The sequence below is a fragment of the Streptomyces sp. NPDC050759 genome, assembly GCF_044456945.1.
GTDB lineage: Bacteria > Actinomycetota > Actinomycetes > Streptomycetales > Streptomycetaceae > Streptomyces.
The window spans coordinates 287071-342450 of record NZ_JBITGI010000007.1 but is presented as its reverse complement, the minus strand read 5'-3'; the positions used below and the strand labels follow the sequence as shown (position 1 = coordinate 342450).

Genomic DNA, 55380 nt, shown 5'->3' with positions numbered 1-55380 from the left:
CCCCCAGGAGCCCGCCGTACGTCCGGAGCAGGGACGGGCGCGGCCGGAGCCGGCCCGAGCGCGGCCGGAGCCGGTACGGGCGCGCAAGTCGCAGCTGCCGCCCCATGTCTGGGGCGCCCAGCCGCCGCCCAGGCCCCGTCGGAGGCGTCCCCTGTTCGTACCGTTCGCGACGGCCACCGCGGCGGCGGCTCTCGTCGTCGCCTCGCTGTTCGCCGTCCAGGCCAACCGGACACAGGACGAACTGGACGCTCAGAAGGCCCAGGCCAGTGAGATCGCCCACGTTCTCCAGGCCGCGGACGCCCGAGCGACCCGGGGGCAGGACGCACAGGGCCGAACCATCGGAGTGATCGCTTCCGCATCGGAGGGGCGCGCGGTCGTCACCCTGAGCGGGTACAGCGCGCCCCCGAGCGGCCGCGTGCGGCAGCTGTGGCTCATGCGCCCTGACGAGCAACCGCGATCCCTCGGGCTCTTCGCCGCCGACACGCCCTTGGTCGCGACCGGACTCGACAAGTCCGCGACATCACTCGCTGTGACCGTCGAGCCCGATGGGGGCTCCCCGCAGCCCACTACCCAGCCGGTTGTCCAACTCGCCCTGAAATCGGTCGGATTCGGAGAGTAATCATGGAGGGGTCGTCAACACCCTTACGGGGAAGGTGAATCCTGTGACGCCGATACACGTGTGCCCCGACGGGGCGATAGGGTTACCCTGCCCGGGCCGGGTGGACTCGTACGGGTGGGGAGTGACATGGAACAGATAGCAGTGCGCAGGGCGAGGGTCCCTGCGATCACCTGCGGGAGCAGCGCGACCAGTTCGCGCCTCGACCGCCATCTCTCGGTGCTGTCGGGACCTGCCGTCCCGCAGGGCGAGGCGGCAGAGGCGACGTCACTGATGCGTGAGCTGACCGCGCGTGACACCACCAAGCAGGAGCGCAGCGACAGGGGTGCGCGGGTGCGCCGTGTCTCGCTGTTCGCGCCCCTGCGCCGACTGCGCCGTTCGCTGTTCGGCGGGCGCTGAGCCCTACGGCTCGCCGGGCCCCTGGGCTCGGACGTCCCGAACCGCGCTCGGCCGGTCGCACCACCCCGGCGTCGTGCTGCCCTCCCGTCCGTCATCCCCACGGCATGCGGCACGATCCAGGTGAGTCGGTCGAGCGCGGGGCACGTCCCCACCGCAGTCCACCAGCACACCAGACCTGTCATGCACTGCGAGGTCGGCCCGGGCCCCGGCAGGGCCCGAACTCCCCTCCCGGCAAGAGGCGTTCAACCCTCGCCGTGTGCATACCGCCGTACGGCAAGCGGTGCGAAGACCGCGAGCAGGACCGCACACCACATCAGTGACCCGGCGATCGGATGGGCCACCGGCCAGGCGGCCCCCTCCGGCACCGGGGCGTTGCCGAACAGGTCCCGCAGGGCCGTGGTCACCGCGCTGATCGGGTTCCACTCGGCGAGGGTGCGCAGCCAGCCGGGCAGCCCCTCGGTCGGGATGTAGGCGTTGGACAGCAGCGGCAGGATGAACGTCGCACCGCCCAGTTGTCCGGCGGCCTCCTCGCTCCGGGTGAGCAGGCCGAGGAAGATGCCGATCCAGGTCGTCGCGAACCGGAACAGCAGCAACAGCCCCATGGCGCCCACCGCTTGCAGCGCGGACTTCTCGACACGCCAGCCCACCGCGAGCCCCACCAGCAGGAACGGCACCATGCCGGCGGCGGTGACCAGCACGTCAGCGACCGACTGCCCCAGCGGTACGGCCGCCCGGCTGATCGGCAGGGTGCGCAGCCGGTCCGTGACGCCCCGGTGGACGTCCTGGGCCGCCTGGAACATCCCGGTCATGATCCCGTTCGCCGCGGTCGCCACCAGCAGGCCCGGCACCAGGAAGGACCGGTACTCCTCGCCCGGCATCGCCAGCGCGCTGCCGAAGACGTAGCCGAAGAACAGCAGCATGGTGATCGGCATCGTCTGGGTCAGGATCAGCAGTCCGGGGGTGTTGCGGATCCGCTGCAGCTGACGGCCCAGCATCGCGGTGCCGTCGTGGGCCAACATGCTCATGCCGCAACCTCCTTGGTGAGTCGCAGGAAGACGTCGTCGAGGGTCGGCGGTCGGATGCTCGCGTCGAGCAACGGCACGCCCGCCGCGTCCAGTTCACGCACCAGCCGGGGCAGCGTGAGCGTGGTGTCCCGGGTGATCGCGCCGACCGAGTTGCGCTCGTGGTCGAACGACGGCTCCCCGCCGGTCAGTTGGTCGAGCACACCGGCCGCCTTCGCCAGGACGTCCGCGTCCGCGACGACGATCTCGACGTGCGCCCCGATCAACGCCTTGAGCTGGGACGGCGAACCCGTGTGCGCGACCCGCCCCTTGTCCACCAGAGCGATGTCGTGGGCGAGTTGGTCGGCCTCCTCCAGGTACTGCGTGGTCAGCAGCACCGTCGTGCCGTCCGCCGTGAGCTCGCGCACGGCGTCCCAGATGAGGGTGCGGCTGGCGGGGTCGAGACCGGTCGTCGGCTCGTCGAGGAACAGGATCTCGGGGCGGCGGATCAGGCTCGCCGCCAGGTCCAGACGGCGGCGCATACCCCCCGAGTAGGTGGACGCGGCCCGGTCGGCGGACTCGGCAAGACCGAAGCGGTCGAGCAGCTCGGCGGCCCGCTCGGCCGGCCCTCGCACCCGGTGCAGCCGGGCGAACAGCCGGAGGTTCTGCCGCCCGGTGAGGTCCCCGTCGACCGAGGCGTACTGCCCGGTGACGGCGATGGCGCGGCGTACCGCCTCCGGCTCCCGGACGAGGTCGTGTCCGGCGACCCGCGCGGAGCCGGCGTCCGGCCGCAGCAGCGTGGTCAGCAGGCGCACGGCCGTGGTCTTGCCCGCCCCGTTGCTGCCGAGGATGCCGCAGACCGTGCCCGGGGCGACCGCGAGATCGAGCCCGCGCAGGGCGTGGACCTCCCCGAACCGCTTCTCCAGACCTTCACTAAGTACAGCGTACGTAGAAGTCATGGCGTGACCATAGCGCACTACGTACGCTGTACGTAACTAGGATGGTGGCAGAGGTGATGATCGATGGCGGGCCGAGCGGCCGTACCCGAAGTGATCTGGGCACGTCCCGAGCGGACGGGGCGTGGGCCCAAACCCGCGTTCGCCAGGGCGGACATCGCTGCCGCGGCGGTGCGGCTCGCGGATGACGGGGGCCTGGACGCGGTGTCCATGCGGCATGTCGCGGCCGAACTGGGCTGCGGGACGATGTCGCTGTACAACTACGTCCCCCGTAAGGAGGACCTGTACGAGCTGATGGTGGACGCGGTCAGCGGGGAGCACGAGCTGTTCGAGCCGACCGGTGACTGGCGGGCCGACATGCTCCGCAACGCGCGCCAGACCAAGGCGCTCATGCACCGGCACGCCTGGATGGTGCGGCTGATGTCAGGGGTGTACGGCTTCAGCCCCAACGCCCTGCGCTACCTGGAGCACTGCCTCGCCTGCCTCGACCCGCTGGACGTCCCCAACGGCACGAAGATCGAGCTGGTCGCGATGCTCAACGGGTGCGTGACGACGTACGTCTCGAACGAGCTGTCCACGGCCGAGCGGGTGCGGTCGCTGCCGTGGACGCAGGAACAGGAGAACGCCGTCCGGATCGCGTATCTCGGCAGTCAGGTGGCGTCGGGGGCGTATCCGCGGCTGGCGGCGTCGTTCATGGAGGACGCCGGGCCGATCGACCTGGACGCGGTGTTCGAGCGGATGCTGGAGCGTGTCCTGGACGGCTTCGCCCCCAGAGGCTAGAGCAGGGTGAGCTGCCCCTCCGGTCCCTCCTCGTGCCCGTCCAGGACCGAGGCCGGCTTTCGGGCCGAGTCCGGGACCGGCAGGACGCCCGCCTCGCGCAGGTCTCTCGCCGTGATCCGGGACGTCGACTCGTCCTGGAAGGGCTGGAGGTCCGCCAGCAGGGCCAGCACGGTGATCAGTTCGAGGAGCTCCGACGTCCACGGCTGCGGCCAGGTCGCCGGACGGATCGCGGCCAGCGTGCCCGGCTCCGGTTCCGTGACGCGGGCCGTGAACCACTGCTCCAGGACCCGCACTCCGCCGGCCTCGAAGTCCCAGGCCTTCGGCGGTACGGGGGAGATGCGGCCCTCGTCCAGCAGCAGGGCCTCCTCGTCGCGGTCGTAGTCGAGGGTCAGGGGCCGGGACGGCAGGGGGGCGCGGACGTAGGGGCGGCGGCCTCCGGGCAGCTTCGGGCGGTCGCCGTCACGGCGCATCAGCCAGAGGACGCGGTGGCCCGACTCCACGCCGCGGGACCACAGTTCGGGGTCGTCGGTGAGCGGGACGGTGAGGTCCGGGCGGACCGCCGTCAGGATCCAGGCGAGGACGTCCAGGGGTTCCACCGTGATCCCGAGGCGCGTCCGCAGGTGCTTCAGGAGCCCCGGGGCCAGGTTCGGCTCCGTGCCGCCCGGGCGGCGGAACAGGGGGCGGATGCGGCCGGGGCGGAGCAGGGGGAGGAGGGAGGTGGCCAGGAGCTGGGGGCCGTGTCCGTCCGTGGGGGTCTCCACCACGAACACCTGGTCCTCGTCCGCCACCCGCCAGAGCTCGGGCCGGGCCGCGTCGATCAGCCGGTGGTCCGGGATCAGCCACTGCTCGTCGAAGGGCCCGCGCAGGACCCGTACCGGCTCCGGGCAGGGGCCGGTGGCGCGCGCGAGCTTCTCGGTGCCGCCCGTCCGTCCCGGCAGCTGCCCGACCGCCGAGCGCAGGGTGCGGGAGCGGGTGGGCTCGAACAGGGCTTCCCGGTCGGGTCCCTCGGCCTTCAGCAGGGCGTCCCAGCGGGCCTTCAGGGATGCCGCGTCGGGGCCCGTCGGCCACCCCCGGCCGAGCCGCGGCGGTGCGACGGACCACGGCATGAGGTCCGCCAGCGGCGGAGCGTCGTCGTGCGTCACGCTGGGCATCGTACGACCTGTGACAGACAGTGCGGTCACGTGGCGTCCAGGGTGACGGTGAACGAGAACCGGTCGCCCCGGTAGTGGATCACCGCCGCGTCGAGCACCCGGCCGGCCGTGTCGTAGGTGACCCCGGTGTAGTGCAGGATCGGGCTGAGCAGCGGGACTTGGAGCAGCCGGGCGGTCTCCGGGTCCGCGAGACGCGCCTCCACGGTGTCCGTGATGCGGCTGATGTCCGCCCCGACGACGTCCCGCAGCACCTTGGTCATCGGCCAGCGCGCCAGATCCGACGGGTCGATGCGCGCGGCCAGTTCGGGGCGCACGTAGTTGCGGGCGTGGTTGGTCGGCTCGCCCGTCTGCTCGTCGCTGCGCAGTCGGTGGTACGAGGCCACCTCGTCCAAGTCCGGGAAGTGCTCGGCGAGTCCGGGCGGAACGGGTGACTTGCCGTGCTCCAGCAGCTCGGTCGTCATGCCGGACTGCTGGGCCACGATCGCGTCCACGGAGCCGAGCAGCCGGACGGGGGTGCCCCGGCGGGCGTCCGGCTCGATGAAGGTGCCCCGGCGGCGGTGACGGGTGATCAGCCCCTCGTCCTCCAGCTCCTTCAGGGCCTGCCGCATGGTCAGCACGCTCACGCCGTAGTGGCCGGCCAGCTGTTCCTCGGTGGGCAGGCGGAGCGGGTCCTGGGGTGAGCGGCCGAGTATGGAGGCGCGCAGGGACTGCGACACCTGGTACCAGAGCGGCAGCTTGCGGTTCAGGACGATCGAGTCCGGGGCGAAGGAGGTCACGGGCTATCCGTACCTTCCGCGGATCGGTCAGTGCAACGGGCGGAAGTGACGTTCCAGGCCGCGCCACACGTCGTCGTAGTGCGGCTGGAGATGGTCCGCCCGGGCCGCGTGCGCGGTGAGCGTCACCGGCCAGCGCGTCTCGAACATGAACGCCAGCCCGTCGTCGACCTTCTGCGGCTTCAGCTCGGCCGCGCTCGCCCGGTCGAACGTCTCCCGGTCCGGCCCGTGCGCCGACATCATGTTGTGCAGCGAGCCGCCCCCGGGCACGAAGCCCCCTTCTCCGGAGGCCTTCGCGTCGTAGGCGCCCTCGATCAGTCCCATGTACTCGCTCATCACGTTCCGGTGGAAGTACGGCGGCCGGAAGGTGTCCTCGCCGACCAGCCAGCGCGGTGCGAACACGACGAAGTCGACGCCGGCCAGCCCGGGGGTGTCCGACGGGGACGTCAGCACGGTGAAGATCGACGGGTCGGGGTGGTCGTAGGAGATGCTGCCGATGACGTTGAAGCGGCGCAGGTCGTAGACGTACGGCACATGGTTGCCGTGCCAGGCGACCACGTCGAGCGGGGAGTGGTCGTAGGTCGCGGTCCAGAGGTTGCCGCAGAACTTGTTGACGACCTCCACCGGCCCCTCGACGTCCTCGTAGGCGGCGACGGGAGCCCGGAAGTCGCGGGGGTTGGCGAGGCCGTTGGCGCCGATCGGGCCGAGGTCGGGGAGCTGGAAGGGTGCCCCGTAGTTCTCGCACACATAACCCCGGGCCGACTCGTCGAGGAGCTCGACACGGAAGCGGACCCCACGAGGGATCAGTGCCACATGGCCCGGCTCCACATGCAGCAGTCCGAACTCCGTGCGCAGCGACAGCCCGCCGCGCTCCGGGACGATCAGCAGCTCGCCGTCGGCGTCGCTGAAGACGCGGTCCATGGAATCGGTGGCGTGGTAGAGGTGCACCGCCATACCGGTGCGCTGGGTGACGTCGCCGTTGCCGCCGAGGGTCCACAGACCGGCGAGGAAGTCGGTGCCCTCGGCCGGCTCCGGAAGGGGGTTCCAGCGCAGCCGGTTCGGGTCCGGGACCGACTCGGTGAAGGGGGCCGTACGGATCCGGCCGTTGTGGGTGTGGGTGAACGCCGGGTGCGCGGCGGAGGGGCGGATCCGGTACAGCCAGGAGCGGCGGTTGTGGGCGCGCGGCTCGGTGAAGGCCGTACCGCTGAGCTGCTCCGCGTACAGGCCGAGGGGGGCGCGCTGCGGGGCGTTGCGGCCCTCGGGCAGGGCGCCCGGGACGGCCTCCGAGGCGTGCTCGTTGCCGAATCCGGAGAGGTGGGCCAGGCCCTCGGCGGCCTTGCGTGCGTCGCCGCGCGTGATCGCTGCGTCCCCGCTCATGATCGCTCCCTTGCGGTCTGATTCCTATGGAACACCGTAGGATTGCGGTTTCATCGGCGCAAGAGGCCGTTCCGTGGAACCGATTTTCCCGCGGTGACCTCCTCAGGGAGGAGAGCGAGAACCAGACCCCAGGGGGATTCGCGGTGTCGGACCTGTGTTCTACGCTCGCCGGCATGTCGTGGACGCGGGGACTCATTGCCCTGCTCGCGGTCTGTGTCGTGCTGGTGACCGGATCCGTGAGCTGTGGCGCCGGTGGGGCGCAGGAGCGCAGGGACGGACAGTCGGTCTCACCGGTGGGCAAGGTCCTCGACGACACCGACGAGGAGGGGCGCCACTACCGTGAGGTGGGCAAGGACAACGCCCCCGACGTGGGCATAGAGGTGCAGCCGAACACCGACGACAGCTGGTCGGTGCGCCTGACCGTCGAGAACTTCACGTTCTCGCCCGCCGGGACGAAGGCGAAGGCGGTCTCCGGCCGCGGAATCGCCGTCGTCTTCGTGGACGACCGCCCCGTCACCACCCTCCGCACCCCGTCCTGCCGCCTCGCGGCCGCGTACGTCCCCCAGGGCACCCACAAGGTCACCGCCAGGCTGTACGCCGACGACGGCACCGTGTGGGCCGTGGACGGCGACCCGGTGGAGAGCACGGCGGACGTGACGGCGTCGGAACCTCACCGGACGGGGAACGGCGCTTTGGACCCGCAGGCCGGGGGGAGTGGGGACGGCGGCTCGGAATCGCGGGCCGGGGGGAGTGGGGGCGGCGGCTCGGTGTCGCGGGCCGCCACGCGTGTGGTCGCCGGCGGTTCGGGCTCGCTGCTCGTCCTGGCTACGAGTGGAGGTGCCTGGGAAGTGCGGGCCACGGCGAGTGCGGGCGGCGGTGTCCGGGGCCGGCTGGGCGGCGCGAGTGCGGGTGAGGCGGCTTCGGGTTCGCCGCCCGCTCTGAGTGCGAGTGGGGGTGCCTGGGAAGTGCGGGCCACGGCGAGTGCGGGCGGCGGTGTCCCTGGCCCGGAAGGCGGCGCAGCCTCCGGCGCGCGGCTCGCGACGAGTGCCGGCGGTGGCCGATGAGTGCCGCGGGCCCCCGGCCCCGTACCAGGTGGCAGGGTTTTCCGGACCACGGCGGAAAGGCATCATGAAGCCCGTGCCCCAAGCGACCTCGCTTCGCCGTGCTCCCGTGCAGCGGCGCAGCGCCGAACGGCTGACCAGAATCCTCGACGCCTGCGCCGACCTGCTCGACGAGGTCGGCTACGACGACCTGAGCACGCGCGCCGTCGCCCTGCGCGCCGGCGTGCCCATCGGCTCCGTCTACCGCTTCTTCGGCAACAAGCGGCAGATGGTCGACGCACTGGCCCAGCGCAACCTGGAGCGTTTCACGGAGGGCGTCACCGACCGCCTCAAGGAGTCGGGCGAGGAGGGAGGCTGGCGTACGGCGATGGACGTCGTCCTCGACGAGTACCTCGCCATGAAACGCACCGCCCCCGGCTTCTCCCTCGTCGACTTCGGCAACCAGATCCCCGTCGGCGCCCGCCACGCGGAACCCAACCACCGGGTCGCCGACCGCCTCACCGACCTCCTCTCCGGCTACCTCGCCCGGGAACCGGACGACGACCTGCGCCGCACCTTCCTCATCGCCGTGGAGACCGCCGACACCCTGGTCCACCTGGCCTTCCGGATGGCCCCCGAGGGCGACGAGCGGATCATCCAGGAGACCCGGGAGCTGCTGCGCGCCTATCTGGCGAGGGTTCTGGACTGACCGTCCACAACCCCTCCCGTCCATCCCTACCGGTCGGTATGCTCACCTGGACAGGCACCGCTGCCCCGGGAGGACCCGTGTCCCGCACCGCTCTGCGTATCTGCCCCCTGTGCGAGGCCACGTGCGGTCTCACGCTCACCATCGAGGGGACCCGGGTCACCGGCGCCCGCGGCGACCGTGACGACGTGTTCAGCAAGGGGTTCATCTGCCCGAAGGGGGCCTCCTTCGGCGCCGTCGACGGGGACCCGGACCGGCTGCGCACCCCCCTCGTGCGACGGGACGGGGAGCTGCGCGAGGCCACCTGGGAGGAGGCCTTCGACGCGGTCGCCGCCGGAATCCGGGGCGTCGTCGACCGGTACGGGGCGAACTCCGTCGGGGTCGTCCTCGGCAACCCCAACGTGCACACCATGGCCGGTGCCCTCTACCCGCCGGTGCTGCTCGCCGGGCTCGGCACCCGGAGCGTCTTCACCGCGTCCACGGTCGACCAGATGCCCAAGCACGTCTCCAGCGGGCTGCTGTACGGCGACGCCAACGCCATCCCCGTGCCCGACCTCGACCACACCGACCATCTCCTGCTGATCGGCGCCAACCCCCTGGAGTCCAACGGGAGTCTGTGCACCGCCCCCGACTTCCCCGGCAAGCTCAAGGCGCTCAAGGCCCGCGGCGGCACCCTCACCGTCATCGACCCCCGCCGCACCCGCACCGCGAAGCTCGCCGACCGGCACATCGCCATCCGGCCCGGTGCGGACGCGTTGCTTCTCGCCGCCATGGCGTACGTGCTCTTCGAGGAAGGCCTCGTGGACACGGGGGAGTTGACCTCGCACCTCCAGGGGCTCGACGAACTCCGGGAAGCCGTCCAGGACTTCACTCCCGAAGCCGTCGCCGACGCCTGTGACGTGGGCGCCGACGTGACGCGTGCCCTCGCTCGCGAACTGGCCGCAGCGCCAACGGCCGCCGTATACGGCCGTATCGGCAGCTGCACCGTCCCGCACGGCACCCTGGCCAGCTGGCTCGTCGACGTGCTCAACATCCTCACCGGCAACCTCGACCGGCCCGGCGGCGCGCTGTTCCCGCAGGCGGCCACCGACCGGACGCCCCGGCCCGCGGGACCCAGCCACGGATTCGCGCTCGGGCGCTGGCACTCCCGGGTGAGCCGACACCCGGAGGCCAAGGGTGAGTTGCCGCTCTCCGCACTCGCCGAGGAGATCGACACCGCGACCGCGGAGGGCGAGCCGGTCCGCGCGCTGATCGCCGTCGCCGCCAACCCCGTGCTGTCCGCCCCCGACGGCGACCGGCTCGACAAGGCCCTCGGCTCGCTCGACTTCATGGTCAGCGTGGACCCGTACCTGAACGAGACCTCGCGCCACGCCCACGTCGTGCTGCCGCCGCCCCCGCCCTCCCAGAGCCCGCACCACGACTTCGCCTTCAACACCCTCGCCGTGCGCAACCAGGTCCGCTACACCCGCCCCGCCGTCCCGCTGGAGCCCGGCCGGATGGCGGAGACCGAGATCCTCGCCCGGCTGGTCCTCGCCGCGACCGGCATGCACGGCGCCGACCCGTCCGCCGTGGACGACCTCGTCATCGGCCAGACCCTCGGCAAGGCCGTCAAGGACGCCCACTCGCCCGTGCACGGCCGCGAGCCGGGCGAACTCACCGCCCAACTCGCCGGCGACACCGGCCCCGAGCGGCGGCTCGACATGATGCTGCGCCTCGGCCCCTACGGCGACGGTTTCGGCGTACGACCGGACGGCCTGAGCCTCACCAAGCTGCTCGCGCATCCGCACGGCATCGACCTGGGACCGCTGGAGTCCCGGCTGCCGCAGCCGCTGAAGACCAGGAGCGGCAAGGTCGAACTGCTGCCTCAGCCCATCGAGGACGACCTGCCCCGGCTGCGCGAGGCCCTGCGCCACCAGGCCGACGGGCTCGTCCTCGTCGGCCGCCGGCACCTGCGCTCCAACAACAGCTGGATGCACAACGTGCCCGCCCTCACCGGCGGCACCAACCGCTGCACCCTGCAGATCCACCCCGAGGACGCCGAGCGGCTCGGGCTGAAGGACGGTGCCGCGGTGCGGGTCAAGGGCGCCGGGGGAGAGGTGGTCACCGAGGCCGAGGTCACCGACGGGGTGCGTCCCGGCGTGGTCAGCCTGCCGCACGGCTGGGGCCACAACCGGCCCGGCACCCGGCTCAGCCACGCCCTCAAGGACCCCGGCGTCAACGTCAACCAGCTCCTCGACGGCAGCCTGCTCGACCCGCTCTCGGGCAACGCGGTACTCAACGGCGTACCCGTACTGCTTTTTCCCGGGGGCTGAGTCGATATGCGGCTACCGCCGCGCGGCCCCCGGACCCCCAGCAGAAAACAGCCGCCGTAGCGGCCCTGTGAGCAGCGCAAAGCTGTGACCAGCAGTTTTGCGCTTATTGCTCGCATGTCAACGTCTTGTTAACGCTGCTTGACGGGTCCTAACGTCATCGCACTGCCGACTCCGGTGGGAGTTCAAGGGCGAACGTTAGGTATCCACTCATGTTGACCATCCTCGGCTTCGCCATGATCGCGACCTTCCTGGTCCTGATCATGCTGAAGAAGATGTCGCCGATCGCGGCGCTCGTGCTGATCCCGGCATTGTTCTGCGTCTTCGTCGGGAAGGGCGCCAAGCTCGGTGACTACGTCATCGACGGCGTCACCAGCCTCGCCCCCACCGCGGCGATGCTCATGTTCGCGATCGTCTACTTCGGCGTGATGATCGACGTCGGCCTCTTCGACCCGGTCGTCCGCGGCATCCTGAAGTTCGCGAAGGCCGACCCGATGCGGATCGTCGTCGGCACGGCGATCCTCGCCGCGATCGTCTCCCTCGACGGCGACGGCTCGACCACCTTCATGATCACCGTCTCGGCGATGTACCCGCTGTACAAGCGCCTGAAGATGAGCCTGGTCGTGATGACCGGTGTCGCCGCCATGGCCAACGGTGTGATGAACACCCTGCCCTGGGGCGGCCCGACGGCCCGCGCCGCCACCGCGCTGAAGCTCGACGCCAGTGACATCTTCGTCCCGATGATCCCGGCCCTGGCCGTCGGCCTGCTGGGCGTCTTCGTCCTCTCGTACGTGCTCGGCAAGCGCGAGCGCAAGCGGCTGGGCGTGCTCACCCTGGACGAGATCCTGGTGGACGAGAAGGCCGAGACGAAGGTCGAGGAGACCGAGACGGTGCTCGTGGGCGCCGGCGGCTCGGGCTCCGGCTCCGGCTCGAAGACCCCCGTGGCCACCGGCGGCTCCGGTTCCGGCACCGACGCCGAGGACGAGGCCGGCGACGCGGAGCGCTTCCAGGTCCTCGACCCGAACCGGGCCACCCTGCGTCCCAAGCTCTACTGGTTCAACGCGCTGCTCACGCTCACCCTGCTCACCGCCATGATCATGGAGTGGCTGCCGATCCCGGTGCTGTTCCTGATCGGCGCCGCGCTCGCGCTCACCGTGAACTTCCCCCACATCCCGGACCAGAAGGCCCGCCTGGCCGCCCACGCCGACAACGTCCTCAACGTCTCCGGCATGGTCTTCGCCGCCGCCGTCTTCACCGGCGTCCTCCAGGGCACCGGCATGGTCGACCACATGGCCCGCTGGATGGTGGACGTCATCCCCGAGGGCATGGGCCCGCACATGGCCCTCGTCACCGGCGTCCTGAGCCTCCCGCTCACCTACTTCATGTCGAACGACGGTTTCTACTTCGGCGTCCTCCCGGTCCTCGCCGAGGCCGGCGCGGCGCACGGTGTCACCCCGCTCGAGATGGCCCGCGCCTCCCTCGTCGGCCAGCCGCTGCACATGTCGAGCCCGCTCGTCCCGGCCGTGTACGTCCTGGTCGGCATGGCCAAGGTGGAGTTCGGCGACCACACCAGGTTCGTGGTCAAGTGGGCCGCGCTCACCTGCCTGATCATCCTCGGGGCGGGCATCCTCTTCGGGATCATCTGACCTGCTTCACGGAGGACCTGCTTCACGGAGGACTTGAACCATGGCGCCCGGTGGGAACCGCGGCTGGCTGCTCCGCCTCGTCATCGCCTTCAGCTTCGCGCAGGGGGCGGTGTCGATGGCCCGGCCCGCCGTCTCCTACCGGGCCCTCGCGCTGGGCGCGGACGAACGGGCGGTCGGTGTCATCGCCGGTGTGTACGCGCTGCTCCCGCTGTTCGCGGCGGTCCCGCTGGGCCGCCGTACGGATCACGGGCGGTGTGCGCCGCTGCTGCCCGTCGGGGTGGTCCTGATCTCCGGCGGCTGCGCGCTCAGCGGCCTCGCCGACTCGCTCTGGACGATGGCTATCTGGAGCGGGGTGATGGGCCTCGGCCATCTCAGCTTCGTCATCGGTGCCCAGTCGCTCGTCGCCCGCCAGTCCGCCCCGCACGAACAGGACCGCAACTTCGGCCACTTCACCATCGGCGCCTCCCTCGGCCAGCTGGTCGGCCCGATCGCGGCGGGCGCGCTGATCGGCGGCTCCGACATGGCGGGCACGAGTGCGCTGGCGCTGCTCGTCGCGGGCGCCGGGGCGGCGGTCGCGTGCACGTCGTTGTGGCGCATCGAGCACCGCGACACGGCGGCCAAGTCCCGTACCGGACAAGGCGATCGGGTCCGCGTCGGGCACATCCTGCGGTCCCGGGGCGTGCCCGGGGGCATCTTCGTGAGCCTGTCCGTACTGTCCGCCACGGACATCCTCACCGCGTACCTTCCGGTGGTCGGCGAGCACCGGGGCATCGCCCCCTCGGTGATCGGCCTGCTGCTGAGCCTGCGCGCGGCCGCCACCATCGCCTGCCGTCTGGTGCTGACCCCTCTGCTACGGCTGCTGGGGCGCGCGTTGCTCCTGACCGCGACGTGTCTGCTGGCGGCCCTGCTGTGCGCGGGCATCGCGCTGCCGGTCCCGGTGTGGGCGCTGGCCGTCATGCTCGCCGTGCTCGGCTTCTGCCTGGGCGTCGGACAGCCGCTGTCCATGACGACGGTCGTCCAGGCCGCCCCCGACGGCGCCCGCTCCACCGCGCTCGCCCTGCGGCTGACCGGCAACCGTCTCGGCCAGGTCGCCGCACCGGCCACCGCGGGCCTGGTCGCGGGGCTCGTGGGCGCGGCGGCGCCCTTCGTGATGCTCGGGACGCTGCTGCTGCTCTCGGCGGGAGTGGCGCTGCGGTCGCCGGGGCCGCCCGAAAAGCCCGGTCCGGACGCGGGAAAGCGGCCGAAACGCCCGGGATTGCGCCGCACGAGCGATATCTGACGGCGCGCCGGGCGTCGATGCGCCCGACCGCTGCGCGCATAAAGGAGAGTGCTGCCGAAAGAGCGATTTGTATGGAAATCGTCTGAATCGGAGGAGCGCCCATGGCCACCCTGACACTCCCACGTACCTTCCGCGTTCGCGCGGGCGCAACTGTCGTCCTCACCGCCCTCGCCGCGGCCGGCGCGTCCTGGGTGGCGGCGCCGACCGCGTCGGCCGCGGGTGAGAACGGCGACATCCGGATCCACCATGTGGGCATGCCCTTCGGCATCTCGAAGGACGATCCCAAGGTCTGCAAGTTCTACCTGGATGCCGTCAACTTCGACGTCCTCACCACCATCGCCTACACCATCACGCCCCAGCCTCCGCTTCCCAGCGCCGCCACCGTCGCCGGCGCCATCCAGCTCGCTGGGGGCGCCGGTCACACGGACCCGCTGGGGCTGGCGGACGGTCAGTACAAGATCACCTGGATCGTGACGGGCGTCCCCAAGGAGAAGGTCTTCCGCGTCAACTGCCACGACGGCAAGCGCGGCGGGGACCGCCGGCCGGGCGACCAGATCGAGGACCGGGGGAGCGACGGCGGGGGCTGGGGCAAGAGCGACCCCAATGGCCCGAAGGGCGGTGTGCACGCGGGCGGCGGCGGTCTCGTCGACACCGCGGCCGCGTTCGCGCCGGTGACCGCCGCGGGAGCCGTCGGCCTGGTGGCGGTCGGCGGTGTCGCGTACTTCCGGCTGAACCGCCGTCGGCCCAATGGCGCCGCGTAGGCGCAGACGCAGGCCCTGGTATCGGACCCGCGCCTACCGCCTCACCAGGACGGCCCTGCTCACCGTCGTCCTGGTGACGGTGGGGGTCCGGTGCACGGGTGACCACAAGTCGACCGCGCCGTACGTGCCCGACGGCCAGGGCGCCGTGGCGGCCGCCGGCCCGGACACCGAGGTGACCCGAGAGCCGGATGCCGAGGCGGGCCGTGGGTCGGGCGCCGAGGTGAGTGGTGGGCCGGGCGCGGAGGTGGGCCGTGAGCCTGGCGCCGAGGTGACCCGAGAGCCGGATGCCGAGGCGGGCCGTGGGTCGGGCGCCGAGGTGAGTGGTGGGCCTGGCGCCGAAGTGGGCCGTGAGCCTGGCGCCGAGATGACCGGTGGGCCGGGCGCCGAGCCGACCCGGGGGCAGGCCCCCTCCGCCCGCCCCACGCCCACCCGCACGCCCCCGCTCCGCCCGCTGCCCCGGTCCCGGCCGACCTCCTTCCGCATCCCGTCCCTGGGCATCGACGCCCCCATCACGGGCCTCGGGCTCATCAGAGGACGGGAGTTGGCGACACCGCCGGTGGACAAACCGAAACTCGTGGGCTGGTACCAGGGCGGACCCACGCCCGGCGAGTCCGGCACGGCGATCGCCGTCGGTCACCGCGACACCAGGACCGGCCCCGCCGTCTTCGCCGCGCTCGCCCAGGTGAAGCCAGGCAAAGTGATCGAGGCGGGGCGCGCGGACGGCCGTACCGCCGTCTACACCGTGGACCGGGTGAAGGTCTTCGACAAGGAGGGCTTCCCCGACAAGGAGGTCTACGGCCCGGCCCGGCGCCCGGAGCTCCGCGTGATCACCTGCGGTGGGCTCTTCAAGTGGCGGACGGGCTACACCAGCAACGTCGTGGTGTTCGCCCACCTCACCCAGACCCGTGAGCCGCGGCCGCCGAAGAGCACGACGGCCCGCTGAATCCGGCCGTCCGTTTTCTCACTGGCTGGACTGGAGCGCCTGATACCGCCCAGTCTCTTCCCCTGACCGGGCGCGTTCCGTTAACTTCCGTGACTCACAGCCCCGTACGACCCGCCCGGGGCCTCTCGACCGCGGAGCACCAGCGCCTGATTCAGCCCTCGGGGGCACCGTCATGACACGCGCCATCTCCTTGCACGACGTGAGCAAGACCTACACGCGAGGAATCCGGGTGGTGGACCGGCTCTCGCTGGACATCGCACCCGGCGAGTTCCTCGTCCTGCTCGGCCCCTCCGGCTGCGGCAAATCCACCGTGCTCAGGATGATCGCCGGACTGGAGGAGATCACCGAGGGCGAGCTCCGACTCGACGGCGAGTACGCCAACGAGCTGCTGCCTGCCGAGCGGCGGATGGCGATGGTGTTCCAGAACTTCGCCCTCTACCCCAACATGACCAGCCGCGGGAACATCGGCTTCCCGCTGCGCATCGAGGCCCCCGACGAGGATCCACGCGCGCGCGTGGACGCCACCGCCCGCATGCTGGGCATCGAGGACCTCCTCGACCGCTACCCGGGTCAGCTCTCTGGCGGCGAACGCCAGCGGGTGGCGATGGGCCGGGCCATCTCCCGCCACCCCTCCGCGTTCCTGATGGACGAGCCGCTGTCCAACCTGGACGCCAAGCTCCGCAACCACCTGCGCGCCGAAATAGCCGGGCTCACCCGGGAGTTGGGCGTCACCACGGTCTACGTCACGCACGACCAGGCCGAGGCCATGTCGCTCGGTGACCGGGTCGCCGTGCTGCGCGGCGGAGTTCTCCAGCAGGTCGGCACCCCGCGCTCGGTGTACGCGCTGCCCCGCAACGTCTTCGTCGCCGCCTTCATCGGCACCCCGCGCATCAACCTGCTGCGCGGCCTGGTCCGGGCCCCGCTAGACGGCGCGATGACCATCAGCCTCGGCAAGCAGTACCTGCGGCTGCCCGAACCCCTCTCCCTGGACCACCAGTTGCTCCGCGTCCAGCAGGGCCGCGAGGTGATCGTGGGCCTGCGTTCGGAGGCGATCCGCATCGCCGAACGGACCTCCGCGCGTCCCGGCGAGATGCCGATCACGGGCCTGGTGGAGCACGTGGAGTTCCAGGGCCACGAGGTCCTCGTCCACTTCAACACCGGCTCCCGCCCCGCCCTCGTCCCCGACCTGGAGGCCCCGCGGCCCGCTCCACGGCCGACCCGGCGCCGCCGCCGCGACGGCACGGTCCTGGAACGTCTGCGGGATCGCGCGGGCTCCCTGCGGGCGGGCCCGGTGGTGGTCCTGGAGGACCCGCCGGACTCCGGCCCCGAGCCCACCCCGTCCGACCCCCGCCTCCCCGGCGACCTCGTCGTCCGCACCACCCCGGACCTCGACCTCCGCCGCGGCATGCAGGTCCCCCTCCTCGTCGACATCTCCCACCTCTTCGTCTTCGACCAGCACGGAGAACGCATCTCCCCGTCCCCGGACCACCTTCCGGACCTGGACGAGTGAGGGGCCGGGTGGGGGAGGGCGCGGCTCGGCGTGAGGGTGCGCCTCGGCGCCGGGTCCGCCGTCGCTCCGCCGCACCGCCTTCGTTCGCTTCGGCGCCGGCCACGGTCGGTCCGCCACGGCGCCTGCGACCGTACCTGGACGGGTGAGGGGTCGGGCGGGGGAAGAATGCGGCTCGGCGTTGGGCCCGCCGTAGCTCCGCCGCCTGGCCACCGCCCCCGGCGCCTGGCCACCGCCCCCGGCGCCTGGCCACCGCCCCCGCCGCCTGGCCACCGCCCCCGGCGCCGGCCGCCGTGCCTCCGCCGCGCTGCCACCTCCGCCCCGGCCTTGTCCGCGGTCGGTCCGCCGCTCCGCCTGCGACCCTTCCGGCCTTGTCCGCGGTCGGTCCGCACCACTGCCTCCGTCCGCCCCGGGCCAGCCCCTGGCCAGCCTCGATTCGCCGCACCACCCCGCCCTGGCCGGCGTCGACTCGCCGCACCGCCAACCAGGCCGCCCCTCCCGGCGTGCCTTCGGCCTGGTGGAGTGAACCGAGGGCGCGGCAGCCGGGGCTGGTGGCGGTGGCCCGCTAGGCAGGGCGTATGAACGTGCTCCTCACCAGGACCAGGGTGCTCCTCGCCGGCGTCGCCCTTCTGCTCGTCGCCGCCCCGCCCACCGCCTACGCCACCCTCGCCGAGGCCGACGACTCGGTGCCGGAGCGCGGGGCGCCGTACGTCGAGACGCAGCTGTTCTTCGGGACCGAGCGGCCCGGCGGTGGACCGGCTGTCACCGACCGGCAGTTCATGGCCTTCGTCGACAAGGAGGTCACGCCCGGCTTCCCGGACGGACTGACCGTGCAGGCCGGGCGTGGGCAGTGGCGGGACGTGAGCGGGAGGATCGAGAAGGAGAGGTCGTACGAGCTGATCCTGCTGTACCCGGCGGGTCAGGCCGCCGCGAGCGACCGGAGGATCGAGGAGATCCGGCGGGCGTACGAGAAGACGTTCGGGCAGGAATCCGTGGGGCGGGTGGACGACCGGGCCCGTGCCGACTTCTGATGTCCCTGGACGGTCCGGGCCCGCTCTGGCGCGAAAAAACTATCGCCGCTAGTTTATGTGGCCGGACGACGAAACAGGTCACGGCCCAGCCCGGGAGGACGCACCATGAAGGCGCACGACGGCATGTACATCGACGGCGAGTGGCGCCCCGCCACCGCCCCGGACGTGATCGAGGTCGTGAACCCGGTCGACGAGCAGGTCATCGCGCGGGTCCCGGCCGGTACCGCCGAGGACGTCGACCTCGCCGTACGGGCCGCCCGCGCCGCTCTCCCGGCCTGGGCCGCGACCGCACCCGCCGAGCGGGCCGCCCGCCTGGCCGCCCTCCGGGACGTCCTGGCCGCCCGCAAGGACGAGATCGCCGAGACGGTCACCGCCGAGCTCGGCTCGCCGCTGAAGTTCTCGCAGAACGTCCACGCCGCCGTCCCCGTCGCGGTCGCCGCCTCCTACGCGGAGCTCGCGGCCACCCACCCCTTCGAGGAGAAGGTCGGCAACTCCACCGTCCACCAGGAGCCGATCGGCGTGGTCGGCGCGATCACGCCCTGGAACTACCCGCTCCACCAGATCGTCGCCAAGGTCGCCCCGGCCCTCGCCGCGGGCTGCACGGTCGTGCTCAAGCCCGCCGAGGACACCCCGCTGGTCGCCCAGCTCTTCGCCGAGGCGGTCCACGAGGCCGGCGTCCCGGCCGGCGTCTTCAACCTGGTCACCGGCCTCGGCCCGGTCGCCGGGCAGGCGCTCGCCGAGCACCCGGAGGTGGACCTGGTCTCCTTCACCGGCTCCACCGCGGTCGGACGGCGGATCGGCGCGACCGCGGGCGCCGCCCTGAAGAAGGTCGCCCTGGAACTCGGCGGCAAGTCCGCCAACGTCATCCTGCCGAGCGCCGACCTCGCCAAGGCGGTCAACGTCGGCGTCGCCAACGTGATGTCCAACTCCGGCCAGACCTGCAGTGCCTGGACCCGGATGCTGGTGCACACCGAGCAGTACGACGAGGCCGTCGAACTCGCCGCCACCGCCGCCGCGAAGTACGGCGAGCGCATCGGTCCCGTCGTCAGCGCCAAGCAGCAGGCACGGGTGCGGGGTTACATCGAAAAGGGTGTGGCCGAGGGTGCCCGACTGGTGGCCGGCGGCCCCGAATCCCCGCGCGAACAGGGCTACTTCGTCAGCCCGACCGTCTTCGCCGACGTCACCCCCGACATGACGATCGCGCAGGAGGAGATCTTCGGCCCGGTCCTGTCCGTCCTGCGCTACGAGGACGAGGGGGACGCCCTGCGCATCGCCAACGGCACGGTCTACGGACTCGCGGGCGCCGTCTGGGCCGGCGACGAGTCGGAGGCCGTGGCCTTCGCCCGGCGGATGGACACCGGCCAGGTCGACATCAACGGCGGCCGCTTCAACCCCCTTGCTCCCTTCGGCGGTTACAAGCAGTCCGGCGTGGGCCGCGAGCTCGGCTCGCACGGTCTCGCCGAGTACCTCCAGACCAAGTCCCTCCAGTTCTGAAGGAGCCTTCCCGTGGTTCGTGCCGCCGTTCTTCCCGCCGTGGGCGCTCCCCTGGAGGTCACCGACATCGACCTGCCGGACCCCGGCCCCGGCCAGGTCCGCGTCCGGCTCGCCGCCGCCGGGGTCTGCCACTCCGACCTGTCCCTGTCCAACGGCACCATGCGCGTCCCCGTCCCGGCCGTCCTCGGCCACGAGGGCGCGGGCACGGTCGTCGCCGTGGGGGAGGGCGTCACCGGGGTCGCGCCCGGCGATGGAGTCGTACTCAACTGGGCTCCCTCCTGCGGCAGTTGCCATGCCTGCTCGCTCGGCGAGGTCTGGCTGTGCGCCAACGCGCTCAACGGCGCCGCCGACGTCTACGCCCGCACCGCGGACGGCACCGACCTCCACCCCGGCCTGAACGTCGCCGCGTTCGCCGAGGAGACGGTCGTCTCCGAGTCCTGCCTCCTGCCCCTCCCCGAGGGCATCCCGCTCACCGACGCGGCCCTGCTGGGCTGCGCGGTCCTCACCGGCTACGGAGCCGTCCACCACGCGGCCCGGGTCCGGGAGGGCGAGACGGTCGCGGTGTACGGCGTCGGAGGAGTGGGCCTGGCCGCGCTCCAGGCGGCCCGGATCGCGGGCGCTTCACGGATCGTCGCGGTCGATGTCTCCCCGGAGAAGGAGGAGTTGGCGCGCGCGGCGGGCGCCACGGAGTACGTCGTGGCCTCCGAGAACACCGCCCGCGAGATCAGGGGCCTCACCGGCAAGCAGGGCGTCGACGTCGCCGTGGAGTGCGTGGGCCGCGCGACGACCATCCGCACGGCCTGGGACTCGACCCGCCGCGGCGGCCGTACGACGGTCGTCGGCATCGGCGGCAAGGACCAGCAGGTCACCTTCAACGCCCTGGAGCTCTTCCACTGGGGCCGCACCCTCGCCGGCTGTGTCTACGGCAACGCGAACCCGGCCGAGGACCTCCCCGTGCTCGCCGAGCACGTCCGGGCGGGCCGCCTGGACCTCGGCGCCCTGGTGACGGAACGGATCGCGCTGGACGGGATTCCGGCGGCGTTCGACAACATGCTGGCGGGCAAGGGCGGCCGGGCACTGGTGGTGTTCTGATCGACGGTTGCCCGGACCCCCCTCGGGTGCTCCGGGCAACCTTCCCGCACAACCGTTGACCCCATACCGTCCGGTCAGTATGTTCAGCCGCCAACGTCCCCACGCACCCACCGGAGTGTGCACCGCATGGACACGGCCCCTTCCGCTCACCCCACTTCCGTAGCAGCGCCGGCGACTCCCCACCGCCGTCGCGTCGCCACCGCGGCCGCCCTGGCCTCCGCCGTCGAGTGGTACGACTACTTCGTCTTCGGCATAGCCGCCGCCCTCGTTCTCGGCGATCTGTACTTCCCGGCCGGCAGCTCCACCGCCGGAGTCCTCGCCGCCTTCGCCACCTTCGCCGTCGGCTTCCTCGCCCGCCCGATCGGCGGCATCGTCGCCGGCCACCTCGGCGACAAGCGCGGCCGCAAGCCGATGCTGGTCCTTGCCCTCACCCTCATGGGCGTCGCCACCACAGGCATCGGGCTGCTGCCGACGTACGCCACGATCGGCGTCGCCGCCCCGATCCTGCTCGTGCTCCTCCGCGTCGTCCAGGGCGTCGCGGTCGGCGCGCAGTGGGGCGGCGCGATGCTGCTGGCCACCGAGTACGCCCCCGAGGGCAAGCGCGGACTCTACGGCAGCGTCGTCCAACTCGGCGTCCCCATCGGCGTGGTGACCGCCAACACGGTGTTCCTGCTGGCCGGGGCGTTCACCACCGACGCCGGGTTCGCGGCCTGGGGCTGGCGGGTTCCGTTCCTCATCGGCCTGTTCGTCCTCGCGCTCGCCTGGTACATCCACGCCAAGGTCGAGGAGACCCCCGAATTCCGGCAGGCGGAACAGGAGTTGGCCGCAAAGGAGAAGAGCGGTCAGAACTCCCCGCTGCGCATGATCCTCCGCCACCACCTCGGCACGGTGCTGCTCGCGGGCGGCTCCTTCGCCGTGAACACCGCGACCTTCTACATCATGATCACGGGCGTCCTCGACTACACCACCCGTCAACTCGGGATGCAACGCAGTGCCGTTCTCACCGTCTCGCTCTGCATCAGTCTCACCCAGCTGGTGCTGATCCCGGCCGCCGCCGCGCTCTCCGACCGCCTCGGCCGGATCCGGATCTACGCCCTCGGCGCGGTCGGCATCGCCCTGTGGGCGGTACCGATGTTCCTGCTCATCGACACCGGGTCGCTGCTGTGGCTGGCGGTGTCCACCTTCGTCGCCGGATGTTTCCTCAGCATCATGTACGGCCCTCAGGCCGCCCTGTTCGCCGAGCTGTTCACGCCGGAGATGCGGTACACCGGCGCCTCCCTCGGCTACCAGATCGCCGCCGTGCTCGGCGGTGGGCTCGCGCCCTTCCTGATGGTGCTGCTGCTGGAGGCCACGGGCACGTCGATGGCGGTGTCCGGGTACATCATCGGGCTCTCGGTGATCGCGCTGCTCTGCATCAAGGTGCTTGCGTCCAGGGCGCGTTCACGCGGGGTCTGAGGCGCTCTCGGGCTGCGGCTCCGGCTCCGGTGCCGTCACCGGGACCGGGGCCGTCCGCCGCGCTCGGGAGCGGGACACCGCCACGCCTGCCAGGCACAGCGTCCCGCCCGCGAGCGTGAGCAGACCCGGGACCTCGCCCAGGGCCAGCCAGGACATCAGGACGACCAGGGCGGGAACCGCGTAGGTGGTGGCGCCCATGCGGCTGGCGGTCGTACGGGCCAGCGCGTAGGCCCAGGTCGTGAAGGCCAGGGCGGTCGGGAAAACGCCCAGGTAGACCATGTTGAGGGTCGCCGAGGCCGGGGCGTCGGCCGCCTCCGACACCAGTTGGCCGGCGAACGGGAGGCAGACGAGGGCGCCGGTGAAGCAGCCGAACGTCGTCACCTGCAGCGGGGTCGCGGAGCCCAGTGCCGGCTTCTGTGCGACGACTCCGCCGGCGTAGGCGATCGCCGCGAGCAGGCACAGGATCACGCCGAGTACCGAGGCGCCGCCGTCGTCCGACATCGACAGGCCCACGGTGACCGCGCCGGCGAAGGAGACCGCCATTCCGGCCAGCAGGCGGGGCGGCATCGCGTCTCCGAGCAGCCGGGCGCCGAGCAGGGCGATCAGGAGGGGGCCGATGTTCACGACCAGGGCCGCGGTGCCCGCGTCGACCTGCTGCTCGCCCCAGTTCAGGACCACCATGTAGAAGCCGAACCACAGGACGCCGGAGACGGCGATGCCGCGCCAGGCGGAGCGTGGGGGGAGTCCTTCCCGGCGTATCAGGCAGATCACGCCGAGAGCGAGTGCGCCGGAGAGGAGTCGGCCGAGGGCCAGGGCGCCGGGGGAGTAGGCGGCGCCCGCGCTGCGGATGGAGACGAAGGCGGAGGCCCACAGGATGACGGTGACGGTGGCTGCCCCGGCTGCGAGGAGTTCGGTCCGGCGGTGGTTCATCATGCTCCTGAGGTTAGGGAGGGGAGGATGCGGAAGCTCGCGGATTTCGGACGGGTGGCCCCTGGGCGCCTCAGCGCAGCGTCTCCGCGTCGATCCCCAGGAGTTCGGTCAGCGCCCGTTCCCCTGTCGCTGTCACCTTCACCGCCCGCTCCGAGCCGATGCGTACGCACCAGCCTTCGGCCAGGGCGTGCCGGCACAGGGCCGCGCCCGCGACCCCTGCCAGGTGCGGGCGTCGTTCGGTCCAGTCCAGGCAGGCTCGGGCCAGGGGGCGCCGGCCCTTGCGGTCGAGAGAGATGCCCGTGGACTCGAACCACGCCAGACCAGCGTCCGTAAGAGCGAAACCCGTGTCCTGACGCAGAAGTTGACGGCATGTCAGCGCCTCCGTCACCGCGATGCCCAGTCGTCCCGCCAAGTGGTCGTAGCACGTACGTCCCCGTGCCATCGCCGAGCCCGCGCTCGACTCCCGCAGGTTTCGCGGCCGGGGGACCGCGTCCGGGGCGACCTGTGCCGCCAGGTCCTCCACCAGGTGGGCCACGCTCGCGTCGGCCAGCCGCACATACCGGTGGCGCCCCTGCCGCTCCTCCGCCAGCAGCCCGCCCGCGACCAGCTTGCCCAGGTGCTCACTCAGGGTGGACGCGGCCACACCCGCGTGGCGGGCCAGCTCGCCCGCCGTCCAGGCCCGGCCGTCGAGGAGGGCCAGGAGGCAGGCCGCCCGGGTCTCGTCGGCGATCAGGGCGGCGAGCCTCGCCAACTGAGGCGCCTGCGGGTCCTTGGTCATGTGGTCCAGCATCGCGGAGAGATACTTCGGCGCCCACCGAAATATGCCTACGCGGTGGGTCCGACCTGCTCGTACTGCTGGGCGAGGCCGTCCAGCAGAGCCCTGAGCCCGGTCTCGAACGCCCGCTCGTCGATCTTCTCCTGCTGCTCGGCGAGAAGGTGCGCCTGGCCGAGATGGGGATAGTCCTCGGGGTCGTAGGCACTCTTGTCGTCCACGAATCCGCCCGCGAAGGAGCCGAGCGCCGAGCCCATGATGAAGTACCGCATCAGCGCGCCGATGGACGTGGCCTGCGCGGGCGGCCAGCCCGCCTCGACCATCGCGCCGTAGACCGCGTCGGCGAGCCGCAGGCCCGCGGGGCGGCGGCCGGGGCCCCGGGCCAGGACCGGGACGATGTTGGGATGGTCGCGCAGGGCAGCGCGGTAGGAGACGGCCCAGTCGTGCAGGGCGGTCCGCCACGCGCGGCCGTCCTCGAACATCGACAGGTCGACCTGGGCGCTCACCGAGTCGGCGACCGCCTCCAGGATCTCGTCCTTGGTGCCGAAGTGGTTGTAGAGCGACGGGCCGCTGACGCCGAGCTCCGCCGCCAGCCGGCGCGTGGACAGTGCCGCGAGGCCTTCCGCGTCCACGAGCGCGCGGGCCGTCTCGACGATCCGGTCGGTGCTGAGGAGGGGCTTGCGCGGTCGGGCCATGGCGCACATAGTAGGGCTGCGGAACGGAAACTAGCAGTGCTAATTTAATGGTGCGGTTCTCAAGTGAGGTGATCTCGTGGTCGACCTGGGGCTGAGTGAGGAGCAGGCTGCCGTCCGACGGCTGGCGCGGGAGTTCGTGGACCGCGAGATCGCCCCCCACGTCATCGCCTGGGACCGCGCCGAGGAGGTCGACCGGGCCATCGTCAAGAAGCTCGGCGAGGTCGGGTTCCTGGGGCTGACGATCGACGAGGAGTACGGCGGCTCGGGCGGCGACCATCTCGCGTACTGCCTGGTCACCGAGGAGCTGGGGCGCGGTGACTCGTCCGTGCGGGGCATCGTCTCCGTCTCGCTGGGGCTGGTGGCCAAGACGATCGCCGCCCGGGGGAGCGAGGAGCAGAAACGGCGGTGGCTGCCGGGGCTCACCTCCGGCGAGTACGTCGGCTGCTTCGGCCTCACCGAGCCCGGTACCGGGTCCGACGCGGGAAACCTCGCCACGCGCGCGGTGCGGGACGGCGGCGACTACGTCATCGACGGCACCAAGATGTTCATCACGAACGGGACGTGGGCCGACGTGGTGCTGCTGTTCGCCCGGTCGACGGATGCTCCCGGCCACAAGGGCGTCTCCGCCTTCCTCGTACCGACGGACACCGCCGGCCTCACCCGCCGCACGATCCACGGCAAACTCGGGCTGCGCGGCCAGGCCACCGCCGAACTGGTCCTGGAAGGGGTGCGCGTGCCCGCCTCCGCGATGGTCGGCGAGGAGGGCAAGGGGTTCTCCCTCGCCATGTCCGCGCTGGCCAAGGGGCGGATGTCGGTCGCGGCGGGCTGTGTGGGGATCGCCCAGGCCGCGCTGGACGCGGCCGTCCGTTACGCCGGTGAGCGCGAGCAGTTCGGCAAGCCGATCGCCGGGCACCAGCTCGTCCAGGAGCTGATCAGTGACATCGCCGTCGACGTGGACGCGGCCCGGCTGCTGACCTGGCGGGTGGCCGACCTGATAGACCGCGGTGAGCCCTTCGCGGTCGAGTCGTCCAAGGCCAAGCTGTTCGCCTCGGAGGCTGCGGTGCGCGCCGCGAACAACGCGTTGCAGGTGTTCGGCGGTTACGGCTACATCGACGAGTACCCGGCGGGCAAACTGCTGCGCGACGCCCGCGTGATGACGCTCTACGAGGGCACCAGCCAGATCCAGAAGCTGGTCATCGGGCGGGCGCTGACGGGTGTCTCGGCGTTCTGAGTACCGTCTGAGTACCTCAGCGGATGTGGCCGGGGTCACGGACGGCCGACACTCTGGCCATGAGTGACACACCGGTCAAGCAGCAGAACACGGCCGCCTTCTACGGCCAGGCCGTCGCCTCCTTCGCCGTGGCCATGGCCGCCACGGCCGTCGGCATCTTCCGCCTGAACGCCGACGCCTGGGTGCGCGGCTTCCTCGCGATCGCCGTCCTGTACCTCGTCACCTCGGCCTTCACCCTGGCCAAGGTGATCCGCGACCGCCAGGAGGCCGGCCAGATCATCAGCCGAGTCGACCAGGCCCGCCTGGAGAAACTCCTCGCCGAACACGACCCCTTCGAGAAGCTGTGACGGGGGTGGGCCGGGAGGGGGTTTTACCTGGGGTCGGCTTCTCGGTGGCTGGCTGGGTGGGGGTTCGGCTTCGGGGGTCCGGCCTGTGGTCGGCTTCGGGTGGTCGGACAGCGGCCGGCTTTGAGGGGTCCGGCCCGGGGGTCGGCTTCGCGAAACTCCGACCCCGGCCTGCTTGGCCGGACGCAGGGCGTGGACCGCGGCGGCGGGGGCGCGGGGCGGGGGCTCTACGAGGCCTCGGCGCGGTCGGCTTCGAACGCCCCACCGCACCCGTCTCGCGGTCCAGCCCTCCCTGCCCGACAACCGCAGGGACCGGGTGTACTTACTGGAGAGGCTCGTGGGCCACGCCCGGCTGCACCCCGAGCGCGAGGTGCTGCTCAAGCTGCGCTCCAGGACGGGCGAACACGCCACGCACATCTCGAGCGACCTCGACTGTGCCCCCACGTCGAGCGGTTCCCCCCACCGCCCGCGTCCGGTGAAGCTACGGCCCACACCTCGCTGCTCCGGCTTGCGGCTGGCGCCGCGCTGGTGAGGCTCGCGGCCTGCGCCACGCGCCCCGCTGCTCAAGCACGCCCCCGTACCCCCTCCGCTCCAGCCCGCGCAGCGCAGGGTGGCTAAGCGCTCGCTCAGGTTCGGCGGTATGGTGGGGGTTCTGACAGTGGAGAGGGGCGTGCGATGACTACGGCGGAGGAGACGGCCGGTGGCGAGACGTCGGCGTGGGGCGAGGTCACGCCCGACGCGGCACGGCGGCTGCTCATTGCCGCGGTGGAGGCGTTCGCCGAGCGTGGCTACCACGCCACCACGACCCGGGACATCGCGGGCCGGGCCGGCATGAGCCCCGCCGCGCTCTACATCCACTACAAGACCAAGGAAGAGCTGCTCCACCGCATCAGCAGGATCGGCCACGCGAAGGCACTGGAGATCCTCCAGGTCGCGGCCCGCCGCGAGGGCACCGCAACCGAGCGGCTCGCGGACGCGGTGAGCTCCTTCGTGCGCTGGCACGCGGGCGGCCGTACCACCGCCCGGGTCGTGCAGTACGAACTGGACTCCCTCGGCCCCGACGCGCGCGCCGAGATCCTCGCCCTGCGCCGGCAGTGCAACGCCGAGATCCGCGGGATCATCGAGGACGGCGTGGCCTCCGGCGAGTTCGACGTGCTCGACGTGCGGGGCACCACCCTCGCCGTCATGTCGCTCTGCGTCGACGTGGCCCGCTGGTTCAACGTCGACGGACCCTGGACGCCCGACGAGGTCGGCGCGCTCGACGCCGACCTCGTGCTGCGCATGGTGGGCGCGACCAAGTAGCCGCCTACAGGTAGTACCGCGACACCGACTCCGCGACGCACACCGGCTTGTCGCCGCCCTCGCGCTCCACGCTGAAGGCGACGGTGACCTGGACACCGCCCGCCACGTCGTCGACGCCGGTGATCTGCGCGGTGGCGCGCAGGCGGGAGCCCACGGGTACCGGTGCGGGGAAACGGACCTTGTTCGTCCCGTAGTTGACGCCCATCTTCACGCCCTCGACCTTGATCAGCTGCGGTCCGAACAGCGGCAGGAGGGACAGGGTGAGATAGCCGTGCGCGATGGTGGTGCCGAAGGGACCCGCGGCGGCCTTCTCCGGGTCGACATGGATCCACTGGTGGTCGCCGGTGGCGTCGGCGAACAGATCGATGCGCTTCTGGTCGACCTCCAGCCAGTCGGTGTGCCCCAACTGCTCGCCCACCGCCGCCTTCAGGTCGTCCGCGCCCGTGAAGATCCTCGGCTCTGCCATGTCCCGGCCTCCTCGCCACATGATGTCTAAGCGACTGCTTAGCATGGTCGGCCGGGGAGCCCCTGTCAACGGACCGCGAGGGTGAGGGCATGGGTAGGCTTCGAGGGGTGCCCCAGATTCCCGAGAAGATCCATGAGCTCACGGTCGGCCAGCTCGCCGCCCGCAGCGGTGCCGCCGTCTCCGCCCTGCACTTCTACGAGTCCAAGGGCCTGATCCGCAGCCGCCGCACCACGGGCAACCAGCGCCGCTACTCACGTGACGCGCTGCGCCGGGTCGCGTTCGTCCGGGCCGCCCAACGCGTCGGCATCCCGCTGGCCACGATCCGCGACGCCCTCTCCGAACTCCCCGAGGAGCGCACCCCCACCCGCGAGGACTGGGCCCGCCTCTCCGAGGCCTGGCGCTCCGAACTCGACGAACGCATCAAGCAGTTGAACCGCCTCCGCGACCACCTCACCGACTGCATCGGCTGTGGCTGCCTCTCCCTCGACACGTGTGTGCTGTCCAACCCGGACGATGTGTTCGGCGACCGGCTGACCGGGTCGCGGTTGTTGGTGGAGCAGGGCGGGGGCCGACGGAAGAACGGACGCCGGGAGCCGGAACGACAGGACACGACGGACGAACGCTGCTGAGCGGTCGTACGGGCGGCGGGCCCCCGCCCGGCACACGACACCCTGCTCCTACGACGACCGCCGGGCCCACCCGTACTGGACCAGTCCCTCGGTCACCAACTGGGCGTTGGACACGGCTCGTTGACCGTCCGGCAGGATCAGCGTGTCCTCCAGGCCGACCCTCGTCGCGAGTCCCAGGCGGCCGGCCAGCCGCAGCACCGGCCAGGCCCCGCCGTCCTCGCCGTGCAGCAGCACGGGGCGGCCGTGCGCCGGACCGAGCTCGGCGAGGAGCGTGCGCGCGGAGGTCTCCGGCGCGTCGGGGTCCGTCACCTCGGCGAGGACCCGCAGCACTTTCGGTCCGAGCGGAGACACCGCGAACCGGGCCGCCGCGTCCGTGCCCGACCAGATGCCCGCCTCCACCCCGACGCCCAGGTCGATCAAGGCCTCGGCCAGCGACTCGGCACCCTCCTCGTGCCAGTTCACCGAGGCGTGGTCGGGCAGCACGGTCCAGCCCCGGACGCGGGCGAGCCGGGCCGCGGGGTCCGGTTCCGCCCAGGCGCCGGTGGTCACTCCGACCGGGACCGACACCCGCGCACGGATCGCCTCGAGTGTCGCCGCGACCACCCGCGGCGACAGACTGTCCCGCCCGCATGGTGTCTTGGGGTGGACATGGATGTCCGTGGCGCCCGCCGCGACGGCCTCGGCCGCCGCCTGCGCCATGGACTCGGGCGTGAGCGGCACCGCCGTTCCGTCGGCGGCCCCGCGCGGGCCGTTGAGACACACCTGCACCATTCCTCGATGGTGCCAGGCGGCACCGACGGTTCAACACCGTCAAACAGGGGGTGCGGCATCCCCGGCGCACCCCCGGTGCGCCCACACGCTCTAGGCCGACATCAGCAACCGTCCGCGCCTGGCGTCCGCCAGGGCGTCGGGTGTGAGCACGGGCCGCGGCACCAGGATCCCGCAGTCCGTGCAGACCGGTCCGGTCGAGGGCTCGTGGTCGAGTTCGTACTTCCAGACGAGCCGCTCTCCGTCGCACACCGGGCACACCGCGCCCGGTTCACGCTCCAGCGCGGAGATCAGCCTGCGCAGCACCTCGGCCAGTGAGTCATCGGGGTGCACCCGGGGATCGTCGCACCATGCGACTCCGAAACCGCCCCAGGTCAGCCGGTGCCAGTCGTCCACACTGCCCGGCCTGCGCAACCCGTCGTGCTTCTCCTTCTTGCGCCGCTCGGCGAACTCGACCTCGTAGGCCAGCCAGACCGAACGCGCCTCCTCCAACTCCTCCAGTGCGGCCACGAGCCGCGCCGGGTCGGGGGAGCGGTCCTCGGGACCGAATCCCGCCCGGGAGCACAAGTGGTCCCAGGTCGCCCTGTGCCCGTAAGGAGCGAACCGCTCAAGGCACTTGCGCAGCGAGTAGCGCCGAAGCGCCAGATCGCACCGCGGGTCTCGCACCTGTCTCGCCAGACTCCGGAAACCGGCCATCGCCCTGCACCTCCGTCACACCTGCACCTGTACTTCGGTCACTTCGGCGTTGTCGTCGTGCGGACTTCGCACGACGTTGCCGAATAGACGTATCGACAAGCGATTTGGCTCCATCCGATTTCCGATGCCCCCCATAAGCTCGAGGACCCTGTCAAAACTTGACGCATGTTCATCTTCAATCTCGGGGATACCGGCGGTAACGTCCGGCCACACCCCCCGTCGGTTGGAGTTGCCATGCCACGGCGCACCTCACGCACCGCACTCGACAGACTGAGAACTCCCGGCAGACTCACCGGGTTCCTGAAGACCGCATCCATATGCGTCCTGATTGCCGGTCTTTTGTCCCCGCTTGCCCAGACGGCGTCGGCCGCCGAGGCCACGGCGGCGAACGACTACTGCGGCGGCCAGTGTTCCGACATCCTGCCGCCCGGCGAGAACGGCAACGCGACCCTCGCACAGGTCCTCCTCAACCAGGCCTTCGGAACCCAGCCCGACCACGCCGAGGACCAGCTCGGCCCCTACGCCAACCTGGCCAAGGGCTACTCGGCCCTCACCAACTCCACGATCAACACGTTCTTCAACGACGCGTCGTTCGGGGTCCCGTCCGATCAAGTCGCCTCCACCCTGAGTCCCGCCGGCCGCACCGACGTGACGATCGTCCGTGACAAGAAGACGGGCGTGCCGCACATCACCGGTACCACCAGATACGGCACCGAGTTCGGCGCCGGCTATGCGGCGGCCCAGGACCGGCTGTGGCTCATGGACGTCTTCCGGCACGTGGGTCGCGGCCAGCTCACCGCCTTCGCGGGCGGCGCCGCCTCCAACCAGGGCCTGGAACAGCAGTTCTGGCGCAACGCCCCCTACAGCGAGGCCGACCTCCAGGCGCAGATCGACAACGCGGTCGCGACCAACGGCGCCCGCGGCCAGCAGGCCCTCGCCGACGCCAACGCCTACCTCGCCGGCATCAACTCCTACATCGACGCCTCCGACAGCGGCCGTTACTTCCCCGGCGAGTACGTCCTGACCGGCCACAAGGACTCGGTCACCAACGCCGGCACCATCGACCACTTCAAGATCACCGACCTGGTCGCGCTGGCCTCCGTCATCGGTTCCCTGTTCGGTTCCGGGGGCGGCGGTGAGGTCAACAACGCGATCTCGTTGATGGCCGCCCAGGAGCGGTACGGCGTGACGAAGGGCACCGAGGTCTGGGAGTCCTTCCGTGAGCGCAACGACCCCGAGGCCGTCCTCACCGTCCACAACGGCGAGAGCTTCCCGTACGCCGCCAAGCCCGCGAACCCGCAGGGCGAGGCGCTGCCCGACGCCGGTTCGGTGACCACCGAACCACTCGTCTACGACCCCACGGGCACCGGCGCCGACCAGAGCGCGAGCGCGGCGTCCGCCGCGGCGACCGCGAACGCCCTCACCTCGGCCAAGCGCGGCATGTCCAACGCCCTCGTCGTCAGCGGGAAGTACACTGCCAGCGGTCACCCGGTCGCCGTCTTCGGGCCCCAGACCGGCTACTTCGCCCCCCAGCTCCTCATGCTCCAGGAGATCCAGGGCCCGGGCATCAGCGCCCGCGGCGCCTCCTTCGCGGGCCTGAGCATGTACGTGGAACTCGGCCGCGGCCAGGACTACTCGTGGTCCGCCACGACCTCCGGCCAGGACATCATCGACACCTACGCCGTCGAGCTGTGCCAGGACGACTACCACTACCTGTACCGCGGCACCTGCACGGCCATGGAGAAGATCGAGCAGAAGAACTCCTGGGCCCCGACCACGGCAGACGGCACCGCCGCGGGGTCGTACACGATGAGGGTCTGGCGCACGAAGTACGGCCCCGTCGAGTACCGGGCGACCGTCGGCGGCAAGAAGGTCGCCTACACCACCCTGCGCTCCTCCTACCTGCACGAGGCCGACTCGATCATCGGCTTCCAGATGCTGAACGACCCGGACTACGTCAAGAGCCCGGGGACCTTCCAGAGCGCGGTGCAGCACATCAACTACACCTTCAACTGGTTCTACGCCGACTCCACGCACACCGCGTACTACAACAGCGGCAACAACCCGGTCCGCGCGTCCGGCGTCGACGCCGAGTTCCCGGTGTGGGCGCAGACGGCGTACGAGTGGAGGAACTGGAACCCGACGACGAACACCGCCGACTACACGCCGGCCTCCGCCCACCCCAACTCCATCGACCAGGACTACTACGTCTCCTGGAACAACAAACAGGCGCTCGACTACGCGACGGCCTCCTGGGGCGACGGGTCCGTGCACCGCGGCAATCTGCTGGAAGACCGCGTGAAGAAGCTGGTCGCCGCGGGCGGGGTCACCCGGGCCTCGCTGGTGAAGGCCATGGCGGACGCCTCCCTCGCCGACCTGCGCGCCGAGGACGTCCTCCCGGACCTGCTCAAGGTGATCAACAGCACGACGGTCACCGACTCCACGGCCGCGGCCGCGGTGACCAAGCTGCAGGCGTGGCTGACGGCCGGTGGCAAGCGCACCGAGACGTCGGCCGGTTCGAAGAAGTACGCCGACGCCGACGCGGTCCGCATCCTGGACGCGTGGTGGCCGCTGCTGGCCAAGGGCATCTTCGAACCGGGTCTCGGCACCGGCCTGTACACCGCCTTCCAGGCCAACCTGCCCGTCGACGAGACCCCGTCGGCCGCGCACGGACCCACCGGCGCGCACGCGGGCAGCTCCTTCCAGTACGGCTGGTGGAGCTACGTCGACAAGGACGTCCGCGCGGTGCTCGGTGAGAGCGTGCGGGGTCCGCTGGCGGACAAGTACTGCGGCGGCGGCAGCCTCGGCGCCTGCCGGGACATCCTGATCAGCACCCTGAAGACCGCGGCCGGCAAGACCGCGGCCCAGGTCTACCCCGGCGACGACCTGTGCTCGGCGGGCGACCAGTGGTGCGCCGACTCGATCGTGCAGCGCACCCTGGGAGGCATCAAGCACTACAACATCAGCTGGCAGAACCGTCCGACCTTCCAGCAGGTGGTGGAGTTCACCTCGCACCGTTAGACCGACGGCCGGCGGCGGGTCAGCGAATACGGCCCGCCGCCAGCACCAGTCGGGCCAGTTCGCGGTGGCAGATGTCGCTGTGCGCGCCCGCGGGCGGTCCACCGCGCCTGACGACGGCCGCCGCGTCGACGTTCACGCAGCCCTTCGCGGGCAGCTTCCCGAGGGCGTCGGCCAGGGTGAAGGACGGTGTGCCCGGTACCGCCTGCACGCCGTCGTGGCCCATCGCCCCCCACTTGGCGCCCAGGGTCCGGCCGAGGTCGAAGGCCGCCACGCCCTGGGCGTCACCCGCCATGCGCGACGCCAACGGATACAGGGTGCCGAGCGCCGAGTCATGGCGGGAGAAACAGCACACGAGCGGCCCGTCGACGCGGTTCTGCTGTCCCTGGAGCACACCTCCCGCGCGCGTGTCGTGCGGCAGCCGGGTCGCGAACGCGTAGTGCGAGAAGGCCCCTTGGAGCAGCGTGACGGACTTGACCGTCCGCACCCCCTCCGGCAGCCCGCGCAGTGCGAACGACACCAGCCGACCCCCGAAGCTGTGCCCCACGAGATGCACCCGCACCCCGGGCGCCGCCTTCGCGAGCTGCCCGATCACCCGGCCGAGCCCGCGCTCGCCCACCGTGCCCGCGCGCCGCTTCATCGCGTAGTACGTGCCCTGCCGCAGCAGTTCGTGCGCCCCGTCCCACGGGTTGGGAATCGTGAACCCCTCCGCTCCGCCCGGCGATTCGAGCTGGGCGAGGGCCCGCGCGAACTCCTCGCACACCGTCGCCGCGGGCCCGGCGAACATCTCCGGCTCGTCCTGCGGCACCCCCTCCGCCAGCGTGTCGGCCGCGAACAACGCCTGCGGACCCGGTGGCACGACGTCCACCAGCATCCCCACCAGCCGCCCGAACTCCTCCAGCTCGGCCTCTTCCGGAGCTTGCTGATCGAGCAGCCGGGACAACTGGTCGATCACGGTGGCCCGGCCCGGAAAGGTCTCGAGCAGGGCGTGCCGGGTGTCCTTGTCGAGCACCGGACGCGGCGGCATCTCGGCGGCCACGGCCCGCGGGAAGTCCGGGATCGGCTCGTCGGAGAACCGCATCGACGGCCATACGACCCCCACGTACCCGAGTCTCGCCGCCGGCGCGAGCTGCGGGAACGGTGCGAAGAAGCTGCTGTAGAGCCGGGTCGCCCCCGAGCGGTCGCTGTTCCAGCCGTGCGAGAAGACGACCAGATCCTTGACGCCCCGGTCCACCACCTCCGCGAGCAGCCGGTACCGCCGGCCGGTGTCCGGGTCACCGTCCGCGTCGAACGTCAGCTCCCAGTACGGCGTCACACTCATCGCCGGATCCGCCATCACCGACCACCTCGTCCCCGTAGTGGTGCGCATCGTCCTACTACCGGGCGAAGTTGGCCATACTCCACGGCTCATCCGTAGAGGAGGTAATTCTTTCGAATCCGCCGGAAAGCCGTCAGCTCCTCCCGCCACCCCGCCACGACCTCGTCGACACCGGCGCCGGCGTCGATCATCGTCCGGACCCGGGTGGAACCGGTGAGCTTGTCGATCCAGTTGTCCGCCCGCCAACCGAAGCCTGACCAGGTCTTCTTGGCGGTCACGAGCAGGGCGATGCCGGTGCGGACGGGATCGTAGGCGGGCCGGTCGTGGACGTGGATCTGCACGCCGCCGACCGTCTTGCCCTGGAACTTGGAGAAGGTCGGGGCGAAGTAGGCCTCCCTGAAGTGCACGCCGGGCAGGCCGAGTTCGTTGGCGGCGGCGGCCCAGCGGCCGTCCATGCCCTCGGCGCCCAGCAGTTCGAAGGGGCGGGTGGTGCCGCGGCCCTCCGAGAGGTTCGTGCCCTCGAAGAGACAGGTGCCGGAGTACACCAGGGCGGTGTCGGGGGTCGGCATGTTCGGGCTCGGGGGGACCCAGGGGAGGTTCCAGGCGTCGTAGAACTCCGAGCGCCTCCAGCCCGTCATCAGGACCGTGTCCAGGGGGACGGGCGAGGTGAGGAACTCGCCGTTGAAGAGACGGGCCAGCTCCGCGACGGTCATTCCGTGTGCCTGGGAGATGGGCTGTCTGCCCACGAAGGTCGCGAACTCCTTGTGCAGGACCGGGCCCTGGGCCGCACGGCCGGTGACCGGGTTCGGGCGGTCCAGGACGACGAAGCGTTTCCCCGCGAGCTGGGCCGCCTCCATGCAGTCGTACAGCGTCCAGATGTACGTGTAGAAGCGGGCGCCCACGTCCTGGATGTCGAAGACGATCGTGTCCACGCCGGAGGCGGTGAAGATGTCGGCGAGGGGCCGGCCGCTCTTGAGGTACGTGTCGTAGACCGGGAGGCCGGTCGCGGGGTCGTCGTAGCGGCCCTCGGAGCCGCCGGCCTGCGCGGTGCCCCGGAAGCCGTGTTCGGGGCCGAAGACGGCCCCTACGGTCACCCTTGTGTCGGCGTGCATCACGTCGACGATGTGCTGGACGTCTCGGGTGACGCCGGTGGGGTTGGTGACGATGCCGCATCGCTGGCCGCGGAGTTGTTCGTAACCGGATGCGGAGAGGTTCTCGAAACCGGTTCGCCTGCGGCTGGGCTGGGTTGCGTGGGCGGGGGAAGCGGAGGTGAGTGAGGCTGCTGCCGTTGTCGCTGCGAGGAGAGCTCGTCTGGATAGGCGCATGAGGTGCACGGTAGGCGCTGCCGCGGGCCGTGGGGAGGTTTCCCTCACCCTTTCCTTCAACATACCGACCGGTTAGTCTGGGCCTGCAGTCGAGCCGGAGTCGAAGGAGACCGATGGTGGGAGCCCTGCAGGGTGCCGGAGTGGTTGTGACCGGGGCGGGAGGTGGCATCGGGGCCGCGCTCGCGCGGCGGTTCGCTGCCGAGGGGGCTCGGGTCGTTGTCAATGACCTCGACGCCGGGCGCGCGAAGGCCGTGGCCGAGGAGATCGGCGGCATCGCCGTCGCCGGGGACGCCTCCGCCGTCGTCTCCGACGCCCTCGACGCGCTCGGCGGCAACGTCGACGTCTACTGCGCCAACGCCGGCGTCGCCTTCGAAGGGGGGAACGTCGACTCTCCGCTCGACGAACACGTCTGGACGACCTCCTGGGACGTGAACGTCATGGCCCACGTGCGGGCCGCCCACGCGCTGCTTCCGGGGTGGCTGGAGCGAGGCAGCGGGCGGTTCGTGTCGACCGTTTCCGCCGCGGGGCTGCTGACCATGATCGGGGCCGCTCCCTACGCCGTCACCAAGCACGGGGCGTACGCCTTCGCCGAGTACCTGTCGCTGACGTACCGGCACCGGGGGATCAAGGTGCACGCGATCTGTCCGCAAGGCGTGCGGACCGACATGCTCGCGGCCACCGGGACCGCGGGGGACCTGGTGCTCCAGCCGACCGCCGTCGAACCGGAGGACGTGGCCGAGGCGCTGTTCCGGGGGATCGAGGAGGACCGGTTCCTGATCCTGCCGCACCCGGAGGTCGCCGAGTACTACCGGACGCGGGCCGCCGAGCCCGATCGCTGGCTGGCCGGCATGAACCACCTCCAGCGCAAGTGGGAGGAGGTCCGGTGAGCGAGTCCCGGTACGCCGCCAAGCCCTGGCTGGGTCTGCTCAGCGAGGCCCAACGCGGGCCGATCGAGCCCGACGACTCACTTGTGGACGCCCTGCGACGGGCCGTCGCCGAGGCGCCCGAGCGCCCCTTCCTCGCCTACTTCGACGGGCGGCTCGGCTACCGCGAGGTCGACGAGCTGAGCGACTCCGTCGCCGGGCACCTCGCCGCTCGCGGTCTGGAACGCGGCGACCGGGTGGCGATCCTGCTCCAGAACTCGCCCCTGTTCGTGCTCGCGCTGCTCGGTGCCTGGAAGGCGGGCGCGGTCGTCGTGCCCGTCAACCCCATGTACAAGTCGGGGGAGGTCGGCCATGTCCTGCGGGACGGCGAGGTGGCCGCGCTGATCTGCTCCGACCGGGCCTGGGAGTCGTATCTGCGCGAGACGGCAGCAGACTCGCCGGTGCGGATCGTGCTGACCGGGTGCGAGCTGGACTTCCAGACCCGCGGGGACGCGCGCGTGCTCACCTTCGAGCGGCTGCCGCAGGCCGAGGACGCCGACGACCTGGTCGCCGTCGCCCGGGCCGGGCACAAGGCACCCGAAGCACGGGACGCCGCGCCTTCCGACATCGCGCTGATCAGCTACACCTCGGGGACCAGTGGCACGCCCAAGGGCGCCACCAACACCCACGGCAACATCATGTACAACGCCGAGCGGCAGCGGACCGGGCTCGGGCTGCCCGAGGCGCCCGTGTACTTCGCGCTGGCGCCCCTGTTCCACATCACCGGGATGGTCTGCCAGCTCGGGGCGTGTCTGAACAGCGTGGGCACGCTCGTGCTGGCGTACCGCTTCGAGGCGGGCGTCGTCCTGGAGGCATTCGCCGAGCACCGGCCGCACTACACGGTCGGCCCGTCGACCGCCTTCATGGCCCTGGCCGCCCATCCGGACGTCACCCGCGAGCACTTCTCGTCGTTCGTCAACATCTCCTCGGGCGGGGCCCCGCTGCCGCCCGCCCTGGTGGAGAAGTTCCGGGCCAGCTTCGGGCCGTACATCCGCAACGGCTACGGGCTGACCGAGTGCTCCGCGCCCTGTGCCTCCGTGCCGCCGGAGCGGGAGGCGCCCGTCGACCCGGTGTCCGGGACGCTCGCCGTGGGCGTGCCGGGGCCCGAGACGGTCGTACGGATCGTCGACGACAGCGGCGCCGAGGTGCCCTTCGGCGAGCAGGGCGAGATCGTCGTGCGCGGGCCGCAGGTGGTGCCCGGGTACTGGCGGCGGCCGGAGGCGACCGCCGAGACCTTCCCGGACGGCGAGCTGCGCACGGGTGACATCGGGTTCATGGACCCCGAGGGCTGGCTGTACGTCGTGGACCGCAAGAAGGACATGATCAACGCGTCCGGCTTCAAGGTGTGGCCGCGCGAGGTCGAGGACGTGCTGTACACGCACCCGGCGGTGCGCGAGGCGGCCGTCGTCGGCGTGCCCGACGGGTACCGCGGGGAGACCGTCAAGGCGTACATCAGCCTCCGTCCGGGTGCGGAAACCGACCCCGATGCGCTGGCCGCGTACTGCAAGGAGAGACTGGCGGCCTACAAATACCCGCGGCAGGTGGAGATCCTGCCCGACTTGCCGAAGACGGCCAGTGGGAAGATCCTCCGGCGGGAACTCCGTTCCCCACCGCACAACAGCGAATGACCTCTCGGAAGGCAGGTGGCGGCACAGTGCCCAGGACGACGGACGGAGACGGTACGCCCGTCCCGCAGCGGCTGCTGGCCGCCGCCACCCGGCTCTTCGCCGAGCAGGGCTACGACCGCACCTCCGTGCAGGAGATCGTCGAGGCGGCCGGCGTCACCAAGGGGGCGCTGTACCACTACTTCGGCTCCAAGGACGACCTGCTGCACGAGGTGTACGCGCGCGTGCTGCGCGTCCAGCAGGAGCGCCTCGACGTGCTCGCGAACGCCGACGAGCCGATCGAGAAGCGGCTGCGGGCAGCGGCCGCCGACGTCGTCGTCACCACGATCGAGAACCTCGACGACGCGATGATCTTCTTCCGCTCCATGCACCACCTGAGCCCCGAGAAGAACAAGCAGGTACGCGCCGAGCGGCGGAAGTACCACGAGCGCTTCCGCGCGCTCGTCGAGGAGGGCCAGGAAGCGGGCGTCTTCTCGAAGGCGACCCCGGCCGATCTCGTCGTGGACTACCACTTCGGATCCGTCCACCACCTGTCGACCTGGTACCGCCCGGACGGCCCGATGGGCCCGCAGGAGGTCGCCGACCACCTGGCCGACCTCCTCCTGCGGGCCCTGCGGCCGTAGAGCGCCTCCTAGAGGTACTTCTTCAGCTCCCGTCGCGCGAGCGAGCGCTGGTGCACCTCGTCCGGGCCGTCCGCGATCATCAGGGTGCGGGCACCGGCGTACAGCTCGGCCAGCGGGAAGTCCTGGCTGACTCCGCCCGCGCCGTGCAGCTGGATCGCCCGGTCGATGATGTCGACGACCGCGCGGGGCGTGGCGATCTTGATGGACTGGATCTCGGTGTGGGCGCCCCGGTTGCCGACCGTGTCCATCAGCCAGGCCGTCTTCAGGACCAGCAGGCGGAGCTGTTCGACGGTGACGCGCGCGTCGGCGATCCAGTTGTGGACCACGCCCTGCTGGGCCAGCGCCTTGCCGAAGGCGTCGCGGGAGACCGCGCGGCGGCACATCAGCTCGATCGCCCGCTCGGCCATGCCGATGAGCCGCATGCAGTGGTGGATCCGGCCGGGGCCGAGGCGGGCCTGGGCGATGGCGAAGCCGCCGCCCTCCTCGCCGATGAGGTTCGAGGCCGGTACGCGCGCGTGGTCGAAGATCACCTCGGCGTGGCCGCCGTGGTAGTGGTCCTCGTAGCCGAAGACCCGCATCGCCCGACTGACCGTGACGCCGGGGGTGTCCCGGGGGACCAGGATCATGGACTGCTGGCGGCGGATGTCCGCGCCGTCCGGGTCGGTCTTGCCCATCACGATGAAGATCTTGCAGTCCGGGTTCATCGCCCCGGAGATGTACCACTTGCGGCCCGTGACGACGTACCCGTCGCCGTCCCGTTCGATGTGGGTGGTGATGTTCGTGGCGTCGGAGGACGCGACCTCCGGCTCGGTCATCGCGAACGCCGAGCGGATCTCACCGGCCAGCAGCGGCTCCAGCCACTGCTTCTTCTGCTGCTCGTCGCCGAACTGGCTCAGCACCTCCATGTTCCCCGTGTCGGGCGCGGCGCAGTTCAGCGCGGTGGGCGCGAGCTGCGGGGAGCGGCCGGTGATCTCGGCGAGCGGGGCGTACTGGAGGTTGGTGAGGCCGGCGCCGTACTCGGCGTCGGGCAGGAAGAGGTTCCACAGGCCCTGCCTGCGCGCCTCGGCCTTGAGCTCCTCGACCACGGCCGGGGTGTCCCACGGCGAGGCCAGCCGGTCGCGCTGCTCCTCCGCGACGGCCTCGGCGGGGTAGACGTACTCGTCCATGAAGGCGAGCAGCTTGGCGCGCAGCTCCTCGGTGCGCGCGTCGAACGCGAAGTCCATGATCAGCCTTCCTGGATGCCGTCGTGAAGCGTGGTCAGACCGTGCTGGATGAAGACCGGGACGAGGTCGCCGATGCGGTCGAAACCGCGGCCGACCGTCTGGCCCAGGGTGTAGCGGTAGTGGATGCCCTCCAGGATCACGGCGAGCTTGAACCAGGCGAACGCCGTGTACCAGGACACCGCGGAGACGTCCCGCCCCGAGCGCTCGGCGTACCGCGCGACCAGTTCGGCCGGATCCGGGTGGCCCGGGGCCTCGGCGGTGGTGGAGACGGGGGAGTCGGGCATGCCCAGCGGCATGCTGTACATGACCAGCAGGCCGAGGTCGGTGAGCGGGTCGCCGAGGGTCGACATCTCCCAGTCGAGGATCGCCTTGATCTCGTCGTCGTCGCCCATCAGGACGTTGTCGAGGCGGTAGTCGCCGTGGACGACCGTGGCCGCGGGGGACTGCGGCAGACGGCGGCCGAGGGTCGCGTGCAGCTCGTCGATGCCGGCGAGGTCGCGGTTGCGGGAGGCGTCCAGCTGCTTGCCCCAGCGGCGCAGCTGGCGGTCCAGGAAGCCCTCGGGGCGGCCGAAGTCCGCGAGGCCCACCTCGGCGGGGTCCACCGCGTGCAGGTCGACGAGGGTGTCGACGAGGGACAGCACGGCGTCGCGGGTGCGCTCGGGCCCGAGGGGGGCGAGCTGGTCGGCGGTGCGGTACGGGGTGCCCTCGACGAACTCCATGACGTAGAAGGGCGATCCGAGCACGTCCTCGTCCTCGCACAGGAGGACAGGGTTGGGCACCGGCACATCCGTGGGATGCAGGGCGCTGATGACCCGGTGTTCGCGCTTCATGTCGTGCGCGGTGGCCAGGACATGGCCCAGCGGGGGCCGTCGTACGACCCACTTCGACGTGCCGTCCGACACCGCGTAGGTGAGATTCGACCGTCCGCCCTCGATCAGCCGGCCGGTCAGGGGGCCGTGCACCAGGCCGGGCCGCTCGCGGTCGAGAAGGCCGCGCAGCCGGTCGAGATCGAGTCCTGGTGGATGATCGGGGCTCATCTGTGCTCCTTACGCGCGCGTGAACGGTCCCGACCATCATGCCGACTGGTCGGTATGTCGTCCAGAGGGGGAGGGGAACGTGATCCGGACCACGATAGGCCGACAGCTCCCCGCGCGGTGCGTCGGGGAGCTGTCGGCGGTGCCTGTTCGGTCGGGTCAGTGGTCGTCCCAGTGGCCCTCGTGGGCGGCGTGCCGGTGGCCGTCGTGGACGTAGTCGACATGGTCGCCGTGCAGGACGCTCTCGTGTCCGCAGTCCTGGCCGTGCCGGTGCTCGTGACCGTCGTGCGAGACATGTCCGCCGGCTTCGCACTCGTCCCAGTGGCCCTCGTGCTCGCGGTGCAGATGTCCGTCGTGCGCGTAGTCGACGTGGTCCTCGTGCGGCACCTCGGTGTGTCCGCAGTCCGGGCCGTGGATGTGCGCGTGGGAGGCGTGTTCGTGGTGGAGGGTGGTCATGGTGCTCACCTTCGAAGCGACGGGCGATGACGTCGGACAGGCTGTCATGCGAAAGGTGCGTATGCGGATATTCAGGTCTGCGTGGCGTGCGGGTACCCCATAGGGTGCGGCAAGGGCGGCTGAGGGGCGCCGAGCCGCTCAGAACACCAGCGCCGCCCCGCACACCGCCATCGCCACCGTGCACAGGACCGCGGCCGTGGCGTGTCGCGGGGTGAGGGCCGCTGGTGTGTCCGAGGAGGTCAGGGTGCGGATGCGGTGGTGGGCGAGGGAGAGGAAGCCCAGCCAGAGGGCGCAGCACAGGGCGCAGGCGAGGGGTGTGGCGGGGGACGGGCCGCCGTGCAGGGCCGTCTTCACGGCGAGTACCGCGGAGACGGTGCCCGAGAGGGTCGTACGGCGCCAGGCGAGCCGGGTGCGCTCGGGCTGGAGCCCCGGGTCCCGCTCCGCGGCGGCACCCCCGGCGGCGGCCTCGCTCATCCCTCCCACCCGACGAGCACCACGAAGACCATGGCCACGGCCACCACCGCGACCACCAGGCTCAGCAGCGCCGGGAACCGGGACACCGGCAGATCCTCGCCCCGCCGCATCGCCCGCTCGCACCGCATCCAGTGGTTGACCGCCCGCAACGAGCACAGCACGCCCGCCGCGAGCAGCGCGAGTGCCAGGCCCACCCGCCAGCCCCAGCGCAGATCCGGCAGGAACTGGTCCACGGCGAAGCCGCCGCCGATCAGTGCGAGCGCGGTGCGCAGCCAGGCCAGGAAGGTGCGTTCATTGGCCAGCGAGAACCGGTAGTCGGGGGTACGGCCCTCCTGCCGGACCTCCTCGGGGGCGAACCAGACGCGGACGTTCCGTGCGAAATCGATCACGTGCACGAGCCTATCGGCCCGGTTCCCGAACGACGTGGTCCGGGCCCGTTCACCCCATCGACCGGTACGCCTTGAGCCGCTCGTAGGCGGCCAGCCCGTCCGGCACCCACTCCCAGTCCCGAAGGCGCAGCTCCACCTCGTCCTCCGGCAGGAAGTCGTGCCAGGCGACCTCCTCGACCTGGGGGCTGACCGGGAGCTCGCAGCGGACCTCGTAGACCGCGGACCACCAGGTCCGGCCGGCCCCGTCGTCGTACAGGAACTTGAAGAGGAACTCAGGGCGGGGCAGCCCGCTCACGCCGAGCTCCTCCTCGGCCTCGCGCAGGGCCGCGTCGTCGTAGGACTCGCCCGCGCCGACCACTCCACCGACGAACATGTCGTAGAGCGACGGGAAGACCAGCTTGGTCGGGGTGCGGCGATGGACGAAGAGGCGGCCCTCGGCGTCCCTGGCCTGGATGAAGACACAGCGGTGGCGCAGGCCCGCGGCGTAGGCCGCGCCGCGTGGGGACTGGGCGACGACGTTGTCGTTCTCGTCGACGATGTCGAGGATCTCGTCAGCAGCGCTCATGCGTCCATCCAAGCAGGAGCGCTCATGCGTCCATCCGAGCAGCAACGCTCGTGCCCCATCCGAGCAGCAACGCTCGTGCCGTCCGTCCCGGCGGGTGCGCGTCAGCTCGGCTGGAGGTCGCGCGCGGGTTCCGAGCGGGCGGCCCCGCGCGGCATCGCGGGGTGCATCCCCAGCAGCACGATGCCCGCGACGACGGCCGCGAGCCCCAGCGCCTCCCAGGTCAGCGCGCCGGTGTCGGTGCGCAGCCGGTCGCCCAGGAAGCCCACCCCGCACACGATCCCGGCGAGCGGCTGGGCCGCGGTCAGCGCGGGCAGCGACATCCGCAGGTCCGCCGTCTCGAACGCGCTCTGCACCAGGACGAGCCCGGTGACCCCGAGGACCAGCACGGCGTACGGCTGCCAGCCGGTCAGCAGCTCGGTGAGGCCGCCCTCGGAGAAGCGCTGGCCGCTGACCCGGGTGAGGGCGTCCTGGACGCCGTACAGCAGGCCGGCGGCCAGGGCCAGCAGGACCGGGCCCGAGCTGAGGCGGGAGCGTTTGGCGTAGGTCGTCAGCAGCAGGGCGAGGCTGGTCATGGCGCCGATGATCAGCCAGTGGCGGAAGGGGTCGGTGACCGCCGTACCGCCGCGTGGCTCACCCGCCACGATGAACGCGGTCACCCCGCCCGCGAGCAGCGCGAGCCCCGCCCAGCCCTGGCGGCCCAGCGGCTGCTTCGACTGCTTGCGGGACAGGGCCAGGGCGAAGAGGAGGTTCGTGGCGAGGAGGGGTTCGACCAGGGAGACCTCGCCGTGGCCCAGCGCGATCGCGCCGAGGACCATGCCGGCCACCATCAGGCCGATGCCGCCGAGCCAGCGCGGCACCTTCACGAGGTCGAGCAGCAGCCGGGGCGAGAGGAAGTCGCTCAGCGGGGCCTGACGGGCCGCGTTCTGCTGCAGCACAAAGCCGAAGCCCAGGCAGCAGGCAGCACTCACGGCGAGAATCAGAACCAGAACCGACACGCTGCGTACCTCGATCGTCCGGCCGGGCGGCGGGGTGGTTGTCGCCGACTGTAGCGTCCCAGCGTCCGGCTTGCTCCTGGGAGTACCCGTATTCGGGTTGTCGACTCGGCCGCCGCGCCGTCTCGGCTAGCGGGGCTTCCCGTCATGGTGCGGTGCGAGGAAGCGCGGCGCCATGGCGTACGCCACAGACGCGGGGCCTCCACCCGGTCCCACCAGCACCGCTTCGTCACAACTTCCTCTCAGGTATGGAGAGTTGACGCGTGTAATGCGCTGTCGGCCCTTGACGCAAACCATTGGCGGGCGGTTGGCTGTCCGTGATCAGTCGATGGCGGTGCGAATCGGCCCGCCGACCTGCCCACATCGACGGTCGGCCTGTCCGCATCCGCTCAGGCACCCCTTGTGCCCCACCCCGTTCGTCCGACCCTTCCGCCCCACCCGTCACGCGCCATGTTCCGTGAGGAAAACCCACACGGTGTCCCCGCCCCCACCGCCCTTCGGCCGTAGTCGAAAACGCGCCGCCCAGGCCTTCGACGCGGCCCTCGACGACGCCGAACTCATCGACGCACGCGCCGCGTTGGCGCAGGGCAGATGGCAGGCGGCCCGGGCGCTGCTCGCCCGGACGGGTGACGAGTGGGACCGGCGCGGCCACCGGATCACGGTTCTCGCGGCCGAGCCGTACAGCGACGCCTGGGCCAGGGACTGGCTGGTGGCCGAGCCGGACTCCGGCGACGCCGCCGTACTGCTCGCCCTCGCCCTGGTCCAGCGGGTGCGGCGGGGCAAGGGCAAGCCCGCCGCCGCCCGCGAGGCCTGCCGGACCGCCGCCCGCCGTCTGCCCGCCGACCCCACCCCCTGGCTCGGCCTGCTCCTGCTGGAGCGCGACCTCGGGGCGGCGGACGAGGTGGCCGACGTCTTCGGCGAGATCCGGCAGCGGCACCCCGACCACCACCACGCCCACCATCTGATGGTCGCCCGGCTCGCCGAGCGCCGGGCCGAGGCGGGCCCCGACCCGCTGCACGAGGTCTACGACTTCGCCAACTGGGCCGCCGAGCAGGCCCCCGCCGACTCACCGCTCGCGATCCTGCCGGTCATCGCGCACGCCGAGCGCTACCGGGCCCTGGCCGTCGCCGGGCACGAGCCGCGCGACCCGGCCGCCTCCGGCCACTGGACCGGACGCCGGGCCCGGCAGGTGATGAAGGCGGCCTTCGACTGGTGGCTGGAATGGGAGCACGAGGGCCACCCCCGCCGCCTGGTCGACCTCAACTTCCTCGCCCACGCGAAGGTCTGCGAGGGCCGCGGCGCCGAGGCCGCCGCCCTCTTCCACCGCATCGGCGAACGCCCCACCCCGGCCCCCTGGTCCTATCCGGACCACGAGCCGTACTCCGCCTTCCGTGCCGCCCGCGACAGCGCGCTCGGCACGGTGTAGCACCCCCGAACCCCGAAGGACGGTCCCATGGCCACCGAGAGTTCCCGCAAGAGCAGACCGGACATCAGCACGTTCAAGGGACAGGACCGCGCGCTGCGCGCCGGCCGCCTCGGCACCGGAGGACTGCTGCTGTCCGTCCTCGCCGCGACCGCCCCCCTCATGGTGGTCGCGGGTGTCATGCCCACTACATTCGCGGTGATGGGGATCGTCGGCCAGCCCCTCCTCTACGTCGTCCTCGGCGTGGTCCTCGTCCTGTTCAGCGTCGGCTACGCCGAGATGAGCCGGCACGTCCACAACGCGGGCGCCTTCTACGCCTACATCTCCCGCGGCCTCGGCGGCACGGCCGGGGCGAGCGCGGCCCTCGTCGCCCTGGTCGCCTACAACGCCCTCCAGGTCGGCATCTACGGCATCTTCGGCTTCGAGGTCTCCGGGCTGTTCGCGACCTACGCCGACCTGTCGGTGGCCTGGTGGATACCGGCGCTGGTGGCCGCCCTGGTCGTCGGCGCGCTGGGCTGGCTGAAGATCGACGTCAACGCGCGCGTGCTCGGCGTCCTGCTCGTCGTCGAGGTCGCCCTGGTCGTCATCTTCGACATCGCCGCGGTCGCCGACCCCGCGGCCCAGGGCCTGTCCCTGCACGCCTTCAACCCGGACACCCTCAGCGGCGCCGGCGTCGGCACCGCCCTGTGCTTCTGCATCGCCGCCTTCCTCGGCTTCGAGCAGGCGCCCGTGTACGCCGAGGAGACCAGCCGCCCGCACATCCTGGTGCCGCGCGTGATGTTCCTGGCCGTCGGTGGCGTCGCCGTCTTCTTCGCGCTCAGCAGCTGGGCCCTCACCGTCGCCACCGGGCCCTCCGCGGTCGTCGCCGAGTCGCAGAAGCAGAGCGCGGGACTGCTCTTCGGCCTCACCGAGTCCCGCCTCGGCGGCACGTTCACCGACGTCCTGCACGTGCTGTTCGTGACCGGCATGTTCGCGGCCATGCTCAGCTTCCACAACGTGGTCGCCCGCTACGCCTTCGCGATGGGCCGCGAGGGCCTGCTGCCCGCCGCCTTCGGCCGCACAAACAGTGCCAGCGGCGCGCCCGGCACCGGCTCGCTGCTGCAGACCGCCGTGTCCGTGGTGGTCGTGGTCGTCTTCGCGATCGCCGACGACAAGCCCACCGGCGACCCGACCGTGCCGGTCCTGCACCTGTTCACCTGGTTCGGCAACATCGGCTCCCTCGGCGTGATCCTGCTGATGGCGGCCGCTTCCGCCTCCGTGATCGCCTTCTTCGTCCGGCGCGGCGCGGCGGGCGCCCAGGCCTGGCGGCTGGTCACCTCGGCCCTCGCCGGGATCGCCCTGCTGGTGATCGCCGTCTACACGGTGAAGGACTTCGACGTCCTGGTCGGCGCGGGCCCGGGGTCCTCGCTGAGCTGGGTGCTGCCCGGCATCATCGGGCTCGCCGTAGTGGTGGGCCTGGCGCAGGGACTGCTCCTGCGGGCCCGCAGGCCCGAGGCGCACGCCCGGATCGGTCTCGGCAACGAGGCGTTCCAGCTGGAGAAGGCGGCGGGCGAGGTCTCGTAGTTCCCGCCGGCGAGCCGGATGCTCACTGAGATCCGGGTGAGAAGTGGTTACGGAAGTCTGACGAGCACCCGCGATCCCTGGTCCCGCAGGGCTCGCGGGTGTTCGAATGAGGAGGTGAACTCCGAACAGCCCGAGGAGCAGCGCGGCACGCCGATCGGCCGCCGTGTCCTCCTCGGCACCCTCGGCCTGGGCGCGCTCGGCGTGGTCGCCGCGCCCACCCTGCAACGCGGCCTGGAGGCCTTCCTCGGCAGTGCCGCCGACAAGGACCCCACCGGGCTGACGGGACTGCTCCCCAACGGCGGCGGCTTCCGCTACTACTCGGTGACCTCGTCCGTGCCGCACAAGAACGCCGAGAACTACCAGCTCAAGATCGACGGACTGGTCTCGAGCCCGCGGACGTACACCCTGGCCGACCTGCGGGCGATGCCCCAGACCAGGATGGTCAAGGACGTGCAGTGCGTGACGGGCTGGCGGGTCCCGGACACGCCGTTCGAAGGCGTACGGCTGTCCGCGCTGCTGGACGCCGCCGGAGTGACCGCCAAGGCGGGCGCCGTCCGCTTCAGCTGCTTCGACGGGGCGTACACCGAGAGCCTCACCCTCGACCAGGCCCGCCGCTCGGACGTCCTGGTGGCCCTGCGCATGCAGGACAAGGACATCGGCCACTCCCATGGCGGCCCGGTCCGCCTCTACGTGGCCCCCATGTACTTCTACAAGTCGGCCAAGTGGCTGTCCGGCATCACCGTCACCGAGGACGTGGAGCCGGGTTACTGGGAGGACCGGGGCTACGACGTGGACGCCTGGGTGGGCCGATCGAACGGGCGGGACGATGACCCTACGAGTTGACGCCCCACCGCAGGCACCTGTCCGGCGTTTCGGGCGCAGCCAGAAGTGGGTCCACCGCGCGACCGCCGCACTGATGGGCGTCTGCGTGGTCACGGCGGCCTGCCTCTACGTCCCCCAGCTCGCCGAACTCGTCGGCCGCCGTGAGCTGGTGGTCCGCGTCCATGAGTGGGCGGGCCTGGCCCTGCCGGTACCGGTCCTGGTGGGCCTGGTCTCCCGCGCCTTCCGCGCCGACCTGGGCTTCCTGAACCGCTTCGGCCCGCACGACCGGGTCTGGCTGCGTGCCGCGATGCACCGCGACAAGCGCCGGGCGTCCCGTCCCGCGGGCAAGTTCAACGCGGGGCAGAAGGTCTACGCCGCCTGGATCGCGGGCGCGAGCCTGGTCATGCTCGGCACGGGCCTGCTGATGTGGTTCACCCACCTCACCCCGATCCAGTGGCGCACCAGCGCGACCTTCGTCCACGACTGGCTGGCCCTGTCGATCGGCATCGTCCTCGCGGGCCACATCGGCATGGCACTGGGCGACCCGGAGGCGAGGAGGGGACTCAGGACCGGGGACGTGAGCCGCGAGTGGGCGGAACGCGAACACCCCCTGTGGCGGCCTTAGGGCCTGTCCGGCGGATCATGCCGACGTCGCGGGGTCTGGCACGCACATCTGCGGCGTTGTCGTCACTCGCCGACGCTCCGCGTCGACTCCCTCCTCCGCCTTGCAGCTGCACGCACCAGACCCCGCTCACCGGCACTGATCAGGCACCGTTGCTTGAAGTCGGCCTGATCCGCCGGACAGGCCCTAGCCGACAGGGGGCGCCGCAGCCGTCGTACGCCTAGATGACCAGCGAGAGCAGCAGGACCAGACCGCCCGCGAACACCGAGATGATCGTCTCCATGATCGACCAGGTCTTGACGGTCTGGCCGACGTCCAGGCCGAAGTACTCCTTGACCAGCCAGAACCCGGCATCGTTGACATGGCTGAAGAAGAGGGAGCCGGCGCCGATGGCGAGGACGAGCAGGGCCGTGTGGGTCGTCGACATGTTCTCGGCCAGCGGGGCGACCAGGCCGGCCGCGGAGACCGTGGCCACGGTCGCGGAGCCGGTCGCGAGGCGGATCGCGACCGCGATCAGCCAGGCGAGGAGCAGGGCCGGGATGGACCAGTCCTCGGAGATCTCCAGGACCATCTGACCCACGCCGGAGTCGATCAGGGTCTGCTTGAAGCCGCCGCCTGCGCCGACGATCAGCAGGATGCCGGCGATGGGCGCGAGGCCCTTCTCGACGAGCGGGGTGAGGCGTTCCTTGCCGAAGCCGGCGGGGCGAAGCAGCGTGAAGATGCCCACGAGCACCGAGGCCAGCAGGGCGATCAACGGCGAGCCGACGACGTCGAAGACGCGCTGCCCGGTGTTGTCGGGGTCGTCGATCACGATGTCGACCAGCGCCTTGGAGAGCATGAGGACGACGGGAAGAAGGATCGTGGCGAGGGTGGCACCGAAGCCCGGGCGCTTCTCCAGGTCCTCCGAGGCACGCTGGGGGATCATCCGGTCGGGCGCGGGGACGTCCACCCAGCGGGCCGCGACCTTCGAGAACAGCGGCCCTGCGACGATCACCGTCGGTATGGCCACCAGCACGCCGAGCGCGAGCGTCACACCGAGGTTGGCCTGCACCGCGTCGATCGCGACCAGGGGGCCGGGGTGCGGCGGGACCAGACCGTGCATCACGGAGAGACCGGCGAGGGCCGGGATGCCGATGCGCATCAGGGAGTAGTTGCCGCGCTTGGCGACCATCAGCACGACCGGGATCAGCAGCACGACGCCGACCTCGAAGAACAGCGGCAGACCGATGACGGAGGCGATCAGAACCATCGCCCACGGCATCGAACGGCCGCCCGCCTTCGCGAGGATCGTGTCGACGATCTGGTCGGCGCCGCCCGAGTCGGCGAGCATCTTGCCGAGGATCGCACCGAGGGCGATGAGCACACCGACGCCGGCGACCGTGGTGCCGAGGCCGGTGGTGAAGCTGGTGATGGCCTTGTCGAGCGGCGCTCCGGCGACCGCGCCGAGCACGAGCGTGCCCAGGGTCAGCGACAGGAAGGCGTGGAGCCTGAACTTGGTGATGAGCACAACGATGACGGCGATGCCCGCCAGTACGGCGATGCCCAGCTGAGCGTGACCGGCCGAGGTGATCGGCTCCGGTGCGTCCGCTGCCAGCATCTCGACGCTGAGTCTGGTCACGGGGTTCCCTTGCAGGTACGGGGGGATGTTCTTCGGAAAAGGATGAGAAGGGGAGTTACGGGAGTTCGGCGAGCGCCTTCGCGGCCCGCCCGGTGATCTCCTCCGGGCTGCCGGACACGTCCACCACGACCCCGGCCTCGTCCTCCTGGAGAGGCTGGAGCGTGGCGAACTGCGAGTCCAGCAGCGCGGTGGGCATGAAGTGCCCCTGCCGGTGCGACATCCGGTCCTCGATGAGGGAGCGGTCGCCCGCCAGGTGCAGGAAGACGACCCCGGGCGCCTCGGCCCGCAGCCGGTCGCGGTACGACCGCTTCAGCGCCGAGCAGCTGACCACCCCGCCGAGCCCCGCCCGCCCGTGCGCCCAGGAGCCGATGGCGTCCAGCCACGGCCACCGGTCCTCGTCGGTGAGCGGGGTGCCGGCCGACATCTTGGCGATGTTGGCCGGCGGATGGAAGTCGTCCCCCTCGGCGTACGGAACGCCGAGCCGGGCCGCGAGCAGGGGACCGACGGTGGTCTTCCCGGTGCCGGCGACACCCATGACCACCACGACCTTCGGGGTACTCATCGCTGCCTCACTGTCTGCGTGTCGTCTTCGACATCAGATGCCGACTCATGCCGACTGATGCACACGCAACTGAAACCGATTAGGTACGACGATTCAAGAGTCTGTGATGAATAAGTCTGACTTTTTCTTGCTGTGACACGCCCCGTACTCTGAGTGCATGAGCACATCGGGCCGGGGGCTGCACGGGCGCGTACTGGAAACCCTCGGCCCCGCCATCACTGCGGGTGAGTACCCGCCGGGCAGCGTTCTGCGCACGGACGAACTCGCTCAGCGCTTCGACGTCTCACGCTCGGTGATGCGCGAGGCGGTCCGCGTCCTGGAGTCGATGCACCTGGTCGAGTCCCGCCGTCGCGTGGGCGTGACGGTCCGCCCCAAGCCCGAGTGGAACGTCTACGACCCCCAAGTCATCCGCTGGCGGCTGGCCGGCGCCGACCGACCGCACCAGCTGCGCTCACTGACCGTGCTGCGCTCGGCGATCGAGCCGGTGGCGGCAGGCCTGGCCGCCAAGCACGCGACCGCCGAGCAGTGCGCCGAACTCACCGAGTGCGCGCTCGGCATGGTCGCCAACTCCAAGGGCCACCGCCTCGAGGGCTACCTCTTCCACGACATCGCCTTCCACCGCGTGATCCTCAACGCCTCCGGAAACGAGATGTTCGCCCGCCTCGGTGACGTGGTCGCCGAGGTCCTCACCGGCCGCACCCGCCACGAGGTCATGTTCGAGGACCCCGACCCGGCCGCCGTGACCCTCCATGTCCGGCTCGCCGAGGCCATCCGCGAGGGCGACGCGACGCGTGCGGAGGAGCTGACCCGCGAGATCGCGGAGGGCGCCCTCCAGGAGCTGGACATCCTCGCGCCGTAGGTCAGTCGAGGAACTCCCCGTCCACGTACACCCAGGCCCCGTCAACGCGCTGGAAACGGCTGCGCTCGTGCAGGGAGCCACCCTTGAACGAGGCGCGGAAGGTCACCGTGCCCGTGCTGTCGAAGGCGGAGCCGTCGGTCGTCGCGAGGATCTCCAGGCCGGTCCAGCGCATTCCGGGATCGAAGTCGACACCGGGCGGCCGGGTCCGCGGGTGCCAAGTACGCAACAGATAGGCCTCGTTGCGCTTCACGAAAGCGCTGTAGCGCGAACGCATCAGCGATTCCGGGGTCGGCGCGGTGGCCGCACCCCGGTGGAATCGGCCACAGCAGGCCTCGTACGTCTCCGCAAGACCGCAAGGGCAGGAGGGCTGGTGAGCGGGCCCGGAAGTGCTACGGGGCCGGAGATGCGAGGTACGTCGGGACATGACCGCCATTCTGCTAGAACATCGGCTGTGCGGGATCTGTGAAGCGCCTGTTGCGACATGTGTACGTCGTGTGCGAGTCACGCGGGACACCCTCCATCGAATCTTCCTGAGGGCTGGCGTGAACCCGCCTTGTACGGCCAACTCCCGACCCCCCACGGTGGGTTGAGCACTTGAGCATCAGGAGTCACAAGCGTGCGTGCTTGACCCGGACGGCCGTCCGTCCCGGGTGCTGACGGGGGAAAACTGATGCGGTTCCGCGGACCGACGCGCCCTCGCGCGCCGGAGACCGCCGCGCGCCGCGACAAACCCTCCCTCTTCCGTCTCTTGGTGCCCGTCGATCGGTGCCCGAGAAGGGATTGGAGGGGGAATGCCGACGAATGCAGTGAGCGCCGCCAGGCCGACGTATCCCGGCGTCCATGTCGAAGAGCTTCCCAGCAGCACCCGCACCATCTCCGCCGTGACCACATCGGTGACCGCGTTCGTGGGGCACACCCGGCGCGGTCCGCTCAACGAGCCCGTACGTGTCACCGGGTTCACCGAGTTCGAGCGCCGCTTCGGGGGCCTGAGCTCGCAGAGCGCCCTCGCCTACGCGGTCCACCAGTTCTTCGGCAACGGCGGCTCCGTCGCCGTCATCGTCCGGGTCGCCAGGTCCGGCAGCGGCAAGGCAGCCTGCGTGGCCCTGGAGTCCACCGAGGGCCACAGCGAGAGCCGCGTCCTCGAAGTACACGCCAAGGAACCCGGCGTGTGGGGCAACGGTCTGCGCGTCGCCGTCGACTACGACACCCCCCGCCCCGACGAGACCTTCAACCTGCGGGTCTACGACGCCAAGGGCGACGCCCGAGAGAGCTTCACCGGTCTGTCCATGGACGAGACGGGAGGCCGGTACGCGCCGACCGTGATCAACGCCGGCTCGCGGCTGATCCACGTCGAGGCCGTCGGCGAGGGCCGCCCCGACCCGTCGGGCACCGTCTCCAAGCCCTTCGGGCACCAACTGCCCGACCTCGCGGTCGACCTGACGGTGAAGATCGGTGACGTCGAGCGGGAGTTCAAGCTCCACGATCCCGACTGCGACGGTGAAGCCCCGTCGTCCGTGGCCGAGTTGGCGCTCCTGCTGGAACGCAAGCTGCGGGCGCTGCCCGACGCGCCCGGCAAGCACGCCTTCGCGGGCGTCGAGGTCACCGCCTTCGGACGGCGGTTGCAGGTCGTCGCCGGGTCCACCGACCCCGACGACGTGGTCCGCTTCCTCGGCGAGTGCGCCAACGACCTGGGCCTGGAGGCCTCCGTCAACCCGCCGGTCTTTCCGCTGGACGGCGGCGAGGACGGGGAGGCGCCGGGTCCGCGCGATCTCATCGGCTCCGAGGCCGACAAGACCGGCATCCAGGCGCTGCGCGGGGTGGCCGACGTCAACCTGCTGGCCCTGCCGGAGCTCGCGGCGTACGAGAACACCGAGGACGCCCTCACGGTCGTCTCGGCGGCCCAGCGGCTCGCCGAGGAGCGGCGCTTCTTCCTGCTGGTCGACGCGCCCAGCACCTGGGTGAGCGTGGACACCGCGCGGGCCGGGCTCGCCGCCTTCGACGCCGTCCGCGGCAACCACGCGGGCCTGTACTTCCCGCACCTCCAGCTCACCGACCCGCTCACCGGGCGGCTGCGGTCCTTCCCGCCCTCCGGCGCGGTCGCGGGCGTCGTCGCGCGCACCGACTCCGAGCGCGGTGTGTGGAAGGCGCCGGCGGGCACGGAGGCGCAGCTCGTCGGAGTGCGCTCGCTCACCGTCGATCTGACGGACCGTGAGACCGGGTTGCTCAACCCGCTCGGCGTCAACTGCCTGCGCACCTTCCCCGTCACCGGCCCGCTGGTGTGGGGCGCGCGCACGCTGGAGGGCTCCGACGCCCTCGACAGCGCGTGGAAGTACGTACCGGTCAGGCGGCTCGCCCTGCATGTCGAGGAGAGTCTCCAACGCGGCCTCCAGTGGGTCGTGTTCGAGCCCAACGACGAGAGCCTGTGGCAGCAGATCCGGCTGTCCGCCTCCTCGTACCTGCACACCCTCTTCCGCCAGGGCGCCTTCAAGGGCAGCACCCCGCGTGAGGCGTACTTCGTCAAGTGCGACAGCGAGACCACCACCGCCGAGGACGTCGAGAACGGCGTCGTCAACGTCCTGGTGGGCATCGCGCCGGTCCGGCCGGCCGAGTTCGTCGTCGTCAAGATCCAGCAGACGTCGGGGCAGTTCGCGCTCTAGCGGCCCTTGAATCAGGAGGACTGAAGGAATCCGATGGCTGAGTTCACGGTCAACGCGCATCGATTCGACCCCTACAAGAACTTCAAGTTCCTTGTCCTGTGGGACGGTCGGACGGTCGCCGGCATCAGCAAGATCAGTCCGCTGAAGCGGACCACCGAGGTCGTCAAGCACCGGCACGGCGGCGACCCCTCCTCCCCGCGCAAGTCGCCGGGCCGCTCCGAGTTCGAGGGCATCACCCTGGAGCGGGGGGTCACCCACGACCCCGAGTTCGACCGCTGGGCGAACAAGGTCTGGCAGGTCGGCGCCGGTCTCGGCTCGGAGGTCTCCCTCGCCGACTTCCGCAAGGACATCGTCGTCCAGGTCCTCAACGAGGCCGGCCAGGTCGCCGTCTCGCACAAGCTCTACCGGACCTGGCCGAGTGAGTACCAGGTCCTCGGCGAGCTGGACGCCAACGCCAACGCGGTGGCCATCCAGTCGCTGAAGCTCGAGTGCGAGGGCTGGGAGAGGGACTACGAGGTGCCCGAGCCGGAGGAGCCGTCGTTCCTCAACCCGGCGTGAACTGACGGAAGGTGCTGGAATCGGGGGCGAAGATGGCGATCACCGGGGCGGCCGCACTGCTGGCCGCCTGGGAGGCGGGACTCGGCGAGCCACCGGTCGGACGGGCCCTGCTGCTGCACCGCACGGCTCGGCCGGACGTCGAGGCGGGGCGGCTGCCGGTACTGCCGGTGGGCGAGCGCGAGGCCGACCTGTTCGCGCTGCGCCGGGCCCTGTTCGGCGAGCGGATGCAGGTACGGCTGGAGTGCGCCGCGTGCGGGACGGACATGGAGTTCGACCTGGACGCGGGGGAGTTGGCGCGGTCGTTGGGCGGGCGGGACGGCTCGGGTGCCGCAGCGGCTGAATCCCCGGGCGGGCGAGGTGGCCCGTCCGCCGGAGCGGTTGGTTCGCTTCGACGGATCGACTCGGTGAGTACGCCCGCTGGTTCACCGAGCGGGCGTGGGGAACCGGAGGTCGATGCGGACGGTGACCTGGGTGCCTTGCGGGCTGGGCGCGACGACTCGCCGCGCGGCCCTGACGCCTCGCCGACCGGACCTGACCTCCTGCCGGCCGGCCGCGATGCCTCCGTCGTCCGGGTCCGACAGG

General features: G+C 71.3%; 54 protein-coding genes and 1 pseudogene (2 of these 55 cut by a window edge). 32 read left to right on the top strand and 23 right to left on the bottom strand.

The genetic code is table 11. From position 1 onward, the window contains the following. Together ACIBJB_RS22960 and ACIBJB_RS22955 are read left to right on the top strand one after the other, a co-directional pair. On the top strand, positions 1-619 hold the 3' portion of the coding sequence (locus ACIBJB_RS22960) for an anti-sigma factor domain-containing protein (protein WP_398932954.1). It extends 227 nt beyond the left edge of the window; only the last 619 of its 846 coding nucleotides appear in the window; its start codon lies beyond the left edge, outside the window; it ends in the stop codon at positions 617-619. A 126-nt stretch (positions 620-745) separates the two neighbouring features. Continuing rightward, on the top strand, positions 746-1015 hold the full coding sequence (locus ACIBJB_RS22955; protein ID WP_398932953.1) for a hypothetical protein: 270 nt from the start codon (positions 746-748) through the stop codon (positions 1013-1015). A gap of 242 nt (positions 1016-1257) precedes the next feature. On the opposite strand, the gene ACIBJB_RS22950 is transcribed toward ACIBJB_RS22955, so the two are convergent. Beyond that, positions 1258-2040, bottom strand: coding sequence for an ABC transporter permease (locus tag ACIBJB_RS22950; protein ID WP_398932952.1), 783 nt, complete (start codon positions 2038-2040; stop codon positions 1258-1260). Then, positions 2037-2975, bottom strand: coding sequence for an ATP-binding cassette domain-containing protein (locus ACIBJB_RS22945; protein ID WP_398932951.1), 939 nt, complete (start codon positions 2973-2975; stop codon positions 2037-2039). The genes ACIBJB_RS22950 and ACIBJB_RS22945 overlap by 4 nt, the downstream gene beginning before the upstream one ends. Positions 2976-3038: 63 nt before the next feature. On the opposite strand from ACIBJB_RS22945, the gene ACIBJB_RS22940 reads away from it, so the two are divergent. Beyond that, complete coding sequence (locus ACIBJB_RS22940; protein ID WP_398932950.1) at positions 3039-3752, top strand: TetR/AcrR family transcriptional regulator; 714 nt, start codon at positions 3039-3041, stop codon at positions 3750-3752. Here ACIBJB_RS22940 and ACIBJB_RS22935 read toward each other — a convergent pair. Genes ACIBJB_RS22935 through hmgA form a run of 3 tightly spaced genes read right to left on the bottom strand, consistent with a single transcriptional unit; the run spans position 3749 to position 7053 of the window. Beyond that, complete coding sequence (locus ACIBJB_RS22935; RefSeq protein ID WP_398932949.1) at positions 3749-4903, bottom strand: type ISP restriction/modification enzyme; 1155 nt, start codon at positions 4901-4903, stop codon at positions 3749-3751. The two genes, ACIBJB_RS22940 and ACIBJB_RS22935, sit on opposite strands and share 4 nt — an antisense overlap. Positions 4904-4929: 26 nt before the next feature. Then, a complete protein-coding gene (locus tag ACIBJB_RS22930) occupies positions 4930-5679 on the bottom strand; it encodes a GntR family transcriptional regulator (RefSeq protein WP_398932948.1) in 750 nt (249 codons plus the stop codon). 27 nt (positions 5680-5706) lie between these two features. Further along, positions 5707-7053 (bottom strand): homogentisate 1,2-dioxygenase, encoded by a 1347-nt coding sequence (hmgA, locus tag ACIBJB_RS22925; RefSeq protein WP_398932947.1) that lies wholly within the window; start codon positions 7051-7053, stop codon positions 5707-5709. A gap of 173 nt (positions 7054-7226) precedes the next feature. Here hmgA and ACIBJB_RS22920 point away from each other — a divergent pair, with 173 nt between their 5' ends. The 12 genes from ACIBJB_RS22920 to ACIBJB_RS22865 all read left to right on the top strand — a co-directional run bounded on the left by ACIBJB_RS22920 (position 7227) and on the right by ACIBJB_RS22865 (position 22316). Continuing rightward, positions 7227-8117: a hypothetical protein gene (locus ACIBJB_RS22920; protein WP_398932946.1), complete on the top strand. Its 891-nt coding sequence runs from the start codon at positions 7227-7229 to the stop codon at positions 8115-8117. A 64-nt stretch (positions 8118-8181) separates the two neighbouring features. Beyond that, positions 8182-8802, top strand: coding sequence for a TetR family transcriptional regulator (locus ACIBJB_RS22915; RefSeq protein ID WP_398932944.1), 621 nt, complete (start codon positions 8182-8184; stop codon positions 8800-8802). A 77-nt stretch (positions 8803-8879) separates the two neighbouring features. Continuing rightward, a complete protein-coding gene (locus ACIBJB_RS22910; protein ID WP_398932943.1) occupies positions 8880-11111 on the top strand; it encodes a molybdopterin oxidoreductase family protein in 2232 nt (743 codons plus the stop codon). A 209-nt stretch (positions 11112-11320) separates the two neighbouring features. Further along, positions 11321-12754 (top strand): CitMHS family transporter, encoded by a 1434-nt coding sequence (locus tag ACIBJB_RS22905; protein ID WP_398932942.1) that lies wholly within the window; start codon positions 11321-11323, stop codon positions 12752-12754. Between the two features lie 40 nt (positions 12755-12794). After that, entirely contained in the window at positions 12795-14033 is a 1239-nt protein-coding gene (locus ACIBJB_RS22900; protein ID WP_398932941.1) for an MFS transporter, read from the top strand. A gap of 101 nt (positions 14034-14134) precedes the next feature. Further along, positions 14135-14794: a hypothetical protein gene (locus tag ACIBJB_RS22895; protein WP_398932940.1), complete on the top strand. Its 660-nt coding sequence runs from the start codon at positions 14135-14137 to the stop codon at positions 14792-14794. Then, positions 14781-15737 (top strand): class F sortase, encoded by a 957-nt coding sequence (locus tag ACIBJB_RS22890; RefSeq protein WP_398932939.1) that lies wholly within the window; start codon positions 14781-14783, stop codon positions 15735-15737. Before ACIBJB_RS22895 ends, ACIBJB_RS22890 begins: the two co-directional genes overlap by 14 nt. A 172-nt stretch (positions 15738-15909) precedes the next feature. Then, positions 15910-17247: an ABC transporter ATP-binding protein gene (locus tag ACIBJB_RS22885; protein ID WP_398932938.1), complete on the top strand. Its 1338-nt coding sequence runs from the start codon at positions 15910-15912 to the stop codon at positions 17245-17247. A 575-nt stretch (positions 17248-17822) separates the two neighbouring features. Continuing rightward, on the top strand, positions 17823-18275 hold the full coding sequence (locus ACIBJB_RS22880) for a DUF3574 domain-containing protein (RefSeq protein ID WP_398932937.1): 453 nt from the start codon (positions 17823-17825) through the stop codon (positions 18273-18275). A 105-nt stretch (positions 18276-18380) separates the two neighbouring features. After that, positions 18381-19769, top strand: a complete 1389-nt coding sequence (locus tag ACIBJB_RS22875) for an aldehyde dehydrogenase family protein (RefSeq protein WP_398932936.1) — start codon at positions 18381-18383, stop codon at positions 19767-19769. Positions 19770-19781: 12 nt separating this feature from the next. Beyond that, positions 19782-20861: a Zn-dependent alcohol dehydrogenase gene (locus ACIBJB_RS22870; protein WP_398932935.1), complete on the top strand. Its 1080-nt coding sequence runs from the start codon at positions 19782-19784 to the stop codon at positions 20859-20861. Positions 20862-20987: 126 nt separating this feature from the next. Next, the gene (locus tag ACIBJB_RS22865; RefSeq protein WP_398932934.1) at positions 20988-22316 is read left to right on the top strand and encodes an MFS transporter; all 1329 of its coding nucleotides are present in this window, start codon (positions 20988-20990) and stop codon (positions 22314-22316) included. Here ACIBJB_RS22865 and ACIBJB_RS22860 read toward each other — a convergent pair. The 3 genes from ACIBJB_RS22860 to ACIBJB_RS22850 all read right to left on the bottom strand — a co-directional run bounded on the left by ACIBJB_RS22860 (position 22302) and on the right by ACIBJB_RS22850 (position 24713). Next, complete coding sequence (locus ACIBJB_RS22860) at positions 22302-23246, bottom strand: DMT family transporter (RefSeq protein WP_398933045.1); 945 nt, start codon at positions 23244-23246, stop codon at positions 22302-22304. The two genes, ACIBJB_RS22865 and ACIBJB_RS22860, sit on opposite strands and share 15 nt — an antisense overlap. Before the next feature lie 70 nt (positions 23247-23316). Beyond that, positions 23317-24036 (bottom strand): ArsR/SmtB family transcription factor, encoded by a 720-nt coding sequence (locus tag ACIBJB_RS22855; RefSeq protein WP_398932933.1) that lies wholly within the window; start codon positions 24034-24036, stop codon positions 23317-23319. A 35-nt stretch (positions 24037-24071) separates the two neighbouring features. Continuing rightward, on the bottom strand, positions 24072-24713 hold the full coding sequence (locus ACIBJB_RS22850) for a TetR/AcrR family transcriptional regulator (RefSeq protein WP_398932932.1): 642 nt from the start codon (positions 24711-24713) through the stop codon (positions 24072-24074). 76 nt (positions 24714-24789) lie between these two features. On the opposite strand from ACIBJB_RS22850, the gene ACIBJB_RS22845 reads away from it, so the two are divergent. From ACIBJB_RS22845 to ACIBJB_RS22830, 4 genes and pseudogenes are all read left to right on the top strand, one after another. Continuing rightward, a complete protein-coding gene (locus ACIBJB_RS22845; protein WP_398932931.1) occupies positions 24790-25944 on the top strand; it encodes an acyl-CoA dehydrogenase family protein in 1155 nt (384 codons plus the stop codon). A 59-nt stretch (positions 25945-26003) separates the two neighbouring features. Then, positions 26004-26291, top strand: coding sequence for a YiaA/YiaB family inner membrane protein (locus ACIBJB_RS22840; RefSeq protein WP_398932930.1), 288 nt, complete (start codon positions 26004-26006; stop codon positions 26289-26291). Positions 26292-26487: 196 nt separating this feature from the next. Further along, a pseudogene (locus tag ACIBJB_RS22835) lies at positions 26488-26706 on the top strand (DUF6716 putative glycosyltransferase); the annotation flags it as partial. Positions 26707-26963: 257 nt separating this feature from the next. Then, a complete protein-coding gene (locus ACIBJB_RS22830; protein WP_398932929.1) occupies positions 26964-27590 on the top strand; it encodes a TetR/AcrR family transcriptional regulator in 627 nt (208 codons plus the stop codon). 4 nt (positions 27591-27594) lie between these two features. On the opposite strand, the gene ACIBJB_RS22825 is transcribed toward ACIBJB_RS22830, so the two are convergent. Beyond that, positions 27595-28056, bottom strand: a complete 462-nt coding sequence (locus ACIBJB_RS22825) for a MaoC family dehydratase (protein ID WP_398932928.1) — start codon at positions 28054-28056, stop codon at positions 27595-27597. A 107-nt stretch (positions 28057-28163) separates the two neighbouring features. On the opposite strand from ACIBJB_RS22825, the gene soxR reads away from it, so the two are divergent. Further along, positions 28164-28685 carry a redox-sensitive transcriptional activator SoxR gene (soxR, locus tag ACIBJB_RS22820; RefSeq protein ID WP_398932927.1) on the top strand — a complete coding sequence of 174 codons (522 nt, stop codon included), beginning with the start codon at positions 28164-28166 and terminating at the stop codon, positions 28683-28685. A 48-nt stretch (positions 28686-28733) separates the two neighbouring features. On the opposite strand, the gene ACIBJB_RS22815 is transcribed toward soxR, so the two are convergent. Together ACIBJB_RS22815 and ACIBJB_RS22810 are read right to left on the bottom strand one after the other, a co-directional pair. After that, complete coding sequence (locus ACIBJB_RS22815) at positions 28734-29456, bottom strand: 3-keto-5-aminohexanoate cleavage protein (RefSeq protein ID WP_398932926.1); 723 nt, start codon at positions 29454-29456, stop codon at positions 28734-28736. A 90-nt stretch (positions 29457-29546) separates the two neighbouring features. After that, positions 29547-30149, bottom strand: a complete 603-nt coding sequence (locus ACIBJB_RS22810; protein ID WP_057614408.1) for a hypothetical protein — start codon at positions 30147-30149, stop codon at positions 29547-29549. Between the two features lie 234 nt (positions 30150-30383). Here ACIBJB_RS22810 and ACIBJB_RS22805 point away from each other — a divergent pair, with 234 nt between their 5' ends. Continuing rightward, on the top strand, positions 30384-33170 hold the full coding sequence (locus tag ACIBJB_RS22805) for a penicillin acylase family protein (RefSeq protein ID WP_398932925.1): 2787 nt from the start codon (positions 30384-30386) through the stop codon (positions 33168-33170). A gap of 19 nt (positions 33171-33189) precedes the next feature. Here the strand turns inward: ACIBJB_RS22805 and ACIBJB_RS22800 are convergent, their stop codons facing one another. After that, on the bottom strand, positions 33190-34503 hold the full coding sequence (locus tag ACIBJB_RS22800) for a serine-threonine protein kinase (RefSeq protein WP_398932923.1): 1314 nt from the start codon (positions 34501-34503) through the stop codon (positions 33190-33192). A 71-nt stretch (positions 34504-34574) separates the two neighbouring features. Next, on the bottom strand, positions 34575-35810 hold the full coding sequence (locus ACIBJB_RS22795; protein WP_398932922.1) for an exo-beta-N-acetylmuramidase NamZ domain-containing protein: 1236 nt from the start codon (positions 35808-35810) through the stop codon (positions 34575-34577). Positions 35811-35923: 113 nt separating this feature from the next. Between ACIBJB_RS22795 and ACIBJB_RS22790 the strand changes: the two genes are divergently transcribed. Genes ACIBJB_RS22790 through ACIBJB_RS22780 form a run of 3 tightly spaced genes read left to right on the top strand, consistent with a single transcriptional unit; the run spans position 35924 to position 38981 of the window. Continuing rightward, a complete protein-coding gene (locus ACIBJB_RS22790; RefSeq protein WP_398932921.1) occupies positions 35924-36697 on the top strand; it encodes an SDR family oxidoreductase in 774 nt (257 codons plus the stop codon). Then, a complete protein-coding gene (locus ACIBJB_RS22785) occupies positions 36694-38361 on the top strand; it encodes a class I adenylate-forming enzyme family protein (protein WP_398932920.1) in 1668 nt (555 codons plus the stop codon). The genes ACIBJB_RS22790 and ACIBJB_RS22785 overlap by 4 nt, the downstream gene beginning before the upstream one ends. Before the next feature lie 26 nt (positions 38362-38387). Further along, complete coding sequence (locus ACIBJB_RS22780; protein WP_069761261.1) at positions 38388-38981, top strand: TetR/AcrR family transcriptional regulator; 594 nt, start codon at positions 38388-38390, stop codon at positions 38979-38981. 8 nt (positions 38982-38989) lie between these two features. Here the strand turns inward: ACIBJB_RS22780 and ACIBJB_RS22775 are convergent, their stop codons facing one another. The 7 genes from ACIBJB_RS22775 to ACIBJB_RS22745 form a co-directional block, all read right to left on the bottom strand. Beyond that, positions 38990-40204, bottom strand: a complete 1215-nt coding sequence (locus tag ACIBJB_RS22775) for an acyl-CoA dehydrogenase family protein (RefSeq protein ID WP_398932919.1) — start codon at positions 40202-40204, stop codon at positions 38990-38992. A gap of 2 nt (positions 40205-40206) precedes the next feature. Continuing rightward, positions 40207-41241: a phosphotransferase family protein gene (locus tag ACIBJB_RS22770; protein WP_398932918.1), complete on the bottom strand. Its 1035-nt coding sequence runs from the start codon at positions 41239-41241 to the stop codon at positions 40207-40209. 156 nt (positions 41242-41397) lie between these two features. Further along, a complete protein-coding gene (locus ACIBJB_RS22765) occupies positions 41398-41694 on the bottom strand; it encodes a hypothetical protein (RefSeq protein ID WP_398932917.1) in 297 nt (98 codons plus the stop codon). Between the two features lie 138 nt (positions 41695-41832). After that, positions 41833-42168: a DUF202 domain-containing protein gene (locus tag ACIBJB_RS22760; protein WP_398932916.1), complete on the bottom strand. Its 336-nt coding sequence runs from the start codon at positions 42166-42168 to the stop codon at positions 41833-41835. Continuing rightward, a complete protein-coding gene (locus ACIBJB_RS22755) occupies positions 42165-42557 on the bottom strand; it encodes a YidH family protein (protein WP_398932914.1) in 393 nt (130 codons plus the stop codon). The genes ACIBJB_RS22760 and ACIBJB_RS22755 overlap by 4 nt, the downstream gene beginning before the upstream one ends. 49 nt (positions 42558-42606) lie before the next feature. Then, a complete protein-coding gene (locus tag ACIBJB_RS22750) occupies positions 42607-43122 on the bottom strand; it encodes an NUDIX hydrolase (RefSeq protein ID WP_398932913.1) in 516 nt (171 codons plus the stop codon). A 101-nt stretch (positions 43123-43223) separates the two neighbouring features. Then, on the bottom strand, positions 43224-44117 hold the full coding sequence (locus ACIBJB_RS22745; protein ID WP_398932912.1) for a DMT family transporter: 894 nt from the start codon (positions 44115-44117) through the stop codon (positions 43224-43226). A gap of 472 nt (positions 44118-44589) precedes the next feature. Here ACIBJB_RS22745 and ACIBJB_RS22740 point away from each other — a divergent pair, with 472 nt between their 5' ends. The 4 genes from ACIBJB_RS22740 (at position 44590) to ACIBJB_RS22725 (ending at position 48547) form a co-directional block, all read left to right on the top strand. Next, positions 44590-45540 carry a hypothetical protein gene (locus ACIBJB_RS22740; RefSeq protein ID WP_398932911.1) on the top strand — a complete coding sequence of 317 codons (951 nt, stop codon included), beginning with the start codon at positions 44590-44592 and terminating at the stop codon, positions 45538-45540. 27 nt (positions 45541-45567) lie between these two features. Next, the gene (locus ACIBJB_RS22735) at positions 45568-47100 is read left to right on the top strand and encodes an APC family permease (protein ID WP_398932910.1); all 1533 of its coding nucleotides are present in this window, start codon (positions 45568-45570) and stop codon (positions 47098-47100) included. A 114-nt stretch (positions 47101-47214) separates the two neighbouring features. Continuing rightward, a complete protein-coding gene (locus tag ACIBJB_RS22730) occupies positions 47215-47943 on the top strand; it encodes a molybdopterin-dependent oxidoreductase (RefSeq protein WP_398932909.1) in 729 nt (242 codons plus the stop codon). Further along, complete coding sequence (locus ACIBJB_RS22725) at positions 47927-48547, top strand: cytochrome b/b6 domain-containing protein (protein ID WP_398932908.1); 621 nt, start codon at positions 47927-47929, stop codon at positions 48545-48547. Before ACIBJB_RS22730 ends, ACIBJB_RS22725 begins: the two co-directional genes overlap by 17 nt. 217 nt (positions 48548-48764) lie before the next feature. On the opposite strand, the gene ACIBJB_RS22720 is transcribed toward ACIBJB_RS22725, so the two are convergent. Further along, positions 48765-50162, bottom strand: a complete 1398-nt coding sequence (locus tag ACIBJB_RS22720) for a GntP family permease (protein WP_398932907.1) — start codon at positions 50160-50162, stop codon at positions 48765-48767. 55 nt (positions 50163-50217) lie between these two features. Beyond that, entirely contained in the window at positions 50218-50724 is a 507-nt protein-coding gene (locus ACIBJB_RS22715) for a gluconokinase (protein ID WP_398932906.1), read from the bottom strand. Between the two features lie 157 nt (positions 50725-50881). On the opposite strand from ACIBJB_RS22715, the gene ACIBJB_RS22710 reads away from it, so the two are divergent. Continuing rightward, positions 50882-51583, top strand: coding sequence for a FadR/GntR family transcriptional regulator (locus ACIBJB_RS22710; RefSeq protein WP_398932905.1), 702 nt, complete (start codon positions 50882-50884; stop codon positions 51581-51583). Position 51584: 1 nt separating this feature from the next. Here ACIBJB_RS22710 and ACIBJB_RS22705 read toward each other — a convergent pair whose 3' ends face one another. Next, positions 51585-52007 (bottom strand): YchJ family protein, encoded by a 423-nt coding sequence (locus ACIBJB_RS22705; RefSeq protein ID WP_398932904.1) that lies wholly within the window; start codon positions 52005-52007, stop codon positions 51585-51587. A 367-nt stretch (positions 52008-52374) separates the two neighbouring features. On the opposite strand from ACIBJB_RS22705, the gene ACIBJB_RS22700 reads away from it, so the two are divergent. The 3 genes in view from ACIBJB_RS22700 to ACIBJB_RS22690 are tightly spaced (at most 33 nt apart) and all read left to right on the top strand, a layout consistent with a single transcriptional unit that may run on beyond the window. Then, the gene (locus tag ACIBJB_RS22700) at positions 52375-54240 is read left to right on the top strand and encodes a phage tail sheath subtilisin-like domain-containing protein (protein ID WP_398932902.1); all 1866 of its coding nucleotides are present in this window, start codon (positions 52375-52377) and stop codon (positions 54238-54240) included. Between the two features lie 33 nt (positions 54241-54273). Continuing rightward, entirely contained in the window at positions 54274-54798 is a 525-nt protein-coding gene (locus ACIBJB_RS22695; RefSeq protein ID WP_057614384.1) for a phage tail protein, read from the top strand. 32 nt (positions 54799-54830) lie between these two features. Beyond that, on the top strand, positions 54831-55380 hold the 5' portion of the coding sequence (locus tag ACIBJB_RS22690; protein ID WP_398932901.1) for a hypothetical protein. 419 nt of this gene lie beyond the right edge of the window; 550 of the gene's 969 nt are visible here — the first part of the coding sequence; its start codon is at positions 54831-54833; its stop codon lies beyond the right edge, outside the window.

Coding starts and splice junctions, on each gene's coding strand:
- ACIBJB_RS22955 (WP_398932953.1), top strand. CDS start 746: ATGGAACAGATAGCAGTGCGCAGGGCGAGGGTCCCTGCGATCACCTGC.
- ACIBJB_RS22950 (WP_398932952.1), bottom strand. CDS start 2,040: ATGAGCATGTTGGCCCACGACGGCACCGCGATGCTGGGCCGTCAGCTG.
- ACIBJB_RS22945 (WP_398932951.1), bottom strand. CDS start 2,975: ATGACTTCTACGTACGCTGTACTTAGTGAAGGTCTGGAGAAGCGGTTC.
- ACIBJB_RS22940 (WP_398932950.1), top strand. CDS start 3,039: ATGGCGGGCCGAGCGGCCGTACCCGAAGTGATCTGGGCACGTCCCGAG.
- ACIBJB_RS22935 (WP_398932949.1), bottom strand. CDS start 4,903: ATGCCCAGCGTGACGCACGACGACGCTCCGCCGCTGGCGGACCTCATG.
- hmgA (WP_398932947.1), bottom strand. CDS start 7,053: ATGAGCGGGGACGCAGCGATCACGCGCGGCGACGCACGCAAGGCCGCC.
- ACIBJB_RS22920 (WP_398932946.1), top strand. CDS start 7,227: ATGTCGTGGACGCGGGGACTCATTGCCCTGCTCGCGGTCTGTGTCGTG.
- ACIBJB_RS22915 (WP_398932944.1), top strand. CDS start 8,182: ATGAAGCCCGTGCCCCAAGCGACCTCGCTTCGCCGTGCTCCCGTGCAG.
- ACIBJB_RS22905 (WP_398932942.1), top strand. CDS start 11,321: ATGTTGACCATCCTCGGCTTCGCCATGATCGCGACCTTCCTGGTCCTG.
- ACIBJB_RS22900 (WP_398932941.1), top strand. CDS start 12,795: ATGGCGCCCGGTGGGAACCGCGGCTGGCTGCTCCGCCTCGTCATCGCC.
- ACIBJB_RS22895 (WP_398932940.1), top strand. CDS start 14,135: ATGGCCACCCTGACACTCCCACGTACCTTCCGCGTTCGCGCGGGCGCA.
- ACIBJB_RS22890 (WP_398932939.1), top strand. CDS start 14,781: ATGGCGCCGCGTAGGCGCAGACGCAGGCCCTGGTATCGGACCCGCGCC.
- ACIBJB_RS22885 (WP_398932938.1), top strand. CDS start 15,910: ATGACACGCGCCATCTCCTTGCACGACGTGAGCAAGACCTACACGCGA.
- ACIBJB_RS22880 (WP_398932937.1), top strand. CDS start 17,823: ATGAACGTGCTCCTCACCAGGACCAGGGTGCTCCTCGCCGGCGTCGCC.
- ACIBJB_RS22875 (WP_398932936.1), top strand. CDS start 18,381: ATGAAGGCGCACGACGGCATGTACATCGACGGCGAGTGGCGCCCCGCC.
- ACIBJB_RS22865 (WP_398932934.1), top strand. CDS start 20,988: ATGGACACGGCCCCTTCCGCTCACCCCACTTCCGTAGCAGCGCCGGCG.
- ACIBJB_RS22860 (WP_398933045.1), bottom strand. CDS start 23,246: ATGAACCACCGCCGGACCGAACTCCTCGCAGCCGGGGCAGCCACCGTC.
- ACIBJB_RS22855 (WP_398932933.1), bottom strand. CDS start 24,036: ATGCTGGACCACATGACCAAGGACCCGCAGGCGCCTCAGTTGGCGAGG.
- ACIBJB_RS22850 (WP_398932932.1), bottom strand. CDS start 24,713: ATGGCCCGACCGCGCAAGCCCCTCCTCAGCACCGACCGGATCGTCGAG.
- ACIBJB_RS22840 (WP_398932930.1), top strand. CDS start 26,004: ATGAGTGACACACCGGTCAAGCAGCAGAACACGGCCGCCTTCTACGGC.
- ACIBJB_RS22830 (WP_398932929.1), top strand. CDS start 26,964: ATGACTACGGCGGAGGAGACGGCCGGTGGCGAGACGTCGGCGTGGGGC.
- ACIBJB_RS22825 (WP_398932928.1), bottom strand. CDS start 28,056: ATGGCAGAGCCGAGGATCTTCACGGGCGCGGACGACCTGAAGGCGGCG.
- ACIBJB_RS22815 (WP_398932926.1), bottom strand. CDS start 29,456: ATGGTGCAGGTGTGTCTCAACGGCCCGCGCGGGGCCGCCGACGGAACG.
- ACIBJB_RS22810 (WP_057614408.1), bottom strand. CDS start 30,149: ATGGCCGGTTTCCGGAGTCTGGCGAGACAGGTGCGAGACCCGCGGTGC.
- ACIBJB_RS22805 (WP_398932925.1), top strand. CDS start 30,384: ATGCCACGGCGCACCTCACGCACCGCACTCGACAGACTGAGAACTCCC.
- ACIBJB_RS22800 (WP_398932923.1), bottom strand. CDS start 34,503: ATGGCGGATCCGGCGATGAGTGTGACGCCGTACTGGGAGCTGACGTTC.
- ACIBJB_RS22795 (WP_398932922.1), bottom strand. CDS start 35,810: ATGCGCCTATCCAGACGAGCTCTCCTCGCAGCGACAACGGCAGCAGCC.
- ACIBJB_RS22790 (WP_398932921.1), top strand. CDS start 35,924: ATGGTGGGAGCCCTGCAGGGTGCCGGAGTGGTTGTGACCGGGGCGGGA.
- ACIBJB_RS22775 (WP_398932919.1), bottom strand. CDS start 40,204: ATGGACTTCGCGTTCGACGCGCGCACCGAGGAGCTGCGCGCCAAGCTG.
- ACIBJB_RS22770 (WP_398932918.1), bottom strand. CDS start 41,241: ATGAGCCCCGATCATCCACCAGGACTCGATCTCGACCGGCTGCGCGGC.
- ACIBJB_RS22765 (WP_398932917.1), bottom strand. CDS start 41,694: ATGACCACCCTCCACCACGAACACGCCTCCCACGCGCACATCCACGGC.
- ACIBJB_RS22760 (WP_398932916.1), bottom strand. CDS start 42,168: ATGAGCGAGGCCGCCGCCGGGGGTGCCGCCGCGGAGCGGGACCCGGGG.
- ACIBJB_RS22750 (WP_398932913.1), bottom strand. CDS start 43,122: ATGAGCGCTGCTGACGAGATCCTCGACATCGTCGACGAGAACGACAAC.
- ACIBJB_RS22735 (WP_398932910.1), top strand. CDS start 45,568: ATGGCCACCGAGAGTTCCCGCAAGAGCAGACCGGACATCAGCACGTTC.
- ACIBJB_RS22725 (WP_398932908.1), top strand. CDS start 47,927: ATGACCCTACGAGTTGACGCCCCACCGCAGGCACCTGTCCGGCGTTTC.
- ACIBJB_RS22715 (WP_398932906.1), bottom strand. CDS start 50,724: ATGAGTACCCCGAAGGTCGTGGTGGTCATGGGTGTCGCCGGCACCGGG.
- ACIBJB_RS22710 (WP_398932905.1), top strand. CDS start 50,882: ATGAGCACATCGGGCCGGGGGCTGCACGGGCGCGTACTGGAAACCCTC.
- ACIBJB_RS22705 (WP_398932904.1), bottom strand. CDS start 52,007: ATGTCCCGACGTACCTCGCATCTCCGGCCCCGTAGCACTTCCGGGCCC.
- ACIBJB_RS22700 (WP_398932902.1), top strand. CDS start 52,375: ATGCCGACGAATGCAGTGAGCGCCGCCAGGCCGACGTATCCCGGCGTC.
- ACIBJB_RS22695 (WP_057614384.1), top strand. CDS start 54,274: ATGGCTGAGTTCACGGTCAACGCGCATCGATTCGACCCCTACAAGAAC.